55 protein-coding genes and 2 pseudogenes (1 of these 57 only partly in view) are annotated in these 55,587 nt (G+C 67.7%); 34 read left to right on the top strand and 23 right to left on the bottom strand.

Features of this window, described 5'->3' with window-relative positions; translation table 11 throughout:
* Nucleotides 1-164: 164 nt before the first annotated feature.
* Nucleotides 165-1,040, bottom strand: a complete 876-nt coding sequence (locus U5809_RS14410; RefSeq protein ID WP_322087009.1) for an SDR family NAD(P)-dependent oxidoreductase — start codon at nucleotides 1,038-1,040, stop codon at nucleotides 165-167.
* Between the two features lie 162 nt (nucleotides 1,041-1,202).
* Nucleotides 1,203-1,781 (bottom strand): TetR/AcrR family transcriptional regulator, encoded by a 579-nt coding sequence (locus U5809_RS14415; RefSeq protein ID WP_322087010.1) that lies wholly within the window; start codon nucleotides 1,779-1,781, stop codon nucleotides 1,203-1,205.
* 202 nt (nucleotides 1,782-1,983) lie between these two features.
* Here U5809_RS14415 and zwf point away from each other — a divergent pair, with 202 nt between their 5' ends.
* Entirely contained in the window at nucleotides 1,984-3,459 is a 1,476-nt protein-coding gene (gene zwf / locus U5809_RS14420; protein WP_282508383.1) for a glucose-6-phosphate dehydrogenase, read from the top strand.
* Nucleotides 3,460-3,542: 83 nt separating this feature from the next.
* On the opposite strand, the gene U5809_RS14425 is transcribed toward zwf, so the two are convergent.
* Nucleotides 3,543-4,487: a LysR family transcriptional regulator gene (locus U5809_RS14425; protein ID WP_322087011.1), complete on the bottom strand. Its 945-nt coding sequence runs from the start codon at nucleotides 4,485-4,487 to the stop codon at nucleotides 3,543-3,545.
* A gap of 101 nt (nucleotides 4,488-4,588) precedes the next feature.
* Here U5809_RS14425 and U5809_RS14430 point away from each other — a divergent pair, with 101 nt between their 5' ends.
* The 10 genes and pseudogenes from U5809_RS14430 (at nucleotide 4,589) to U5809_RS14475 (ending at nucleotide 13,922) form a co-directional block, all read left to right on the top strand.
* Complete coding sequence (locus U5809_RS14430; RefSeq protein WP_282508380.1) at nucleotides 4,589-5,791, top strand: MFS transporter; 1,203 nt, start codon at nucleotides 4,589-4,591, stop codon at nucleotides 5,789-5,791.
* A gap of 29 nt (nucleotides 5,792-5,820) precedes the next feature.
* Nucleotides 5,821-6,144 carry a MoaF-related domain-containing protein gene (locus U5809_RS14435; protein ID WP_322087012.1) on the top strand — a complete coding sequence of 108 codons (324 nt, stop codon included), beginning with the start codon at nucleotides 5,821-5,823 and terminating at the stop codon, nucleotides 6,142-6,144.
* Nucleotides 6,145-6,156: 12 nt separating this feature from the next.
* The gene (locus tag U5809_RS14440) at nucleotides 6,157-7,107 is read left to right on the top strand and encodes an LLM class oxidoreductase (protein WP_322087013.1); all 951 of its coding nucleotides are present in this window, start codon (nucleotides 6,157-6,159) and stop codon (nucleotides 7,105-7,107) included.
* A 151-nt stretch (nucleotides 7,108-7,258) separates the two neighbouring features.
* Nucleotides 7,259-8,065: a 2,5-didehydrogluconate reductase DkgB gene (dkgB, locus tag U5809_RS14445; RefSeq protein WP_322087014.1), complete on the top strand. Its 807-nt coding sequence runs from the start codon at nucleotides 7,259-7,261 to the stop codon at nucleotides 8,063-8,065.
* Nucleotides 8,066-8,129: 64 nt separating this feature from the next.
* Nucleotides 8,130-9,245: an alkene reductase gene (locus U5809_RS14450; RefSeq protein WP_322087015.1), complete on the top strand. Its 1,116-nt coding sequence runs from the start codon at nucleotides 8,130-8,132 to the stop codon at nucleotides 9,243-9,245.
* Between the two features lie 19 nt (nucleotides 9,246-9,264).
* On the top strand, nucleotides 9,265-10,227 hold the full coding sequence (locus U5809_RS14455; protein WP_322087016.1) for a cyclase family protein: 963 nt from the start codon (nucleotides 9,265-9,267) through the stop codon (nucleotides 10,225-10,227).
* A 138-nt stretch (nucleotides 10,228-10,365) separates the two neighbouring features.
* Complete coding sequence (locus tag U5809_RS14460) at nucleotides 10,366-10,884, top strand: DUF3455 domain-containing protein (protein WP_322087017.1); 519 nt, start codon at nucleotides 10,366-10,368, stop codon at nucleotides 10,882-10,884.
* Between the two features lie 138 nt (nucleotides 10,885-11,022).
* Nucleotides 11,023-11,184, top strand: a pseudogene (locus tag U5809_RS14465) (TetR/AcrR family transcriptional regulator); the annotation flags it as partial.
* Between the two features lie 539 nt (nucleotides 11,185-11,723).
* Nucleotides 11,724-13,112: an NCS2 family permease gene (locus U5809_RS14470; protein ID WP_059238711.1), complete on the top strand. Its 1,389-nt coding sequence runs from the start codon at nucleotides 11,724-11,726 to the stop codon at nucleotides 13,110-13,112.
* Nucleotides 13,113-13,328: 216 nt separating this feature from the next.
* Nucleotides 13,329-13,922, top strand: coding sequence for a hypothetical protein (locus tag U5809_RS14475; RefSeq protein WP_322087018.1), 594 nt, complete (start codon nucleotides 13,329-13,331; stop codon nucleotides 13,920-13,922).
* Between the two features lie 15 nt (nucleotides 13,923-13,937).
* On the opposite strand, the pseudogene U5809_RS14480 reads toward U5809_RS14475, so the two are convergent.
* Nucleotides 13,938-14,239 (bottom strand): annotated as a pseudogene (locus U5809_RS14480) (hypothetical protein); the annotation flags it as partial.
* A 46-nt stretch (nucleotides 14,240-14,285) separates the two neighbouring features.
* Between U5809_RS14480 and U5809_RS14485 the strand changes: the two are divergent.
* From U5809_RS14485 to U5809_RS14495, 3 genes are all read left to right on the top strand, one after another.
* Complete coding sequence (locus U5809_RS14485) at nucleotides 14,286-15,206, top strand: LysR family transcriptional regulator (protein WP_322087019.1); 921 nt, start codon at nucleotides 14,286-14,288, stop codon at nucleotides 15,204-15,206.
* A gap of 226 nt (nucleotides 15,207-15,432) precedes the next feature.
* A complete protein-coding gene (locus tag U5809_RS14490) occupies nucleotides 15,433-16,215 on the top strand; it encodes an ABC transporter substrate-binding protein (RefSeq protein WP_282508364.1) in 783 nt (260 codons plus the stop codon).
* 225 nt (nucleotides 16,216-16,440) lie between these two features.
* A complete protein-coding gene (locus U5809_RS14495) occupies nucleotides 16,441-17,556 on the top strand; it encodes a succinylglutamate desuccinylase/aspartoacylase family protein (protein ID WP_322087020.1) in 1,116 nt (371 codons plus the stop codon).
* 147 nt (nucleotides 17,557-17,703) lie between these two features.
* Here the strand turns inward: U5809_RS14495 and U5809_RS14500 are convergent, their stop codons facing one another.
* Nucleotides 17,704-18,510 carry a MetQ/NlpA family ABC transporter substrate-binding protein gene (locus U5809_RS14500; protein ID WP_176047619.1) on the bottom strand — a complete coding sequence of 269 codons (807 nt, stop codon included), beginning with the start codon at nucleotides 18,508-18,510 and terminating at the stop codon, nucleotides 17,704-17,706.
* A 308-nt stretch (nucleotides 18,511-18,818) separates the two neighbouring features.
* Between U5809_RS14500 and U5809_RS14505 the strand changes: the two genes are divergently transcribed.
* The 10 genes from U5809_RS14505 to U5809_RS14550 all read left to right on the top strand — a co-directional run bounded on the left by U5809_RS14505 (nucleotide 18,819) and on the right by U5809_RS14550 (nucleotide 28,386).
* Nucleotides 18,819-19,976 (top strand): porin, encoded by a 1,158-nt coding sequence (locus U5809_RS14505; protein ID WP_282508363.1) that lies wholly within the window; start codon nucleotides 18,819-18,821, stop codon nucleotides 19,974-19,976.
* 209 nt (nucleotides 19,977-20,185) lie between these two features.
* Nucleotides 20,186-20,446 carry a DUF2866 domain-containing protein gene (locus U5809_RS14510; RefSeq protein WP_322087209.1) on the top strand — a complete coding sequence of 87 codons (261 nt, stop codon included), beginning with the start codon at nucleotides 20,186-20,188 and terminating at the stop codon, nucleotides 20,444-20,446.
* A gap of 124 nt (nucleotides 20,447-20,570) precedes the next feature.
* Entirely contained in the window at nucleotides 20,571-20,963 is a 393-nt protein-coding gene (locus tag U5809_RS14515; RefSeq protein ID WP_322087021.1) for a DUF6232 family protein, read from the top strand.
* Between the two features lie 199 nt (nucleotides 20,964-21,162).
* Entirely contained in the window at nucleotides 21,163-21,390 is a 228-nt protein-coding gene (locus U5809_RS14520; protein ID WP_282508361.1) for a hypothetical protein, read from the top strand.
* 239 nt (nucleotides 21,391-21,629) lie between these two features.
* Nucleotides 21,630-23,897, top strand: coding sequence for a TonB-dependent hemoglobin/transferrin/lactoferrin family receptor (locus U5809_RS14525; protein ID WP_322087022.1), 2,268 nt, complete (start codon nucleotides 21,630-21,632; stop codon nucleotides 23,895-23,897).
* A 49-nt stretch (nucleotides 23,898-23,946) separates the two neighbouring features.
* The gene (locus tag U5809_RS14530) at nucleotides 23,947-25,038 is read left to right on the top strand and encodes a hemin-degrading factor (RefSeq protein WP_322087023.1); all 1,092 of its coding nucleotides are present in this window, start codon (nucleotides 23,947-23,949) and stop codon (nucleotides 25,036-25,038) included.
* Nucleotides 25,035-25,952, top strand: a complete 918-nt coding sequence (locus tag U5809_RS14535) for a helical backbone metal receptor (protein ID WP_322087024.1) — start codon at nucleotides 25,035-25,037, stop codon at nucleotides 25,950-25,952. Before U5809_RS14530 ends, U5809_RS14535 begins: the two co-directional genes overlap by 4 nt.
* 15 nt (nucleotides 25,953-25,967) lie before the next feature.
* Nucleotides 25,968-27,056 carry an iron ABC transporter permease gene (locus U5809_RS14540; RefSeq protein WP_322087025.1) on the top strand — a complete coding sequence of 363 codons (1,089 nt, stop codon included), beginning with the start codon at nucleotides 25,968-25,970 and terminating at the stop codon, nucleotides 27,054-27,056.
* 19 nt (nucleotides 27,057-27,075) lie between these two features.
* Nucleotides 27,076-27,897 (top strand): heme ABC transporter ATP-binding protein, encoded by an 822-nt coding sequence (locus U5809_RS14545; protein ID WP_322087026.1) that lies wholly within the window; start codon nucleotides 27,076-27,078, stop codon nucleotides 27,895-27,897.
* Nucleotides 27,898-28,002: 105 nt separating this feature from the next.
* The gene (locus tag U5809_RS14550) at nucleotides 28,003-28,386 is read left to right on the top strand and encodes a VOC family protein (RefSeq protein WP_322087027.1); all 384 of its coding nucleotides are present in this window, start codon (nucleotides 28,003-28,005) and stop codon (nucleotides 28,384-28,386) included.
* Nucleotides 28,387-28,417: 31 nt separating this feature from the next.
* Here U5809_RS14550 and U5809_RS14555 read toward each other — a convergent pair whose 3' ends face one another.
* Both U5809_RS14555 and U5809_RS14560 read right to left on the bottom strand, forming a co-directional pair.
* Complete coding sequence (locus tag U5809_RS14555) at nucleotides 28,418-29,029, bottom strand: trimeric intracellular cation channel family protein (protein WP_322087028.1); 612 nt, start codon at nucleotides 29,027-29,029, stop codon at nucleotides 28,418-28,420.
* Between the two features lie 8 nt (nucleotides 29,030-29,037).
* Nucleotides 29,038-31,158, bottom strand: coding sequence for a PBP1A family penicillin-binding protein (locus U5809_RS14560; RefSeq protein ID WP_322087029.1), 2,121 nt, complete (start codon nucleotides 31,156-31,158; stop codon nucleotides 29,038-29,040).
* A gap of 242 nt (nucleotides 31,159-31,400) precedes the next feature.
* Here U5809_RS14560 and U5809_RS14565 point away from each other — a divergent pair, with 242 nt between their 5' ends.
* Nucleotides 31,401-32,198: an aminoglycoside phosphotransferase family protein gene (locus U5809_RS14565; protein WP_322087030.1), complete on the top strand. Its 798-nt coding sequence runs from the start codon at nucleotides 31,401-31,403 to the stop codon at nucleotides 32,196-32,198.
* 169 nt (nucleotides 32,199-32,367) lie between these two features.
* On the opposite strand, the gene U5809_RS14570 is transcribed toward U5809_RS14565, so the two are convergent.
* Complete coding sequence (locus U5809_RS14570) at nucleotides 32,368-33,801, bottom strand: aldehyde dehydrogenase family protein (RefSeq protein WP_322087031.1); 1,434 nt, start codon at nucleotides 33,799-33,801, stop codon at nucleotides 32,368-32,370.
* A 118-nt stretch (nucleotides 33,802-33,919) separates the two neighbouring features.
* Here U5809_RS14570 and U5809_RS14575 point away from each other — a divergent pair, with 118 nt between their 5' ends.
* Nucleotides 33,920-34,846: a LysR family transcriptional regulator gene (locus U5809_RS14575; protein WP_322087032.1), complete on the top strand. Its 927-nt coding sequence runs from the start codon at nucleotides 33,920-33,922 to the stop codon at nucleotides 34,844-34,846.
* Between the two features lie 154 nt (nucleotides 34,847-35,000).
* Here U5809_RS14575 and U5809_RS14580 read toward each other — a convergent pair whose 3' ends face one another.
* The 5 genes from U5809_RS14580 to U5809_RS14600 form a co-directional block, all read right to left on the bottom strand.
* A complete protein-coding gene (locus tag U5809_RS14580; RefSeq protein ID WP_176047634.1) occupies nucleotides 35,001-35,837 on the bottom strand; it encodes a bifunctional allantoicase/(S)-ureidoglycine aminohydrolase in 837 nt (278 codons plus the stop codon).
* A 759-nt stretch (nucleotides 35,838-36,596) separates the two neighbouring features.
* Complete coding sequence (locus U5809_RS14585) at nucleotides 36,597-37,034, bottom strand: hypothetical protein (protein ID WP_176047635.1); 438 nt, start codon at nucleotides 37,032-37,034, stop codon at nucleotides 36,597-36,599.
* A 378-nt stretch (nucleotides 37,035-37,412) separates the two neighbouring features.
* Complete coding sequence (locus U5809_RS14590; RefSeq protein WP_322087033.1) at nucleotides 37,413-38,072, bottom strand: isoprenylcysteine carboxylmethyltransferase family protein; 660 nt, start codon at nucleotides 38,070-38,072, stop codon at nucleotides 37,413-37,415.
* 156 nt (nucleotides 38,073-38,228) lie between these two features.
* Nucleotides 38,229-38,393, bottom strand: coding sequence for a hypothetical protein (locus U5809_RS14595; protein ID WP_174917998.1), 165 nt, complete (start codon nucleotides 38,391-38,393; stop codon nucleotides 38,229-38,231).
* 253 nt (nucleotides 38,394-38,646) lie between these two features.
* The gene (locus tag U5809_RS14600; RefSeq protein WP_282508347.1) at nucleotides 38,647-39,066 is read right to left on the bottom strand and encodes an HIT family protein; all 420 of its coding nucleotides are present in this window, start codon (nucleotides 39,064-39,066) and stop codon (nucleotides 38,647-38,649) included.
* A 289-nt stretch (nucleotides 39,067-39,355) separates the two neighbouring features.
* Between U5809_RS14600 and U5809_RS14605 the strand changes: the two genes are divergently transcribed.
* Together U5809_RS14605 and U5809_RS14610 are read left to right on the top strand one after the other, a co-directional pair.
* Nucleotides 39,356-40,528, top strand: coding sequence for a hypothetical protein (locus U5809_RS14605; RefSeq protein WP_322087034.1), 1,173 nt, complete (start codon nucleotides 39,356-39,358; stop codon nucleotides 40,526-40,528).
* 191 nt (nucleotides 40,529-40,719) lie between these two features.
* On the top strand, nucleotides 40,720-42,132 hold the full coding sequence (locus U5809_RS14610; RefSeq protein WP_322087035.1) for a serine hydrolase: 1,413 nt from the start codon (nucleotides 40,720-40,722) through the stop codon (nucleotides 42,130-42,132).
* A gap of 81 nt (nucleotides 42,133-42,213) precedes the next feature.
* On the opposite strand, the gene U5809_RS14615 is transcribed toward U5809_RS14610, so the two are convergent.
* The 6 genes from U5809_RS14615 to U5809_RS14640 all read right to left on the bottom strand — a co-directional run bounded on the left by U5809_RS14615 (nucleotide 42,214) and on the right by U5809_RS14640 (nucleotide 47,782).
* Nucleotides 42,214-42,837: a glutathione S-transferase family protein gene (locus U5809_RS14615; protein ID WP_176047641.1), complete on the bottom strand. Its 624-nt coding sequence runs from the start codon at nucleotides 42,835-42,837 to the stop codon at nucleotides 42,214-42,216.
* A gap of 72 nt (nucleotides 42,838-42,909) precedes the next feature.
* On the bottom strand, nucleotides 42,910-44,409 hold the full coding sequence (locus tag U5809_RS14620) for a TIGR01777 family oxidoreductase (RefSeq protein ID WP_322087036.1): 1,500 nt from the start codon (nucleotides 44,407-44,409) through the stop codon (nucleotides 42,910-42,912).
* Nucleotides 44,406-45,272: a DUF393 domain-containing protein gene (locus tag U5809_RS14625; protein ID WP_322087037.1), complete on the bottom strand. Its 867-nt coding sequence runs from the start codon at nucleotides 45,270-45,272 to the stop codon at nucleotides 44,406-44,408. Before U5809_RS14625 ends, U5809_RS14620 begins: the two co-directional genes overlap by 4 nt.
* Before the next feature lie 102 nt (nucleotides 45,273-45,374).
* Nucleotides 45,375-45,845 (bottom strand): DUF2269 domain-containing protein, encoded by a 471-nt coding sequence (locus tag U5809_RS14630; protein WP_322087038.1) that lies wholly within the window; start codon nucleotides 45,843-45,845, stop codon nucleotides 45,375-45,377.
* On the bottom strand, nucleotides 45,842-47,161 hold the full coding sequence (locus U5809_RS14635) for an SDR family oxidoreductase (RefSeq protein ID WP_322087039.1): 1,320 nt from the start codon (nucleotides 47,159-47,161) through the stop codon (nucleotides 45,842-45,844). Before U5809_RS14635 ends, U5809_RS14630 begins: the two co-directional genes overlap by 4 nt.
* An 87-nt stretch (nucleotides 47,162-47,248) precedes the next feature.
* A complete protein-coding gene (locus tag U5809_RS14640; protein WP_006480371.1) occupies nucleotides 47,249-47,782 on the bottom strand; it encodes a GbsR/MarR family transcriptional regulator in 534 nt (177 codons plus the stop codon).
* Between the two features lie 161 nt (nucleotides 47,783-47,943).
* On the opposite strand from U5809_RS14640, the gene fabV reads away from it, so the two are divergent.
* Nucleotides 47,944-49,146 (top strand): enoyl-ACP reductase FabV, encoded by a 1,203-nt coding sequence (gene fabV / locus U5809_RS14645; RefSeq protein WP_176047646.1) that lies wholly within the window; start codon nucleotides 47,944-47,946, stop codon nucleotides 49,144-49,146.
* A 61-nt stretch (nucleotides 49,147-49,207) separates the two neighbouring features.
* Here the strand turns inward: fabV and U5809_RS14650 are convergent, their stop codons facing one another.
* Nucleotides 49,208-49,912: an SDR family oxidoreductase gene (locus U5809_RS14650; RefSeq protein ID WP_322087040.1), complete on the bottom strand. Its 705-nt coding sequence runs from the start codon at nucleotides 49,910-49,912 to the stop codon at nucleotides 49,208-49,210.
* A 382-nt stretch (nucleotides 49,913-50,294) separates the two neighbouring features.
* Between U5809_RS14650 and U5809_RS14655 the strand changes: the two genes are divergently transcribed.
* Complete coding sequence (locus tag U5809_RS14655) at nucleotides 50,295-50,852, top strand: TetR/AcrR family transcriptional regulator (protein ID WP_322087041.1); 558 nt, start codon at nucleotides 50,295-50,297, stop codon at nucleotides 50,850-50,852.
* Between the two features lie 48 nt (nucleotides 50,853-50,900).
* On the opposite strand, the gene U5809_RS14660 is transcribed toward U5809_RS14655, so the two are convergent.
* Nucleotides 50,901-51,479, bottom strand: coding sequence for a hypothetical protein (locus U5809_RS14660; protein WP_322087042.1), 579 nt, complete (start codon nucleotides 51,477-51,479; stop codon nucleotides 50,901-50,903).
* A gap of 259 nt (nucleotides 51,480-51,738) precedes the next feature.
* On the opposite strand from U5809_RS14660, the gene U5809_RS14665 reads away from it, so the two are divergent.
* Nucleotides 51,739-52,656 carry a DMT family transporter gene (locus U5809_RS14665; RefSeq protein WP_322087043.1) on the top strand — a complete coding sequence of 306 codons (918 nt, stop codon included), beginning with the start codon at nucleotides 51,739-51,741 and terminating at the stop codon, nucleotides 52,654-52,656.
* A 15-nt stretch (nucleotides 52,657-52,671) separates the two neighbouring features.
* Here U5809_RS14665 and U5809_RS14670 read toward each other — a convergent pair whose 3' ends face one another.
* Together U5809_RS14670 and U5809_RS14675 are read right to left on the bottom strand one after the other, a co-directional pair.
* Nucleotides 52,672-53,457, bottom strand: coding sequence for a YhfC family intramembrane metalloprotease (locus tag U5809_RS14670; protein WP_322087044.1), 786 nt, complete (start codon nucleotides 53,455-53,457; stop codon nucleotides 52,672-52,674).
* An 11-nt stretch (nucleotides 53,458-53,468) separates the two neighbouring features.
* Nucleotides 53,469-53,999 (bottom strand): GNAT family N-acetyltransferase, encoded by a 531-nt coding sequence (locus tag U5809_RS14675; protein ID WP_322087045.1) that lies wholly within the window; start codon nucleotides 53,997-53,999, stop codon nucleotides 53,469-53,471.
* A gap of 201 nt (nucleotides 54,000-54,200) precedes the next feature.
* Between U5809_RS14675 and U5809_RS14680 the strand changes: the two genes are divergently transcribed.
* The 3 genes from U5809_RS14680 to U5809_RS14690 all read left to right on the top strand — a co-directional run.
* On the top strand, nucleotides 54,201-54,566 hold the full coding sequence (locus U5809_RS14680; RefSeq protein ID WP_282511445.1) for an ArsR/SmtB family transcription factor: 366 nt from the start codon (nucleotides 54,201-54,203) through the stop codon (nucleotides 54,564-54,566).
* Nucleotides 54,538-55,023, top strand: a complete 486-nt coding sequence (locus U5809_RS14685) for an SRPBCC family protein (RefSeq protein ID WP_176047655.1) — start codon at nucleotides 54,538-54,540, stop codon at nucleotides 55,021-55,023. The genes U5809_RS14680 and U5809_RS14685 overlap by 29 nt, the downstream gene beginning before the upstream one ends.
* Nucleotides 55,024-55,150: 127 nt before the next feature.
* Nucleotides 55,151-55,587 carry the 5' portion of an SRPBCC family protein gene (locus U5809_RS14690; protein ID WP_309287537.1) on the top strand. 40 nt of this gene lie beyond the right edge of the window, so 437 of the gene's 477 nt are visible here — the first part of the coding sequence; the start codon lies at nucleotides 55,151-55,153; its stop codon lies off the right edge, out of view.

Below are 55,587 nucleotides of genomic sequence, written 5' to 3' on the forward strand. Positions count from 1 at the left end.
GAATACTTCTTCCTCAAAATCCGTGCCGCGTTCCCCGGTAATCCGCGATGAACCTTTTTAATCAGGGTTTGTACGGGCATCGACCCGGCTGTCCGTTCGCCCCATTGCCGGCACGACTTCCGTGCAAAGCGATTCGAACAGCCGGGCAGCACCAACAGCGCCGCTCAGTCCGTCGCCTTCAGCGCATCCAGCCCGTCCGGCAGCTTCGCATCCGGGAACATCGTCGACAGCGTCGCATCGCGCCACCGCGCCGCTTCTTCCGCACGCTGCGTTTCCGCCTGTTCGCACACATAGAGCGCGTCGCCGCCGAGCAGCAGACGCAGCGGCACGTCGTCGCGGCGCGACAGGTCGACGATCAGCGCCGCGATCCGCGCCGGATCGCCGGCCTCGTGGCCGCCGTACGCGCCGAGCAGGTCGAGCATCGTCCCGACCGACGGCTGGTAGTCGGGCAGCAGATCGTCGACGCCGCGCTTCGCCTGCGCGGCCCAGTCGGTACGCATCCCGCCCGGCTCGAGCGTGCACACGCGCACGCCGAACGGTGCGACTTCCTTCGCGAGCACGTCGCTGAAGCCGCCGACCGCCCATTTCGCCGCCTGATAGGCGGACAACCCGGCCATCGACGTGCGCCCGCCGACCGACGACACCTGGAAGATGTGCCCCGCACGCTGCGCGCGCAGCGTCGGCAGCACCGCGCGCGTCAGGTTGACCACGCCGAACAGGTTCGTTTCGATCTGGTCGCGGAAGTCGTCGGCGCCCATCTGCTCGAACGGCGCCGTATGGCCGTAACCCGCGTTGTTCACCAGTACGTCGATACGGCCGAACGCCGCGCGTGCCGCCGCGACCGCACGCGCGGCCGCCGCTTCGTCGGTGACGTCGAGTTCGACCGGCAGCAGCCGGTCGCCATAACGCTCGACCAGATCGGCCAGCCGCGCGGGATCGCGTGCGCCTGCCACCAGCCGGTCGCCCGCCGCGAGAACCGCTTCCGAAATCGCTCGCCCCAGGCCGCGCGCGGCCCCCGTTACCAACCAGACTTTCGACATTTTCCACTCCTTGATCGTGGTGAAATCATAAAATGAATGATTACTCACTCATTAATATGGGCGAAGTACCGGTCCCTCATGACCTGCATCGCCCTGCCTAGCACTCACTTCCAGCCGCCGCGGCGCGCAGCCGCACGTACCGCCACGACGGCAATCCCCGACTCACACCGCGTGCAGCACGGCCCACAACGCTCGAAACCCGGATTCCCGGTACGCATCGGCCCGCGCCGGATCGCGCGCGATCGACTCCATCGCCGTTTCCGCGATCGACATGAACAGCGCCGCGCAGAACCCATACGCCTCGTCGCGGTTCAGCGCGCCCGACACAGCAACCTGCTCGCGCAGCAATGCGTTGATTCCGCCGAAGCCTTCGGCGCCGGCCGCGCGATGCACGTCGTCGATGCGCCCGCTCACGCCTAGCTGCTGCAGCGCGCGCCGCCCGTCCGGATTCGCGACGCCCCACGACACATAGCCGTTCCACGCATGCCGCACGGCCTGCTCGACCGGCGCGTGCTCCGGAAACCCGGTCACCATCGCCTCGCGCATCTCGGCCTTCAGGCTGAGGTACAGCGCGTTCAGCAACGCATCCTTGGTCTCGAAATACGTGAACACCGTGCCTTCCGCCACGCCGGCGAGCCGCGCGATGCGTGCGGTCGTCGCGGTCGCGCCGTCCTCGGCGAGCGCGCGGGCGGCGGCGGCGAGGATGGCTTCGTGCTTGTCGGGACTGCGCGGTCGGGCCACGTTCGATTCCTTTAATGAGTGAGCGCTCAATCATAATAGGGCGATCATGTGAAATGCAAGCCCTGTTACATCCGGCGGAACGCATACGCAAACCATCAAAACCGTGCACTATTAGCGTTTTCACGTACTGGTGCGTTCACGTATCGGCGCCCGGTGCCTCGATGTTCGTTTCACGTTCACCGTTTCAAACCGCGAACCTCCCATGACGAATCAGCCTACCCAGACCGCGGCCGACCGGCCTGTCGACATGATCATCTTCGGCGGCGGCGGCGACCTGGCCGCCCGCAAGCTGTTGCCCGCGCTGTACATGGCGCACCTGCACTGCAACCTTCCGCCCGAGACGCGCATCATCGCCGTCGGCCGCCGCGACTGGGGCATCGACGGCTATCGCGCGTTCATGGAGGAGCAGTCGCGCCCCTTCATCGACGAGAAGGCGTTCGACGCCGATGCGTGGAGCCGCTTCCTCGATCTCTTCAAGTACGTGCTGATCGACGTGAACGCGCCGGAAGACTACCTGCGGCTCGCCGAAGCAGCGCGCGGCGATGCGATCCGCGTGTTCTACCTGTCGACGTCGCCGGAGCTGTTCACGACGATCTGCGACAACCTGTCGGCCGCGCACCTCGTCGACGCGCGCTCGCGCGTCGTCCTCGAGAAGCCGCTGGGCCACGATCTCGCGTCGGCGAAGGCGATCAACAATGCGGTCGGCAAGCACTTCGAGGAATCGCAGATCTATCGGATCGACCACTATCTCGGCAAGGAAACCGTGCAGAACCTGATGGTCCTGCGCTTCGGCAACCCGATCTTCGGGCCGCTGTGGCAGGCGCCGAACATTCGCAGCGTGCAGATCACCGTGGCGGAAACGGTGGGCGTCGGCAGCCGCGCGGGCTTCTACGACCATACGGGCGCGCTGCGCGACATGGTGCAGAACCACCTGCTGCAGCTGCTGTGCATCGTCGCGATGGAGCCGCCCGTGTCGCTCGATCCGGACGCGGTGCGCGACGAGAAGCTGAAGGTGCTGCGCTCGCTGCGGCCGATGTCGCTGTCGGACGTCGCGCGCGACACCGTGCGCGGCCAGTACACGGCCGGCGCGGTCGACGGCCAGCCGGTGAAGGGTTATCTCGAGGAAGACAACGTGCCGGCGGAGAGCCGTGCGGAAACCTTCGTCGCGCTGCGCGCGCACATCAACAACTGGCGCTGGGCGAACGTGCCGTTCTTCCTGCGCACCGGCAAGCGGCTGCAGCGCCGCCAGTCGGAAATCGTGGTCGAGTTCGCCGACATGCCGTTCTCGATCATCCCGACCGGCCCGCGCCATTACGGCAACCGCCTCGTGATCCAGCTCCAGCCGGAAGAGTCGATTCAGCTGCAGATGCTCGCGAAGGAGCCGGGCAGCGGGATGAACATGGTGCCGGTCAACCTGAACCTCGACCTGCAGCAGGCGATTCCGGAGCGGCGCGCGGAAGCGTACGAACGGCTGCTGATCGACGTGATCCGCGGCCGCCTCACGCACTTCATGCGTCGCGACGAACTCGAAGCCGCCTGGACGTGGGTCGAGCCGATCCTCGACGGCTGGAAGCAGCTCGGCGACCGGCCGCGCCTGTACACGGCCGGCACGTTCGGGCCCGCCGCTTCGTCGGCGCTGCTCGCGCGCGACGGAATGTCCTGGGCCGAAGAGGCGTAACGGCTGCACGACGGCGTGCCGCCCGCGCGGCACGCCCGATCACCCGGGGTGTCGCCGGCCCCGTCTTCCCCGCGGGCCCGCGGCTACCGCGGCTCCATCCACGCGGCCTTGCGCCGCGCCGGCGCATCGCTGCTGCCACTGCCGCCGCCCAGCACCTCGATCATGTAGTCGACGAACGACGCGATCCGCGACGAGATCGCGGTATTGCGGTAGTACACCGCATGGATCGGCTGCTCGACCTCGAGCGTCTGGCGCGCGAGCACCTGCACGAGCCGCCCCGCCTCGCGATCCTGCGCGGTCATGAAATCCGACAGGCAGGCGACGCCCGCGCCCTCCAGCGCGAGCTGCCGCAGCGTCTCGCCGCTCGACGAACAGATGTCCGGCTCGATGCGGCACGCTTCGCCGTCGGTGCCGAGGATCGGCCACACGTTCAGCGATTCGGGCTGCGTGAAGCCGAGCAGCGAGTGCTTGTCGAGATCCTCGACCTTGCGCGGCTGGCCGTGCGCTTCGAGATACGCGGGGCTCGCGAGGATGCGCAGCCGGCTGTTGCCGATGCGCCGGCTGTGCAGCGTCGAATCCTTCAGCCGGCCGATCCGGATCGCGACATCGGTGCGCCGCTCCAGCAGGTCGATGATGCCCTCGTTGCTGTTCAGCTCCAGCTCGACCTTCGGGAAACGTTCGCGATAGCCGCGCACGAGCGGCACGATCACGTGCAGCATGAACGGCGTCGCGGCGTCGACGCGCAGCCGCCCCGACGGCATCTCGCGCCGCGCGAGCATCTGCTCCTCCGCGCTCTCGACCGATTCGATGATCGCGCGCGTGTCCTGCAGGAACGCACGCCCTTCCTCGGTCAGTTCGAGCCGGCGCGTGGTCCGGCGCAGCAGCGTGGTTTTCAGCTTCTCCTCGAGCCGCGCGAGCGTGCGGCTCGTCGCCGACACGGTGAGGTCGAGTTGCTGGGCCGCGGCGGTGATCGAACCGGTGTCGACCACGGCGGCAAAGGCCTGGAGTTCGTCGAGCGTGATCTTCATTGTTGATCTGAAATCAAAACTATTTGGTTTATAGACCAGTTTTTCCGCAAAAGTAAAGCCGGCACACTGCGATCCATCCTTACTGGAACCTGGATCCCATCATGCCACTCGCCCTGCTTGCGCTGACCATCAGCGCCTTTGCCATCGGCACGACCGAATTCGTGATCGTCGGGCTGATCCCGACGATCGGCGCCGATCTCGGCGTCAGCCTGCCGTCGGCCGGCCTGCTCGTCAGCCTCTATGCGCTTAGCGTCGCCATCGGCGCGCCGCTGCTCACCGCGCTCACCGGCCGCGTGCCGCGCAAGACGCTGCTCGCCGGGCTGATGGCGCTCTTCACCGTCGGCAACCTCGTCGCCTGGCAGGCGCCGAGCTACGAATCGCTGATCGTCGCGCGCGTCCTCACCGGCCTCGCGCACGGCGTGTTCTTCTCGGTCGGCTCGATCATCGCGACCACGCTCGTGCCGAAGGACAAGGCCGCCAGCGCGATCGCGACGATGTTCAGCGGGATGACCGTCGCGTTCGTCGCCGGGATTCCGCTCGGCACCTTCATCGGCCAGCACTTCGGCTGGCGCGCGACGTTCCTGATCGTCGCGCTGTTCGGCCTCGTCGCGTTCCTCGGCGCAGTCGCCTTCGTGCCGCGCGGGCTGCCGCAGACGCCGCCGGCGCCGCTCGCCCGCCAACTGCGCGTGCTGGCCCAGCCGCGCCTGCTGCTCGTCTTCGCGATGACGGCCGTCGGCTACGGCGGCTCGCTGATCGCGTTCACGTACATGGCGCCGCTGCTCGAACAGATCGCCGGCTTCACGCCGTCGCAGGTCAGCCTCGTGCTCGTCGGCTACGGCGTGTCGGTCGCGTTCGGCAACGTGTGGGGCGGCAAGCTCGCGGACGCCGTCGGCCCCGTGAAAGCGCTCAAGCGAATCTTCCTGCTGCTCGCGATCGTGCTGCTCGCGCTGACCTTCACGATCCACGTGAAATGGCTCGCCGTGCTGACGATGCTCGCCTGGGGCGCAGTCGCGTTCGGCAACGTGCCGGGGCTGCAGGTGTACGTCGTCAAGCAGGCGCGCCACTTCGCGCCGGACGCCACCGACGTCGCATCGGGCTTCAACATCGCCGCCTTCAACCTCGGCGTGGCCGGCGGCTCGTCGCTCGGCGGCCTGATCGTCGCGAACGTCGGCCTCGGCCACACGCCGTGGATCGCCGCCGTCGTCACGCTCGGCGCATTCGCGCTCACCGCACTGAGCGGCCGTCTCGACCGCCGCCACGGGCTGCCGGAACGCACGGCCGAACCCGTCGAACTCGCCCATTGAACGTCACTTTTTTGCAGGAGCCATTCAGCATGAACGCATCGACCCAACGTCCGCCGTTCGCCGGCAAGACATTCGAAGTCCGTTACGACGGCCTCACCGCGCTCAACGCGTACGACGAGGACGGCCTCCACATGCGCTACGAGATCACCGAAGGCCCGTACGCGGGCGCGAAGGGTGAAGTCGAATACACGTGGCAGCCCGTCGCCGGCGACACCTACGCGATCTCGTGGCAGGAAGCCGACCGCGCGACGGTCGTGCACATCGACGATTTCGCCGCCGGCACGTCGCGCTCGTTCTTCACCGCGTCGTCGCTCGATTTCTACCGCCTCGAAGGCAGCCTGCGCGCGGTCTGAACGGAGCCCGACATGTCCACTTCACTCGAGAAACTCGCCGACGGCGGCTTCAGCGTCGGCATCGAGCTACCGCTCGACAACGACTGGTCGCCGGCCGGCGACGCGAAGCGCCAGCACCAGGGCCGCCGCCCCGGCGTGCCCGACCTGGAGATCCACGCGGAGCTCGCGCAGCTGGCCGACACGCTCGGCTTCCGCGCACTCTGGGTGCGCGACGTGCCGGTGTACGACCCATCGTTCGGCGACGCCGCGCAGGTGTTCGAAACGTTCTCGTATCTCGGCTACCTGGCCGGCATCACGAACGACATCCTGCTCGGCACGGCGGCCGTCGTGCTGCCGCTGCGCGAGCCGCTGTTGACGCTGAAATCGGCCGCGACGATCCAGGAGCTGAGCGGCGGGCGCCTGATGCTCGGCGTCGCGAGCGGCGACCGGCCGGTCGAATATCCGCTGTTCGGCCGCGACTTCGCGACGCGCGGTGCGAATTTCCGCGACCAGATCGCACTGCTGCGCGACGGCGCGCGCGGACACCTGCCGCCCGGCCTCGACGTGCTGCCGGCCGCCCGTTCACCGGTGCCGCTGCTCGTCGCGGGTCTCGCGCAGCAGACGCCCGCGTGGATCGGCGAGCACATGGACGGCTGCCTCGCGTATCCGGGCACGCCTGCCGACCACGCGCAGCGCGCCGCGAACTGGCGCGCGGTGGCCGGCGACAAGCCATACGTGAGCTTCATCCACCTGGACCTCGCGGAAGATCCGCACGAGCCGCTGCAGCGGCACCGCTTCGGCGCGCGAGCCGGCCGCCTCGCGCTGACGGAGGAACTCGCGGCGATGCGCGACGCGGGCGTGCGGCACATCGGCCTGCATTTCCGCCGCAACCGCCGCCCGCTCGACGAGACGATGGCCGAGATCGCGTCGGACGTGCTGCCCGAATTCCATCCGAAGACGAACGCGCAGACGCGCGCCGCATAAGGCCGGCAACGGCCTTCGGCGAGCCCGCGGCACAATCAATATTTGAATTTAAATCAAATATTTTTGACCTCTAAAGGCGTTTATCTCATCAGTCTCAAGCGCCAGAATGACTCCCATACCGCAACCGTTCCACCCCTCCCAGGAGCACATGATGAGCAAGATTCCCGCATTCGGCCTCGGTACTTTCCGCCTGCAAGGCCAGGTTGTCATCGACTCGGTCCGCAACGGCCTCGACGTCGGCTACCGCGCGATCGACACCGCGCAGATCTACGGCAACGAAGCCGAAGTCGGCGAAGCGATCGCCGCATCGGGCGTGCGCCGCGAAGACCTGTTCCTGACCACGAAGATCTGGGTCGACAACTACGCCCCGGAAAAGCTGGTCGCGAGCCTGGAAGAAAGCCTGCGCAAGCTGCGTACCGACACCGTCGACCTGACGCTGATCCACTGGCCGGCCCCCGGCAACGGCGTGTCGATCCAGGCGTTCATGACCGCGCTCGCCGACGCAAAGGCGAAGGGCCTCACGCGCCAGATCGGCATCTCGAACTTCAACATCGAACTGACGAAGGAAGCGATCGCGGCCGTCGGCAAGGATGCGATCGCGACGAACCAGATCGAACTGAGCCCGTACCTGCAGAACCGCAAGCTCGTCGAATTCCTGAACGCCGAAGGCATCCACGTGACGTCGTACATGACGCTCGCGTACGGCAAGGTGCTCGGCGACCCGGTGATCGGCGCGATCGCACAGCGTCACAACGCGACGCCGGCGCAAGTCGCACTCGCCTGGGCGCTGCAGCTCGGCTACTCGGTGATTCCGTCGTCGACGAAGCGCGAGAACCTCGCAAGCAACCTGCTCGCGCAGACGCTGCGCCTGACCGACGACGACATGGCGCAAATCGCCGCGCTCGAGCGCAACGGCCGCGAAGTCGACCCGGCCGGCCTCGCGCCGAAGTGGGACTAAGCGCGTCGCACCTTCAATCGATCCAGCCGCGGCCCGCCGGCCGCGGCACCGACAGGACACCATCATGACCCAGGACCCGCTTTTCCAACCGCTGCAATTCGGCGCGCTGACGCTGCCGAACCGCATCGTGATGCCGCCGATGACGCGTTCGCGCGCCAGCCAGCCCGGCGACGAAGCCAACGAACTGATGGCCGCGTATTACGCGCAGCGCGCGAGTGCGGGCCTGATCGTCAGCGAAGGCACCTACATCGCGCCGCTCGGCAAGGGCTACGCATGGACGCCCGGCATTCACACGCCGTCGCAAGTCGCCGGCTGGCGCAAGGTGACGGACGCCGTGCATGCCGCGCACGGCCGCATCTTCGCGCAGCTGTGGCACGTCGGCCGGTTGAGCCACACGAGCCTGCTCGGCGGCGCGCAACCCGTCTCGTCGTCGCCGATCCAGGCGAAGGGCGTGAACGTGTTCGTCGCCGGTGAAGACGGCAGCACGCCGGGCTTCGTGCAGGCATCCGAGCCGCGCGCACTGTCGGTCGACGAAATCCGCGGGATCGTCGACCAGTACCGCGCCGCCGCGCGCAACGCGATCGAGGCCGGCTTCGACGGCGTCGAGCTGCACGGCGCGAATGGCTACCTCGTGAACCAGTTCATCGATTCGAACGCGAACACGCGTACCGATCAATACGGCGGCTCACTGGAGAACCGGCTGCGCTTCCTGCGTGAAGTCACGCAGGCGCTGATCGACGGCACCGGCGACGCATCGCGTGTCGGCATCCGCCTCGCGCCGCTGACCACTCTGAACGGCTGCGTCGACGACGATCCGGAAACGACCTACCTCGCGGCCGCGACGCTGCTCGGCGAACTCGGCGTCGGCTACCTGCACATCGCGGAAGCCGACTGGGACGACGCGCCGCTGATGCCGGTCGCATTCAAGCAGCAACTGCGCGCCGCCTACCCGGGCGTGCTGATCTACGCCGGCGCGTACACCGCCGAGCGCGCACGCGAAGCGATCGCCGCCGGCTGGGCCGATCTCGTCGCCTTCGGCCGCCCGTTCGTCGCGAACCCCGACCTGCCCGAGCGCCTGCGCACCGGCGCCACGCTCACGCCGCACGATCGCAACACGCTGTTCGGCGGTGGTGCACAGGGCCTGACCGACTATCCGACGCTCGCGCAAGCCGCGGCGTAACGATTCACAGGAGTTCCTCATGAAAGCAACGCTCGCCCGGCTCGCGCTCGCCGCGATCCTGCCGTTCGCGGCCGCGCAGGCGGCCCACGCCGCGCCGTCCGCACCGGGTGCAGACTGGTATCCGTCCGTCTATGGCGCGAACGACGAAATCGGCGCGGCCAACCTGCTGACGCCCGACGTCATCAAGCAGGCCGTCGGCCTCGTGAAGGCCGGCAAGACCTATCCGCTGGCCGTGCCGGTGGACAAGAACCTGCCGGCATTCCGCCACCGCAGCTTCCGGCTGTACAACGTGCAGGTCGGCCAGCAGGCCGGCAAGAGCCTCGGCCCGAACAAGTTCACGTTCAACGACGAGCTCGTCAACGCGTGGACCGGCGTCGGCACGCAGCTCAACGGCATCGGCCACATCGGCATCGACAACGTGTACTACAACGGCAACCGGGCGGCCGATTTCGTGACCGTCGACGGCGTGAAGAAGCTCGGCGTCGAGAAGGTGCCGCCGATCGTCACGCGCGGCGTCGTGCTCGACATGACCGCCTACTACGGCAAGCCGATCGTGCCGGGCGGCACCGAGTTCACGGTCGCCGACATCCAGGCCGTGCTGAAGAAGCAGGGGCTGACGCTGCGCAAGGGCGACGTCGTGCTGTTCAACACCGGCTGGCTGGAGCTGATCGGCAAGGACAACAAGCAGTTCCTCGAAGTCGAGCCCGGTATCGGCATGGAAGCCGCGAAGTGGCTGGCTGACCAGGGAATCGTCGCGTTCGGCGGCGATACGTGGGCGTCGGAGGTCTATCCGAATCCGCACACGCAGGACGAATTCCCGATCAACCAGTACATGCTCGCGAAGCGCGGCATCTACAACCTGGAGCTGATCGACAGCCGTGCGCTGGTGCGCGACAAGGCGTGGGAATTCCTGTTCGTGCTCGGCCAGCCGCTGTACGTCGGCTCCACGCAGGTCAACATCAACCCGGTCGCGATCCGCTGATCGCGCATCCGCCCCCCGACAATCGCGGCCGCTATCGCCGCGATTGTCATTTCCGCATTGCAGCCCGCGGATTCGGCGTCTAACGTTGACGGGATCGACTCCGCACGACCGTCACCCGACCTGAAAGGACGCCCCGCCATGCCAAGCCGCTCCCCGACACGCGACATGCTGCTGGCCGTTGCGGCCGGTCTTTCCCTGGCGGCGTTCACCGCGCCAGCCCAGGCTGACGAGGCCGCCGGCCTCACGCCGCCGGCGCCGGCCACGCCGGTGCTGGCGACCACCGCGACCGGCGCGCAGATCTACTCGTGCGAATACGATGCCGACCACCGGCTCGCGTGGGCCTTCCAGCGCCCGGAAGCGATGCTGTTCGACGGCAGCGGCACGCTCGTCGTGCGGCATGGCGCGGGGCCGTCGTGGGAAGCGCTGGACGGCAGCCGCATTACCGGCAAGAAACTCGCGGAAGCGCCGAGCGCGAGCCCGGCCAGCATTCCGCAACTGCTGCTCGCGGCGACGCCGGCCGCCACGGGCACGCTCGCCGGCGTGCACTTCGTGCAACGGCTCGACACGGCGGGCGGCACGCCGCCGGCCGCGACGTGCGCGACCGAGCATGCGGTCGGCCGCTTTCCGTACTTCGCGCGCTATGTGTTCCTGAAGTGACGTGCACGGTTTCACAGGCACCGGGCATCACCCCGGTGCGTTCCGTCACGCCTCCATTTATTCAGCTTCCCCGTCTTTCATGCGTGGACGCGTGAAATCGCCGACACTTTCGTTCCGGCTGCTCGGCGTACCCACATCGACACGACGCATGCGCTCGCCTGCGAGCTGATCAAGACGGCGCTCACGTCGGGCGGCAAGGCGTTTTCCGAAACCGTGCGCACGCCGACGAAAATCGACGCCTGTTCGACCGCGATCGCCGACATGTTCTGCGCGTACCTTGCGCATCTCACGGGTGATTGACGCGACGAGGGCCGGAACGAGCGCGAGCGCAGCCGGCGCGCGGCACCGGTATCATCCGGGTGCCGCCGGCGCACGGCCGCGCATCGCGTCGTACGCCGCCGTTTTCACGCGCGTGCGCAGCTTCAATGAAAGATATTCGTAAGACTCAATGCCTCACCCGCTTCCGCCCTGCCCGCCGACCCCGCATTCAAATAGTCGCCTTAACGGATTCGAACTAGGCGTATACACGCGTGTCGTCGCAACGAAGCCCCGTTGCACGCCGATATAAGCGCTGCGACATGCGCTGCATGCTCTTCCCCCGATGGGACGTGATGAGCGGCTCGCCTAACCTTCGCTACGGCAAAGCACACGTGACGGGGTCGACCACACCACGCGTCGTCCGACGCGACACCCTCGCGATCGTTTCGATTCGCACGTAACGACACGCATCACGCGTCATTCGTCCCCACGACGTTGCCGACAAATCCCAACTAGATACGAGACACCCTGACGACGGTTCGCTACGGGCCGTTTCAGCATGCTGATAAAGGAGCAAGCTCATGAGTGATACCCCGGTGCAGCCGACGGTCGACGTCGGCTCGGCAGAAACGGACTTTGGCACCAAGGGAGTCATCGACCGGTACTTCGGCATTTCGTCGCGCGGCAGCACGCAACGCACCGAGATCGTTGCCGGCGTCACCACCTTCCTCGCGATGGTCTATTCCGTGTTCGTCGTGCCCGGCATGTTCGGCAAGGCGGGCTTCGATACGAGCGCCGTGTTCGTCGCAGTCTGCCTCACCACCGCGTTCGGCTCGCTGCTGATGGGCCTGTGGGCGAAGCTGCCGATCGCGATCGGCTGCGCGATCTCGCTGACCGCGTTCACCGCGTTCGGCCTCGTCCTCGGCAAGGGTCTGCATCCGACGGTCGCGCTCGGCGCCGTGTTCCTGATGGGCCTCGTGTTCACGGGCATCTCGGTCACCGGCGTGCGTTCGTGGATCCTGCGCAACCTGCCCGCGGGCGTCGCGCACGGCACGGGCATCGGCATCGGCCTGTTCCTGCTGCTGATCGCATCGAACGACGTCGGCCTCGTGATCAAGAACCCGGGCGCCGGCCTGCCGGTCTCGCTCGGCCAGATCACCGCACTCCCGGTCATCATGTCGGTCGTCGGCCTTGCCGCGATCTTCGGCCTCGAGAAGCGTCGCGTGCCGGGCGGCATCCTGCTCGTCGTGATCGCGATCTCGATCTTCGGCCTGATCTTCGATCCGGCCGTGAAGTACCACGGCATCTTCGCGCTGCCGTCGCTGAGCGCACCGGGCCACGCCTCGCTGATCGGCGCGATGGACATCAAGGGCGCCCTGTCGATGGCCGTGCTGCCGAGCGTGCTGGCGCTGGTGATGACTGCCGTGTTCGACGCGACCGGCACGATCCGCGCGGTCGCCGGGCAAGCCGGCCAGCTCGACGAGAACGGCCGCATCATCAACGGCGGCCGCGCACTGACCGCCGATTCGATCAGCTCGATCTTCTCCGGTTTCCTCGGCGGCGCACCGGCAGCGGCCTACATCGAGTCGAGCGTCGGCGTGGCCGCCGGCGCGAAGACGGGCCTCGCGGCCGCCGTCGTCGGCCTGCTGTTCCTTGTCGTGATGTTCTTCTCGCCGCTCGCGGGCCTCGTGCCGTCGTACGCCACCGCACCGGCGCTGATGTACGTCGGCCTGCTGATGCTCGGCAGCGTGAGCAAGCTGCACATGGACGACATGGTCGATGCGATGTCGGGCCTCGTGTGCGCGGTGTTCATCGTGCTGACCGCGAACATCGTGACGGGCATCATGCTCGGCTTCTCGACGCTCGTGATCGGCCGCATCGCCAGCGGCGAATTCCGCAAGCTCAACGTCGGCACCGTGCTCATCGCGGCCGTGCTCGTTACCTTCTATCTCGGCGGCTGGGCCATCTGAGCGCGAAACATGCGCGACGTCGCCTGCAGAAGGGCGGCGCGCATCGGGACGACAACGTCTCCTCCACCATCATCGTTGATGGTCTCCAAGCCTGGGAACGCGAGTTTCCAGGCTTTTTTTGTGCGTGCGGCGCAGCATGATGCGCGTCGCCGAAACAGCGCGACGCAAATCCGCGCCCGGTGCTACGATCGCGCTTTTGCCCCTCCAGGAGCCGCGATGAACGCGCTCGGCATCGTCTCCGAATCGAGCACCCGGACCTCGGCGCGCAAGCCGCCGTTCATTCCGTCGTTCGGGTTTCACGAAGTGCATGAATCGCAGCCGATCGGCGCGCCGCCCGCGCGCATCATCGACGCCGTCGCGTCGCTCGACATGCGCGCCGATCCCGTCATCGACGCGCTGATGACGGTGCGCGAATTCCCGGCCGCCGTCGCCGGCGCGCTTCGCAACGGGCCGGTCCGCCCCGAACGCGGACGCTTCGGCTTCAACTCGTTCACGCTGCTCCATCGCGACGACACGTCGCTGTCGCTCGGCCTCGTCGGCCGCTTCTGGCGTCCGACACCCGACGTGCGCACGATCGCCGATGCAACGGCCTTCGTGCGCCACGACGACCCGCTCGATGCGAAGCTGGTGCTTCGCTTCGAGGTCGTCGGGCTCGCATCGGGTGCGCACATGCTGCGCACCGAAACCTTCGTTCATTGCCCGAGCGCACGGGCGCGCTGGCTGTTCACGCCGTACTGGCTCACGATCCGGCTGGGAAGCGGCTGGATCCGGCGCCGGACGCTGGCGGCGGTCGAGACGGCGCTGGCTTAGGCGCACAATCCATCGGAACGACTTGATCACGACCCGCGCGACGACGAGCGTGGTCGCAGCCACAATCGCGACCGCTGCCGGCCCGAGCCACGATGTCGGCACGACGCGAGATCGTCGCGCTCCATGTGCCGCAGCGTGCCATGCAGCGCCGACAGCGCGACGACGACCGCAAGCTTCACCGACAGTCACGCCGCACCGAACCGGTAACCGCTCAACGCGATCGCGATCCCCGTGATCCAGACGATCGCGAGGGCAGGCGCCGTCACCGTGCGATCCCGGCGCCGCACCGCGCGATGCACGGCGAGGTTCGCGATCCTGAAGCATCAAACTGCCGCCCCCTTTCGCGCCAACCGAACCCGACCGATGACCCGCATCCGCAACCCCCTGAACATCGCGCAGCTCCAGGCGTTCGTCTCCGCCGCGCACCTCAAGAGCCTGCGCGCCGCCGCGCGCGAACTCGGCGTCACGCAGCCCGCGATCACGCACACGATCCGCGAACTCGAAACGGCGCTCAACGCGGAGCTGCTCGCGCGCAGCGTGCGCGGCGTCGAGCTGACCGCGTGCGGTCAGGCGCTGCTGCCGCGCGCCGAGCAACTGCTCGGCGACATCCGCCGCACGGTCGAGGCCGTCGAGCAGGTGAAAGGCGAGATGTCGGGGCGCGTCGCGGTCGGCACGATGCCGTCGATCGCGCTGACCGCGCTGCCGCATGCGGTCACGGCCTTTCGCCAATCGATGCCGAACGTGAGCCTGCACCTGGAGGAAGTGACGGTGCCCGACGCGCTCGCGCAGTTGCGCAACGGCACGCTCGACATCGCTGCAATGCACCACGTGCCCGCGCTCGACCGCGATTTCACGCAATCGCCGCTGCTGTCGACCGAATTCACGATCGTGATGCGCGACGGTCACCCGCTCGCGCATGCGCGCCGTCTAGAGGAACTGCTCGATGCCGAGTGGATCGTCACCGTCGGCGCCGAGCAGTTTCCGCACAGCGTGATGGTCGGGATGTTCGAGGCGCACGGGCTGCCGCTGCCGAAACGTCTGCTGCGCTCGCCGATGTCGTTCGCGGTGACGCTCGGGCTCGTCGCGCGCTCGGACGTGATCGGCTGCTTCACGCGCCCGCTGGCCGAGATGGTCGCGCCGCTCGGCATCCGCACGGCCGAACTCGACGAAAGCATGCCGCGCTTCGACCTGTCGATCATCGCGCGGCGCGACCTGCTGCCCACGCCGGCCGTCACGCAATTCGTCACGTGCCTGCAGCGCGCGGTCAACGAAACGCTCGGCTGAATCGTTCCTGTGTCTGAAACGGCGGCGCCCGCAACGCGCCGCCGCCGGGCCCGGTATCGGGGCTTGTCCTAGGCGCCCTGCCGGTATTTTGTCTTGATAATCTTGCGCACGTCGCGCGCCCGCATCGGGTGGGCGAAACGGACTGTCCGACGCGAAGCCGCGGCGGACCGAAGGCTTACGGCGCGGCACAACCGCGCACCCATCGAACAAAACGAGGAGTCACCTGGTGAAAAAGATTCTTGCGGCTGTGACCGTTGCCCTGCTCGCCGTATCGGCTGGCGGCGCGTATGCGAAGGACTGGTCGACCGTGCGGTTCGGCGTCGACGCAAGCTACCCGCCTTTCGAATCGAAAGGCGCTGACGGCAAGGTTGTGGGTTTCGACGTCGATCTCGGCAACGAAATCTGCCGCCGCATGAACGCAAAGTGCGTGTGGATCGAAAACGACTTCGACGGGATGATCCCGGCGCTGAAGGCCCGCAAGTTCGACGGCGTGCTGTCGTCGATGTCGATGACGCCGGCGCGTCAGGAACAGATCGCCTTCTCGGCGAAGCTGTTCAACACGCCGACGCGCCTCGTCACGAAGAAGGGTGCCGGCCTGATGCCGACGGCTGAATCGCTGAAGGGCAAGTCGGTCGGCGTCGAGCAGGGCACGATCCAGGAAACCTACGCGAAGACGTACTGGGCCTCGAAGGGCGTGAACGTCGTGCCTTACCAGAACCAGGACCAGGTCTACGCCGACCTGATCTCGGGCCGTCTGGACGGCGCGCTGCAGGACGCGGTGCAAGCCGAGATCGGCTTCCTGAAGACGCCGCGCGGCGCGAGCTTCGATTTCGCCGGCAAGGATATCGACGATCCGAAGACGCTCGGCAACGGCGCCGGCATCGGCCTGCGCAAGGAAGACGCCGACCTGAAGTCGAAGATCGACGGTGCGATCGCCGGTATGCGCAAGGACGGCACGTACGACAAGATCGCGAAGAAGTACTTCGATTTCGACGTCTACGGCAAGTAATACGGCCAGCCGGCGCACCACGCGCCGCAACGAAACGGGCTCCGCAAGGAGCCCGTTTTTTTGCGCACGCGGCGGGCGCAATGTTATTTTTTCCGCGCCAACCTGATGATTCTCAACGGAAAACGGCATGCTCTGGCGCCGGTTTGATGGCGGTGAGGAAGGCAACGTACAATCGATCTTCCACGCACACCGGATCATTCGCGGCTGCGCCGCACTCCCCTCATCATGCAAACGCAGACCCATCCGCTGATTTCCCCCGCCGTCGGCACCGAACGCCAGATCACGAGCTTCCACTACGGCCCGCGCGGCGGCAAGAAGGTCTACATCCAGTCGTCGCTGCACGCGGACGAACTGCCCGGCATGCTGGTCGCCACGCTGCTGCGCCGCAAGATCGCGGCGCTCGAGACGGCCGGCAAGCTGCGCGGCGAAGTCGTGATCGTGCCCGTGCCGAACCCGATCGGCCTGTCGCAGCACGTGTTCGGCGATCACCTCGGCCGCTTCGAGCTCGGCTCGATGCAGAACTTCAACCGCAATTTCTACGATCTCGCGGCGCTGGTGCTGCCGCGCGTCGAACACCACCTCACGAACGATGCGCAGCGCAACCTCGTCGCCGTGCGCGCCGCGATGCGCGAAGCGCTCGACGAGCAGAAGCCGCGCACCGAGCTCGATTCGCAGCGCCTCGCGCTGCAGAAGCTGTCGTTCGACGCCGATATCGTGCTCGACCTGCATTGCGACAGCGATGCGGTGATGCACCTCTACACGAATCCCGACCTCTGGCCGGACGTCGAGCCGCTGTCGCGCTATCTCGACGCACAGGCGTCGCTGCTCGCGCTGAATTCGGTCGGCAATCCGTTCGACGAAATCCACAGCTTCTGCTGGTCGGATCTGCGCAGCCGCTTCGGCGACCGCTTCCCGATCCCGAACGGCGCGATTTCCGTCACGGTGGAACTGCGCAGCGAACGCGACGTGTCGTACGAGCTCGCCGAAAAGGATGCGCAGGCGATCGTCGAATACCTGACCGAGCGCGGCGTCGTCGACGGTACGCCGGCGCCGCTGCCGCCGCTCGCGCATCCGGCCACACCGCTCGCGGGCACCGATCCGCTCGTCGCCCCCGTATCGGGCGTGATCGTGTTCCGTACGCCGGTCGGCGCGATGATCGAGGTTGGCCAGGCCGTGGCCGACATCGTCGACCCGCTGACCGATCGCGTCGTCACGCTGAAGAGCAGCGTATCGGGCGTGCTGTACGCGCGCCAGATCGTGCGCTTCGCGACGGCCGGCATGGAAGTCGCGCGAATCGCCGGCGCGACCGCGATCCGCACGGGCTCGCTGCTGTCGGCCTGAGCGGCCGGCCCGCACGCCGGGTCACGGCGCGTACTGCGCGCCGCCCGCACGCACCAACGAAATCGCCCGCTTGCGCGGGCGATTTGCTTTCCGGAGAGCGCATCGGCGGCCGGCGATCGGCCGCCGGCCGTTCAGCGTGAAGACCGATCAGAACGCCGGCACGATCGCGCCGCCGAACTTCTGGTCGATGAACTTGCGCACGTCGTCCGATTCATAGGCCGCGACGAGCTTCTTCACCCACGGCTTGTCCTTGTCCTGCGCGCGCACGGCGATCAGGTTCGCATACGGCCCGCGCAGGTCCTCGATCGCGATCGCATCCTTCACCGGCGTGAGCCCCGCTTTCACCGCGTAGTCGGTGTTGATCGACGCGGCGTCGACATCGGGCAGCGCGCGCGGCAACTGCGCGGAGTCGAGTTCGACGATCTTGATCTTCTTCGGGTTCTCGGCGACGTCGAGCGGCGTCGCGTTCACGCCGTTCGTGCCGACGCCCGGCTTCAGCTTGATCACGCCGTATTTCTGCAGCAGCAGCAGCGCGCGGTTGCCGTTCGACGGATCGTTCTGGATCCCGACCTTCGCGCCCACCGGCAAATCCTTCAGCGACTTGATCTTCTTCGAATAGAAGCCCATCGGCGCCGTGTAGGTGAGCCCGACGTTCACGATCTTGTAGCCGCGCTGCTTGATCTGGCTGTCGAGGAACGGCTGGTGCTGGAAGCCGTTCGCGTCGAGGTCGCCGGAATCGAGCGCCGCGTTCGGCTGCACGTAGTCGTTGAATTCGATGACCTTGATCGCGAGCCCTTCGCGCGCGGCGACCTTCGTCACTTCGGTCCAGATCTGCGCGTCGGGGCCACTCATCGTGCCGATCTTCAGCGTTTGCGAATCGGCGTGCGCGCCGGGCGCCGCGAATGCCAGTGCGGCAGCAAGCGCGCCGAGGCCAGTCAGGAATGAACGTCGCATGGTGTCCTCTTGTCCCGTGTCGTTTGTTGGAACACGGATCGTGGCATGGGGCCGGAACGCCACCAACCAAGCTTATTTCATGTGCATATTCCTGATTCGGATCGAATCTCAGTCTGAATCGGTATAACCACCGACTATACAAGCGGGCAGAATTCAGTGTCGCATCGACGCCACACATTCTTCATATGACAGTCGCTGTCATATTCATTACGTGGCCCCTCGATAAAGTTGCGTCCGGTACGTGAAAGCGCCCATAGAGAGCGCCGGAACCGCAACTGGACACGCCATTTATTCGCTCGGAGAATCCTTTGAACAAGAAACTGTTGACCATCGCCGCCCTGGCAGCAACGGCCGGCACGGCGCACGCACAAAGCAGCGTGACGCTGTACGGCGTCATCGATGCCGGTATCAGCTACGTGAACCACAGCAAGACCGCCAACGGCGGCTCGGGCAAGCTGTTCAAGTATGACGACGGCGTTGCCCAGGGCAGCCGTTGGGGCCTGCGCGGCACCGAAGACCTCGGTGGCGGCCTGAAGGCGATCTTCGTGCTCGAAAACGGCTTCAACAGCGGCAACGGCACGCTCGGCCAGGGTGGCGCGATCTTCGGCCGCCAGGCTTACGTCGGCCTGAGCCAGTCGCAATACGGCACGGTCACGTTCGGCCGCCAGTACTCGTTCTCGACCGACATCCTCGGTTCGAACTACTCGACGGGCGGCAACACCGTCGCGGGTAACTACGCGTACCACGTGAACGACATCGACCAGCTCACGTCGAGCCGCATCAACAACGCCGTGAAGTTCCAGAGCGCGAACTACTCGGGCTTCACGTTCGGCGCGTTGTACGGCTTCTCGAACTCGACGGACTTCGCCGGCGCAGCCGCGACGACGTCGGGCACGACGACGACCGCAGGCTCGTCGCGCGCATACAGCTTCGGCCTGAACTACGCGAACGGCCCGCTGTCGGTCGGCGCGGCATACACGGACATCCGCTTCCCGAGCCAGTCGTCGCCGGCATTCTCGACGACGATCGCGAACCTGAGCACGGGTAACGTCCGCGACCTGCGCACGTACGGCGTCGGTGGCCGCTACGTCTGGGGTCCGGCAACGGCATGGCTGCTGTGGACGCGTACGCAGTTCTCGACCGTTTCGGGCGCGGGCGGCACGTTCTACAACGCCTACGAAGCAGGCGCGAAGTACGCCTTCACGCCGGCTCTGTCGGGCGGCCTCGGCTACACGTACACGAACGCGACGCAGAGCGGCAACTCGTGGCACTGGAACCAGGTCAACGGTATCGCCGACTACGCACTCAGCAAGCGTACGGACGTGTACGGCCTGGTCGTGTACCAGCAGGCATCGGGCAAGGGCGTGCAAGCGCAGATCGGCTCGAGCACGAGCTACTTCAACACGTCGGGCACGGGTTCGAAGAACCAGATCGCCGCACGTATCGGTATCCGTCACAAGTTCTAAAGCATCCGCTTAACTCGCGGATCACGACGGCAAGAAGCGCCCCGCTCCACGCGGGGCGCTTTTTTTATGTGCTTTTAAGTTTCGCTTAATTCTGGGCTGAGAGGATGCTCTCACCCCCCCTGTTGGCCGCCTGAGCATCGGCGGCTTTTTTTTTAGACACGCCGACGGCGCCACCATCGATTGCCCACAAGACAGGATCGGAGGCCATGATGATCGAAGATACCGTTTTCAGCCATCTGCACGCGATTCTGACGTGCCAACACTCGCTGCCGGTCCAGAGCTGCCGCGTCTCGGTTGAAATGCAGCGCCCATGGGGCCGCCCGTATCGCCTCGTCGAATGGACGATGCATCTCGACGCGCCGGCGCGGCGCCAGATCGTGCCGGCCGAATCGACCGACGAAGAGATCGCCGAGGTCGTCGCCTCGCACATGCCGGGCCGGCTTTACGGCGACGGCCGGCTGCAGTTCTGAACGCGTTCCCGCTCCACCCGCTTCCCGTCTTTCGGCCATGCCGCACGCATCGTGCGGCAGTCGGTCTCGTTTGACGCGGCAACGAAACCTGCTACGCTGCGCGTTTTCGTCCACGCAACACACGATGGAAAACGCATTCAACGAACGTGGCGTCATGGTCACGCGCAACGGCCTGTCGGCCGCCGGGCAGGTATTCGCACTGCGTGACATCCGCCACGTCGATGTCGTCAAGATTCCGAAGAACCGCCTCGTTCCGTCGCTGATCTCGCTGATCGGCGCGGCCATCGCCGTCGCAGGCGGCATCGGCGCATCGAGCGCCGCGCTCGTCGTCGGCGTGATGCTCGCCGTCGTCGGCTACCTCGCCTGGGCCACGCAAAACATCACGTACCGACTGATGGTCGAGATGCCCGACGGCAAGCGTGAAGCGCTGTCGAGCACCGACGCCGAGTTCGTCGAACGCGTCGCGCAGGTCGTGCGCGATGCGCAGGCCGCCAAGAGCGCCAGTACCGCCAGCTGATTCCGTTCGCCCGGCTGCACGCTTCGATTCGCGGCTGCGGCAGTACGCACGCGGCGCGTTTCGGCGCGTGCGTGCGGGCGCCTCGTCGAATCGTATTCCCGCGCGTCATCTCCGTCCCGCACCTGCACTGCGACCGCCGACCGCCGACCGCCTAGTATGGAATGAGCGGCTCGCCGCCGCATCGTCCGAGGAGGCCAGCATGAACGCTCAATCGCTGTCCGGCATGCTTCGCGCGCAGGAGCTGCTGATCGTGTCGATGATCCGCGCGCTTCCCCCTGATGCACGCCGTGCGCTCGTCGACCTCTACACCGAGCAGATCGTCTTCGCCGAACAGGCGGGCCTCGATGTCCACAGCGATCGCGCGACGCACGACGCGTTCATCTCGCATGCGCGCAACCTGCTGATCCGCATCGAAGCGCTGGCCTGACCGGCCCGCACCTTTCTCCCGCAATTCCCGCCGCGGCTGGCACGAGCCGCGCAGGCGAGCGCTCACTCACGCAGGCCGCGTTTCGTTCTTGTATCGATAATAATTCTCATTTACACTGGTAAAGTTGTCAGTTGCCTTTCAATTCGCCGTTTGCCGCCTGTCGCGCGCAAACGGGCCAGCCAGGTGAACGCGTCACCCAGCCAGCCTTCGGGCTTGTTATCGTCAATGGGAGACCACCTGTGCATTGCTATACGCTGGCGCGGCGGCCGATCTGTGCCGCGCTGTTCGGCGCGTTCGGCCTGTCCGCCGCCACGGCTCACGCCGATTCGTCGCCGCAAGGCGCCACCCCGCCTTCCACCGTCCTCGTCGCCGCGTCCACGCGCGGCGATGCGGCGCTGCTCGACCCCGTCACCGTCACGGCCACCCGTACCGCCACCGCTGCGAGCCGCACGGCGGCGTCGGTGTCGGTGATCACCGACGAGGATCTCGAGGAACAGCAGGCCACCAACATCAAGGACGCATTGCGCTACGAGCCGGGCGTCACGGTGCGCCGCACCGCGTACCGGCCCGGCAGCGCCGCGCTCGGCGGCGGCCGCGACGGCGATTCGAGCATCAACATCCGCGGCCTCGAAGGCAATCGCGTGCTGCTGATGGAAGACGGCATCCGCCTGCCGAACGCGTTCTCGTTCGGCCCGCTCGAAGCGGGGCGCGGCGACTACGCCGATCTCGACACGCTCAAGCGCATCGAGATCCTGCGCGGCCCGGCGTCGGCGCTGTACGGCAGCGACGGCCTGACCGGCGCGGTGAACTTCATCACGAAGGATCCGCGCGACCTGCTGTCGGTCTACAACAAGCCTTACTACTTCTCGTTCCGGCCGAGCTACGACTCGGCCGATCGCAGCATCGGCGCGACCGTGTCGGCCGCGGGCGGCAACGATCGCATCCAGGGGATGATCATCGCCGACGGCCGGCGCGGCCACGAGGTCGACACGCGCGGCAGCAACAATTCGGCGAGCACGCTACGCACGACGTCGAACCCGCAGGACGTCTACTCGGAATCGCTGCTCGGCAAGCTCGTGCTGACGCCGACCACGCGCGACACGATCAAGTTCACTGCCGAAACAGTGCAGCGGCGCGTGAGCACCGACGTGCTGTCCGCGATCAATGCACCGACCACGCTCGGCCTCACGACCTACGACCGGCTCGAGCGCAACCGCTTCAGCGTCGACTACGACTTCCGCGACGACGCGTTCCGCTGGTTCCAGACCGCGCACGTGCAGTTCTACTACCAGGACGCGAAGCAGGACCAGTATGCGTTCGAGACGCGCGGCAAGCAGCCTTCTCGCTCGCGCGACAACCAGTACAAGGAGCGCACGTTCGGCGGTTCCGCGTTCGCCGAAAGCGGCTTCGCGACCGGCCCGTTCGCGCACAAGCTGCTCTATGGCGTCGACGGCAGCCTGTCGCGCGTGACGAACATGCGCGACGGCACGGTGCCGGGCGTCGGCGAAGCATTCCCGAACAAGGCGTTCCCCGACACCGACTACACGCTGTTCGGCGCGTTCGTGCAGGACCAGATCGGCTACGGTCGCCTGCTTGTCACGCCGGGCCTGCGCTTCGACACGTACCGGCTGAGCCCGACCGAAAACGATCCGCTGTTCACCGGCAAGGCCGTGTCGACGAGCGCGAACGAACTGTCGCCGCGCGTCGCGGTGCTCTACGAGATCACGCCCGCGGTCATTCCGTACGTGCAGTACGCGCACGGCTTCCGCGCGCCGACGCCCGACCAGGTGAACAGCAGCTTCTCGAACCCGGTGTACGGCTACACGTCGATCGGCAATCCGAACCTGAAGCCCGAGACGAGCGACACGTTCGAAGCCGGCCTGCGCGGCAAGGCCGGCACCGGCTACGGCGTCGTGCGCTACAGCGCGGCCGCGTTCACGGGCCGCTACCGCAACTTCATCTCGCGCACGACGATCGCGGGCAGCGGCCGGCCGGCCGACCCGTTCGTGTTCCAGTACGTGAACTTCGCCGACGCGCGCATCCACGGCCTCGAAGGCCGCGCCGAATGGGTGATGCCGAACGGCATCACGCTGAAGACGGCGATGGCGTTCACGAAGGGCTCGACGCAGAACGACGGCGCGGCCAGCCAGCCGCTCAACACGGTCAACCCGTTCTCCGCCGTGTTCGGCGTGCGCTATGAACCGGGCGAACGCTGGTTCGTGCAAACCGACCTGCTGTTCCAGGCCGCGAAACGCGACAAGGACATCGACAAGTCCGACTGTTCGAACAAGACGTGCTTCACGCCGCCGTCGTCGTTCGTCGTCGACCTGCGCGGCGGCTACCGCTTCAACAAGCACGTGAGCGCGACGATCGGCATCCGCAACCTGTTCGACCGCAAGTACTGGAACTGGTCGGACGTGCGCGGCATCGCGGCCGATTCGCAGGTGCTCGATGCGTATTCGTCGCCCGGCCGCACGGTCGCCGTCAGCATGAAAGTGGATTTCTGATGCGCGCCACCCGCGCAACCACCCCAACCGTTACTTGAAGGAGTCCGACATGATGCAATCCGCCCTTGCCGGTCAATCGGCCAGCCCGGCCCGTGCAGCCGCCGCGCTGCGCGACGCGTTCATCAAGCTCAAGACCGAGCGTCAGCTGCGCAACCGCGACGTCGCGCAGGCGCTCGGCGTCAGCGAAGGCGAGGCGCTCGCCGCGTTCGTCGGCGAGCATGTCGTGCGGCTCGACGCACGCTTTCCGGCGATGTTCGAGGAAATGCCGCGCCTCGGCCGTGTGATGGCGCTCACGCGCAACGACACGGCCGTCCACGAGAAGGACGGCGAATATGCGCAGATGAGCCATGACGGCCCCGTCGGCCTCGCGCTCGGCGACATCGACCTGCGCATCTTCTATCGTCACTGGGTGTCGGCATTCGCGGTGCGCGACGAGACCGCGCACGGCCCGCTGAAGAGCCTGCAGTTCTTCGATGCGCAGGGCCATGCGATCCACAAGGTCTACCTGCGCGCGCACAGCGACCACGCCGCGTACGACGCGTTCGTCGAACGCTGGCGCGCGCCGTCGCAGGAGCCGGGCCTCGACGTCGCGGCCGCCGCCCCGAAGACACCCGAGCGCGCCGACACCGAGATCGACGTCGCGGGCTTTCGCGCCGCGTGGGACGCGATGACCGACACGCACCAGTTCTTCGGCATCACGCAGCGCTTCGGCGTGAGCCGCATGCAGGCGCTGCGCCTCGCCGATCCGCAATACGCGTATCCGGTCGAGACCGCGCACGCACTGCGCCACGTGCTCCAGCAGGCAGCGCAAAGCGGCCAGCCGATCATGGTGTTCGTCGGCAACGCGGGAATGATCCAGATCCACACCGGCCCCATCGCGAACGTGCGTGAAGTCGGCGCGTGGATCAACGTGCTCGACCCGAACTTCAACCTGCACGTGCGCGAAGACCTGATCGCCGCCGCCTGGGTCGTGAAGAAACCGACGAGCGACGGCATCGTCACGTCGCTCGAACTGTTCGACCGGCAGGGCGACCACGTCGCGCTGCTGTTCGGCGAACGCAAGCCCGGCAAGGTCGAACGTGACGACTGGCGTGCGCTCGTCGCAACGCTGCCGGCAGCCGCACACGGGGACGCGCGGTGAGCGCGCGGTCGTTCGATCCGCGCCGCCGCGCGGTCCTCGCAGGCGCGGCGGCCGGTGCGCTGGCTGGCGCGCTGCCCGCCAGCGTGCTCGCCCAGGTTGCGCAGGCTGCGCCGAAGCGCGTGGTCGTGATCGGCGGCGCGCTCGCGGAAACCGCGTTCGCGCTCGGCGGCGCCGAGACGCCGCGCTACCGGCTCGTCGGCGCCGACACGACCTGCACGTATCCCGACGCCGCGAAGCGTTTGCCCAAAGTCGGCTACCAGCGCGCGCTGTCGGCCGAAGGGCTGCTGTCGCTGCGGCCCGATCTCGTGCTCGCGTCGGCGGAAGCCGGCCCGCCCACCGCGATCGCGCAGGTGAAAAGCGCAGGCGTCACGGTCACGACGTTCGACGAACGCCACGACGTCGAATCGGTGCGCGCGAAGATCACCGGCATCGCGCAGGCGCTCGACGTACGCGATGCCGGTACCGCGTTGCTGCAACGCTTCGATCGCGACTGGCAGGGCGCGCGCGACGCGGTCGCCGCGCGCGTGCCCGGCGGCGCGCGGCCGCCGCGCGTGCTGTTCGTGCTGAACCATACCGGCAACCAGGCGCTCGTCGCCGGCCAGCGCACGGCTGCCGACGCGATGATCCGCTACGCGGGTGCGCGCAACGCGATGCAGGGCTTCGATCACTACAAGCCGCTGACGACCGAGGCGCTTGCGGCCGCCGCGCCCGACATCGTGCTGATCTCGGATGAAGGGCTTGCCACCGTCGGCGGTCGCGCCGCGCTGCTCGCGACGCCCGGCTTCAGCGCGACGCCGGCCGGTCGCGCACAGCGCGTCGTGTCGCTCGATGCGCTGTTCCTGCTCGGCTTCGGCCCGCGCCTGCCGCTCGCCGTCACGACCCTGCACCGACGCCTGTCGGATGCGCTCGCCTGATTCCGGATCACCCCGATGACCGCTCACGCTTCGCCCTTCTCCGCGCCGTCGCCCGCCTCGCGCTCCGGCGCCGCGCGCATCGGCACGTCGCGCCGCCTTGCGCCATTCGCACTGGTCGCGCTCGCCGTGCTCGTGTGCGCGATGTCCGTCGTCGCGCTGTGTGTCGGCGCGTATCGCATCCCGCTTGCGCAAGCCTGGGCCGCGCTGACCGGCGATGCCGACGCGCAGCAGGCGCGCGCGGTGCTGTTCGACATTCGCGCGCCGCGCGTCGCGCTCGCGCTGCTGGTCGGCGGCGGCTTCGGCGCGACCGGCGCCGCGATGCAGGCGCTGTTCCGCAATCCGCTCGCCGATCCGGGCCTCGTCGGCGTGTCGAGCGGCGCCGCACTCGGCGCGACCACGATGATCGTGCTCGGCCCCGCGCTCTTTGCCACGCACGTGAGCGCGGCCGCGCTGCCCGTCGCCGCGTTCGCGGGCGCGCTCGCAGTCGCCGCGCTCGTCTACCGGCTTGCCGCGTCGCGCGGCCGGCTCGCGCTGCCGCTGCTGCTGCTCGCCGGCATCGCGATCAATGCGCTGGTCGGCGCGGCGATCGGGCTGCTCACGTTCGTCGCCGACGACGCCCAGCTGCGCTCGCTGACCTTCTGGAGCCTCGGCAGCCTCGGCGGCGCGCAATGGTCCGCGCTGGCGGCCGTCATGCCGTGCGTCGCGATCGGCTGCGTGCTGCTCGCGCGCGAGCGCGACGCGCTGAACGCCCTGCAGCTCGGCGAAACCGAAGCGCTGCATCTCGGCGTGCCTGTACAACGGCTCAAGCGGCGCGTGCTCGTCGCGGTCGCGCTTGCGGTCGGCGCACTGGTGTCATGCGCGGGCATCATCGGCTTCATCGGGCTCGTCGCGCCGCATTGCGTACGGCTCGCATGCGGCCCCGACCAGCGCATCGTGCTGCCCGGCGCCGCACTGCTCGGCGCGTTGCTGACGCTCGCCGCCGATCTCGCCGCACGCACGGTCGCCGCTCCGGCCGAAATTCCGCTCGGCGTGCTGACCGCGCTGCTCGGCGCGCCGTTCTTCCTCGCGCTGCTGTGGAAGAGGCGCGGCGCGCTCGGCGGGTAATCCTTTCTTCACGACGACCATGCTGACTGCCCACCACCTCGACGTCGCCCGCCGGCACAACGCGATCCTGCGCGACCTGTCGCTGTCGATCGAACCCGGCCGCGTGACCGCATTGCTCGGCCGCAACGGCGCGGGCAAGAGCACGCTGCTGAAGACCTTCGCCGGCGAACTGACCGGCAGCGTCGCGCCGACCGGTGTGCACGTGACGGGCGACATCACGCTGAACGGCGAACCGCTCGCGCGCATCGACGCGCCGCGGCTCGCGTGCCTGCGCGCGGTGCTGCCGCAGGCCGCGCAGCCGGCCTTCCCGTTCAGCGTCGACGAAATCGTGCTGCTCGGCCGCTATCCGCATGCGCGACGCAGCGGCGCGACGTCACACCACGATCGCGACATCGCGTGGCGCGCACTCGAACGCGCGGGCGCCGATGCGCTCGTCGGCCGCGACGTCACCACGCTGTCGGGTGGCGAACTCGCACGCGTGCAGTTCGCCCGCGTGCTCGCGCAGCTGTGGCCGGACGACGAGGCGACGGAAAGCGGCCCGCGCTACCTGCTGCTCGACGAACCGACCGCCGCGCTGGATCTCGCGCACCAGCATCGTTTGCTCGACACCGTGCGCGCGGTCGCGCGCGAATGGCAGCTCGGCGTGCTGGCGATCGTCCACGATCCGAACCTCGCCGCACGGCACGCCGATACGATCGCGATGCTCGCCGACGGGACGATCGTCGCGCACGGCGCACCGCGCGACGTGATGACGCCCGCGCATATCGCGCAGTGCTACGGATTCGCGGTGAAGATGGTGGAAACCGGCGACGGTACGCCGCCGGTGATGGTCCCGGCATGACGCTGCGGGCGTACGCCGAGCGGCCGTTGCCAGGCCGTTGATCAGCACGCTCGACCTTCAAGCAGCCTCATTCGCGCTTCGCGCATCCCCTTCGAGGAGACCCCCATGCCGCTTCCGATGACCCGCATCATCCTGTACGTCCAGGACGTCGCGCTTTTGAAGGCGTTCTATCGGCGCCATTTCGATCTGCCCGTCATCGAGGAAATCGACGGTGAATGGGCGGTGCTCGACGCGGGCGCGATCGAACTCGCGCTGCATCTGGCCGGCCCGGCGTTCCGCCACGCGGCCACGCCGTCGAATGCAAACCCGGCGACGAACAACGTGAAGCTCGTCTTCCGGATCGACGCCGACATCGACGCGCATCGCGACCGTCTCGCGCGCGACGGCGTGACCGTGCGCGACATCAAGCGCTTCGACGGCTTCCCGTACCGGCTGCTCGACGGCATCGATCCGGAAGAGAACGTCTTTCAGGTGATGCAGCCCGACTGAATGCCGGCACGGCAGGCGCGGCCGCGAGCACTCAGTGCTCCAGGTCCGCCGCGCCGAACGTCCGCATCTTCCATCCGAACCGCACGGCGAGCATCCGCATCGAGAACCCGGCTGCCAGCGCGACGATCGTCGCGAACCCTGCGTCGATGCCGAGATGCTGCATGCCGACATACAGCGCGCCCGTGACGAACGCGACGCTCGCGTAAAGCTCCTCGCGCAGGATCAGCGGCATTTCGTTGCACAGCAGGTCGCGCAGCATCCCGCCGCAGACGCCCGTGATCGCGCCGGCCAGCACGACGATGATCGGCGCGGTGCCGGTCGACGCGCCGACGTCGCAGCCGATGATCGTGAACGCCGCAAGGCCGATCGCATCGACGGTGACGAACAGCGTCTTCATTCGTGTGACATGCCGTGCCGCCCACGACGCGACAGTCGCCGCGACCAGCGTGATCATCAGATATTCCGGATGCGCGATCCAGCCGAGCGGATAGTGGCCGAGCAGCACGTCGCGCACGGTGCCGCCGCCGAGCGCCGTCACCGCGCCGACGAGCGCGAGCCCGAAGCGGTCCATCCCGCGGCGCATGCCCATCAGCGCCCCCGACATCGCTTCCGCGACGATTGCAATCAGATAAAGCGTATGCATGGTGCGCGTCAGTCGTCGGTCCGGAACAGGTCGAGCACGCGTTCGCGCTCGGCCGCATCGACGGCGGCCGGCATCGGCTCGTCATGCTTGCCGCTGTCGCCCGGCGCGTCGGGTGCATCGGCCGCTGCCGTGCCGCCGCACGCGAAGCGGCTGCGGATATAGGCGGGCACGTCGGCCGTGCAGGTACCGCGCGTGTATTCCGCGTAGACGAAATCGCCGTCGACGAGCGCGACGTCCTGCGGTGGCGTCGTATCGACCGGCGTCCGTCCGTCGACGGCCGTCTTCATGTAGTCGAGCCAGACCGGCAGCGCCAGCGTCGCGCCGGTCGCGCGCCCCATCGGGCGTGGCGTGTCGTAGCCGAGCCATGCAACCGCGACGATGCCCGACGAGTAGCCGGCGAACCACACGTCCTTCGATCCGTTCGACGTGCCTGTCTTGCCGGCCGCATCGTCGCGGCGCAGCGCGAGCGCACCGCGCGCGGTGCCGGCCCGCACGACGTCGCGCAGCATGCTGTCCATCACGAACGCATTGCGCGCCGATACGACGCGCTCGCCCGACGGCGCGGTCGCTTCGTACATCGCGCCGCCGTGACGCTGCTTCACCGACAGGATCAGGCGCGGCTCCATCCGCGTGCCGCCGTTCGCGAACACGCCGTAGGCGCTCGCGAGTTCGAGCGGCGTCACGGCGCCCGCGCCGAGCGCGAGCGGCAGCGACGCCGGATTGCGCTGCGCGTCGAAGCCGAAATGCACCGCGTGCTGCTGCACGTAGCGCGCGTCGGTGGCCTGCATCAGGCTGACCGCGACCAGGTTCTTCGAGCGCACGAGCCCGCGCCGCACCGGAATGAAGCCTTCGTAGCGGTTACCGAAATTGCGCGGACGCCACGGCTGCGCGCCGGTTTCCGCGCGCGTGAGCGTGCGCTGCGTGTCGTCGACCAGCACGCCGGGGAAGTAGCCCTTCTCCAGCGCCGCCGAATAGACGAACGGCTTGAAGCTCGAGCCCGGCTGGCGATACGCCTGCAGCGCATGGTCGAACACGTTGCGATTGAAATCCGCGCCGCCGACCAGCGCAAGCATGTCGCCGGTGGCCGCATCGAGCGACACGAGCGCGCCTTCGAGCCCGTTGCGCGCATCGCGCTTCGCGCGCGGCTGCCGGTTCAACGTGCGCTCGAGCGCCGCTTCGGCCGCGCGCTGGTCGCGCATCGAGATCGTCGTCGTCACGTCGAGGCCGAGCGTGTACGCATCGTCATGAAACCGCTCGACCATCATCCGGCGCGCACGCTCGGCCACGTACGGCGCCGCGATGATCCCCGGCGGCGGCGTGGTCGCCAGCGCGATCGGTGCGTCGACGGCCGCGCGATATGCCGCGTCGTCAAGCTGGCCGAGCGCATGCATGCGCCCGAGCACGTAGTTGCGCCGCGCGGTCGCGCGCGCCGGATTGACGACCGGGTTGAACGCGGACGGCGCTTTCGGCAGCCCCGCGAGCACGGCCGCTTCGCCCGCGCTCAGCGCGTCGAGCGGCTTGCCGAAATACACGTTCGCGGCGGCCGCGAAACCGTACGCGCGCTCACCCAGGTAGATCTCGTTCATGTACAGCTCGAGCAGCTTGTCCTTGCTGTATTCGCGTTCGAGCTTCGCCGCCATCAGGATCTCGGCGAGCTTGCGGCTCAGCACCTTGTCGCGCGTCAGGTAGAAGTTGCGCGCGACCTGCATCGTGATCGTGCTGCCGCCCTGCCCCGGCTGCCCCGTCACGACGTTCGCGAACGTCGCGCGCGCGAGGCCGCCGACATCGACCGCGCCGTGCTCGTAGAACTTCGCGTCCTCGGCCGCGAGCAGCGCGTGACGCATCAGCGGCGGGATGCGTTCGAGCGGCACGAACTCGCGCCGCTCGACGCCGTATTCGGCGAGCAAGTCGCCGTCGCGCGAGAAAATCCGCAGCGGCAGCGCGGGACGATAGACGGCCAGATGCTCGACGGACGGCAGTTGCGTCCAGATGCGATTGATCGTCCATGCGCCGATGCCCGCGCACGCGAGCGTCAGGCCCAGCAGCGCGCCCGCAAGCGTGCGCCACACGCGTCGGCGGCGCGGTGGCGGCGCGGGTTGCGGGGGAGGGTTGGCGGTGTGGTCGGTCATGTCGGGCTCCTTCTTCAGTGCTCGCGACGGCCGGCGCAAGATGAGCGCCGACCGGTCACGGAAGGCGCGCATTGTCGAAGGGATGGCCCGAAACCGGAACATTCTTTAGCCAAAGTTTGGCTGGCTAAATTTTATTTAGGAAAGCGTGCCCGGGGGCCGTTCGCGCGGCATGTGCTGGCCTGCGGCATGTCGTCGCGGCAAAGCACGCGGCAAGCGATCCGGTTCGCTTGTACCATCGTGTGATGTTCGATCGATACCTCGGCCTGTGGGGCCTCGTTCCCGACGGCGGCCCGATCCTGACCGCGAACGGCGGCCTGCTGCCCGTCGTCTGGCAAGGCCGGCCGGCGATGCTGAAGGTCGCCACTTGCGACGAAGAGCGGCGCGGCAACACACTGATGGCCTGGTGGAACGGGCACGGCGCCGCCCGCGTGTGGCAGCACGACGGCAACGCGATCCTGCTCGAACGCGCGCAGCCGGCGCCGTCGCTGGCCGCCTTGTCGGCATCGGGCCACGACGACGACACGATGCACATCGCATGCAATGTCGTCGCGCGGCTGCACGCGTATCGTGCGCCGCAGCCGCCTGCGCAGGTCGTGCCGCTGCACGACTGGTTTCGCGCACTGCTGGCCTACGGCGGCCTCGACGACGTGCTGCGCCGGTCGGCCGCAACGGCGCGCACGCTGCTGGCAGCGCCGACGCTCGACGAAACCGTCCTCCACGGCGACATTCATCACGACAACATCCTGCATTTCGGCGATCGCGGCTGGCTCGCGATCGACCCGAAAGCGCTGCGCGGTGAGCGCGCGTTCGACTACGCGAACCTGTTCTGCAATCCCGCACACGACATTGCGGTCGATCCCGTGCGTTTCGAGCGGCGCGTCGCGCTCGTGGCCGACGCCGCGCGGTTCGACCGGCTACGGCTGCTGCAATGGATTCTCGCGTGGGCGGGCCTGTCGGCCGTGTGGTCGATGGAAGACGGGCTGCCGCCCGATACGTCGCTGGCGGTCGCGCAACTCGCCGCGCACGCACTCGGCTTGTAGGCGCACAACGCACGCGCATCGTCAGGACGCGCCACATGCGCCCGTTCCGCCTCCGAGGCTTGCAATCACAGGCATCGCCCTTTCGCCTGCGATACGTGTGGGATTCAGCCGCATGAGATGCGCAAACGCCCCTGCACGGCGTACAGGGGCATCGAATGCGAGTGCCTGCTCACGCACCCCGGCTTGCGCTCCCGATCAGGGTCTTGGGTTCCAGATAAGCGCTGATGCCCCATCGGCCCATTTCCCGCCCGAGCCCCGAATGCTTGAAGCCGCCGAACGGCGCAAGCGGCTCGTGGGCCAGCGTATTGACGAGCACGCGGCCGGAATCGATCTGCAGCGCCACGCGCTCGCAGCGTTCGGGGTCCTTGCCCAGCACCATGGCGCTCAGGCCGTAGCGCGTATCGTTGGCGATCGCGATCGCATCGGCATCGTCCTCGTAGGGGATGATGGTCAGCACGGGGCCGAAGATTTCTTCCTGCGCGATCCGCATCCGGTTGTTCGCGCGAGAAAACACCGTGGGCTTCACGAACCAACCGGCGTGCAGGCCTTCGGGCCGCCCTTCACCGCCCGCCAGCAGCACCGCGCCCTCTTCCTGCCCGATGCGGATGTAGCTTTGCACGCGTTCCCATTGCTTCGCGCTGACCATCGGCCCGATGTCGGTACCGGCATCGCGCGGATTGCCGGAGCGCACGCGCGCCACCGCCTGCCTGATCGCGTCTTCGAATTCCGCGAGCCGATGGTGCGGCACCAGCACGCGCGTACCCGCGATGCATGCCTGGCCGCTGTTCATGAATCCCGCCTGCAGCACGAGCGGCATGATGCTCGCGAAATCCGCATCGTCGAGCACCACCGTCGGCGACTTGCCGCCGAGTTCCAGCGTCACGCGCTTCATCGTGGCCGCGCCGGCGCTCACCAGATGTTGGCCCACCGCCGACGAGCCGGTGAACGAAATTTTCGCGACGTCGGGGCTGCGCGAGATCGCATCGCCCACCACGTCGCCGCGCCCGTTGACGATATTGAACACCCCCTTGGGCAAGCCCGCCGCATGCAGCGCCTCGGTGATGACCTGGGTCTGCATCGCACTCATCTCGCTGGGCTTGATGACCGCGGTGCAGCCGGCCGCCAGCGCGGTAGCCAGCTTGTTGCAGATGAACCCCGCATCGCTGTTCCACGGCGTGATCAGGCCGGCCACGCCGACGGGCGTCATGATCACGCGGGCCGAGCCGGCCTGCTCCTCGAATGCGAACGTCTCCAGCGCGGCGATGGCCTGCTGGATGGTGTCGGCCGGATAGGTCGCCATCCAGCGGCCGCGCTCGACCGGCGCGCCGTATTCGGTCACGACCGCCTCCATCAGGTCGTCTTCCCGCGCGACGACGGCGTCGCGCATGCGCTCGAGCGCGGCGATCCGTTCTGCCCGCGTGGTGCGCGACCAGCCGGGAAACGCAGCCTTGGCCGCGGCGATCGCCCGTTCGGCATCCTGCTCGTCGCCGAGGCGGACCCGCCCGACGACCTGCTCGGTGCTCGGGTCGTGCAGGTCGAACCATTCCTGGCCGTGCGGCGTCGCGAATTCGCCGTTGATGTAGATCTGTTCGATGCGTTGCATGGTGCGTACTCCTGTGTGCGTATCCGACAAGCCGTCATGACACGCAGTCTAGGAATACATTACTGTTCTGATAAGCCGCCTTATCGCTGATGACTCATCCCGAAAATCAGGACAATCGATGCACCGCACCGGAATGACCGAGCTGGAAGTGGTCCTGGCCGTCGCGCGCCGTGCAAGCTTTCGCGGCGCGGCGCTGGAGCTGGGCATGTCGACGACGGCGGTGAGCAGCGCCGTGGCCGGACTGGAAGCGCGCCTGAAGGTGCGCCTCTTCAACCGCTCGACACGCAGCGTGTCACTGACCGACGCGGGCCAGCGCTACGTGGAGCGCATCACGCCCGCGCTCGCCGAGATCAGGAGCGCCGGCGAGGAAGCCGCCACCGGGCCCGACACGCCGAGCGGCACGCTGCGCATCAACGCGCCACAGGGGGCCGCGCATCTGTTGCTGGGGCCGCTGTTCCAGCCGTACGCGCAGCGCTACCCCGACGTCCGCATCGACATCGTGAGCGAGTCACGCCTGATCGACATCGTCGCCGAGGGGTTCGACGCCGGCATCCGCCTGGCCGAAGCCGTGCCGCAGGACATGATCGCCGTGGCGCTGTCGCGCGATATCCGCATGCTGGTGGTGGCAACGCCCGAGTACCTGAAGCGCCACGGCACGCCGCGCCATCCGCGCGACCTGCTCGAGCACCAGAGCATCGGCATGCGCATGTCCCACGGCGGCATCTATCACTGGGAGCTTGAACGCAACGGACAGAAACTGCAGATGGACCTGCCCGTGCGCTTCGCACTCAACGAAATGGCGGCGATCAAGCAGGCGATCCTGTTCGGGCTCGGTATCGGCTTCATTTCCGAGTGGTTCATCGACGAAGAACTGAAGACCGGCGCGCTGGTGCCGGTGCTCGAGCCGTGGTGCCCGTCGTTCGGCGGGCTGCGGCTCTACTATTCGGGCCATCGCTTCGTGCCCGCGCGGTTGCGCGCGCTGATCGACCTTGCGCATGAGCTGCGCCTGACCGATGCACCGTTGCGCGACGGGCGCAAGGGATGACGCACGGGATGGCTCGCGCCACAGATCGGGCGACGGCAAGGTTACGGCCTTGCAATCGACATGCGCGCCCCGGCGCCCCGTACAACCGCCGCCCATGAAAAAAACCCGCCGGCATGCACCGGCGGGTTTTTTCGTTCGACTGCGGACGCAGCGCTTAGCGCGCCGGGTTCAGCGTCAGGTTCATGTGACGGTTCACGTCTTTGTACAGCAGGTAGCGGAAGCGGCCAGGGCCACCCGAATAGCATGCCTGCGGGCAGAACGCGCGCAGCCACATGAAATCGCCCGCTTCGACCTCGACCCAGTCCTGGTTCAGGCGATAGACGGCCTTGCCTTCCAGCACGTACAGGCCGTGCTCCATCACGTGCGTTTCCGCGAACGGAATCACGCCGCCCGGTTCGAACGTCACGATGTTCACGTGCATGTCGTGACGCATGTCGCTCATGTCGACGAAGCGCGTCGTCACCCATGCGCCGTTGGTGCCCGGCATCGGGATCGGCTCGACGTCCTGCTCGTTGGTCACGAACGCTTCCGGCAGCGGAATGCCGTCGACGACCTGGTAATGCTTGCGTACCCAGTGGAAGCGCACGGCAGCATCGCTGACGTTGTGCAGCGTCCAGTCCGCGCCCGGCGGAATGAACGCGTAGCCGCCCGGCTTCAGCGTGTGCTTCGTGCCTTGCAGCGTCAGCTCGGCTTCGCCTTCGACGACGAACAGCACGGCTTCGGCGTTCTTGTCCTGTTCGGGCTTGTCGCTGCCGCCGCCCGGATTCACTTCGACGATGTACTGCGAGAAGGTTTCCGCGAAACCCGACAGCGGGCGAGCGATCACCCACAGGCGCGTGTTCGTCCAGAACGGCAGCCAGCTCGTGACGATGTCGCGCATCACACCCTTCGGGATCACCGCGTACGCCTCGGTGAACATCGCGCGATCGGTCAGCAGATCCGTCTGCGGCGGGTGGCCGCCATGCGGCGCGTAATACGTTGTCTTAGACATATTGCATCCAGGCAATGGGTTGGTCCGGCCCCTGGTGCAAACGGCATCGGGCGGTTCGCACGCGCGTGGGGCACGCATGCGGCGGCGGGACATCGTTGCCGGGGTGGCTTGAAAGCGCATGCGCCTTCGTTCGGTCGGCCAGGCTTCGCGTCGGGTCCGTCCGGTTCATCGGACGCGGCGGCCCAGGTTGTTGGGTCCGGTGGCCGGGCCGCGGCGCTCGCGATCATGCGGCGAGGCGCGGCCGGCGGCACGGTCGACTCCGTACGCGGGCATCGTTGACGATAGCGAAGTCGATCGAGATCGACCAATTAAATGTTGCGATGACATCCATTCGATTTCCCACTACCCGCCGACGCCCGCGATGCGCGGCGAGGGGGCGTTCCGAGGTGCGCTGGCTATCAGGGAAATCCTGACGGCTGCATAGCGGCCGCGCCCCATCCGGTCGTGCGAATCGAGCGGGAAGCGACGTGCTCGTCAGGCCGGAACGGACGGATGAACGAATCGTGATGACGCACGCGGATTCTGCCCGGGCGCGTTCATACGCGGCAGGTCAGGTCGTCGAGCAATGGGGAAACGCTGCGGGAGGGTGATGGCCGGCCCGTCGATCGGGCGGATGGCAGCGGCTGATGAAGCCGGAAGGGGTCGCCAGTGAGGCCGGCGATGATGGCCCGGCAGGCTGCCGGGCCGAATCTCGCGTCGGGTGCCGACGCCGTCGGCGCGCCGGTGCGCAGGTCGCGCACCGTGCCGCGCCCGCGGCGATCAGTCCCAGTCGCGGTGATGACGATGCTTGCGGTGACGATAGCCGCGGTCGCCATGATCGCGCTCGTACGAGCTGCGCGACATGTTACCGCCGAGTGCCGCGCCGGCGCCGCCGCCGACGGCCGCGCCCAGCAGGCCGCCCGTGCGGCCGCCCATCGCGTTGCCTGCCGCCGTACCCGCGCCGCCGCCGAGGGCGCCGCCGATGATCGCACCGGTGCGCTCGCGACGATTCGACGTCACCGCGCCGCCGGCGCCGCCGCCGATCGCGCCGCCGATCACCGAGCCGGTGCTGCCGCCGACTGCACCACCGACTGCTGCACCGGCTACCCCGCCGAGTGCGCCGCCAAGTGCGTTGTTCAGGTCACCGGCCAGTGCCGGCAACGACGTCGCGCCGGTCAGCACGGCGACGACGAGAGTGGGGGCGATTTTCTTCCACATTCCCGTATTCTTCCTTGTTCACAATCTGGTTATTGAAGGTCCGCTCGGTACGACGATCTGAATCGATCGACATCCGGTCAGGCATTGTGCCGAACCGCGGACCAATTCATTTCAATGAGCTTGCGGCGAAGAATAGCACCGGTCCCGCCCCCTTGCCGTGGACATTCTGGTAACAAGTTGTTTACGAATAAAGGATGTCGGACGGGCTCGCTGAATTCGCCTGAAACCCGCGCCGGCATTGACTCCGGCAACGGTCCAGCCCGGTGCGGCGACAGTCCCGCCATGTGCGGCGTCGCGCGTTTGAGACACACGTGGCAACACATCGGGCACGCGTCGTGAGCGCGCGCCCCGGGCGACGATCAGGGAGAGATGACGGGGTCAGTACACGCCGGGCAGCAATCGCCAGGTCCGCGCGCAATAGGCATCGTATTCGGCGCCGAATTGCGAACGCAGCAGCGCCTCCTCCGAGCGGATGCGCGCGACGAGCGGCACCAGCGTCAGCACGACCAGCAGCACGCCGACGCCCGAGCGGAACGCCAGCGCCCAGCCGACCGAATTCACGAGCAGGCCGACGTAGCTCGGATTGCGGATGCAGCGGTAGATGCCGTCGGTCACGAGCGTATGGCCCGGCTGGATCGCGACGAGCCCGCTGAAGCGCTTACCGAGCACGAACACGGGCCAGATCCGCAGCGCACCGCCCGCGATGTACAGCACGACGCCGATCCAGCGCACCGTGTCGCCGCCGAAGGTCCAGACCTCCAGCCGGTCGGTCAGCGCCGGCAGGTACGCGAGCAGGAACCCGCTCACCGCGAATGCGGCGAGCACCCAGCGGTTGTCGCGATTCTCGCGCTCGCCGCTGCTCAGGTTGCCTTCGGTGAACAGCGCGGCGACGGCCATCACGAGCGTCGCGATCACGACGAGGGTCAGTTGGGGATGCGAGAAGAACGCGGTGAACCCGCCGCTGCCGAGCACGGCGAGCCCGAGATAGACGAGCGTGGAGACGCCCGACAGGACGGCGACCTTGCGGGTGACGGTCATGACGGCCTCGCGGGGATGCGCTTTCCTGTGAAGTATAGGAAGTGCGCGCACGAAGCGCCGTGTGCGGCCGTCATGCGGCGCGCGAATCCGCGCGAATCCTCCGGCGCAAGGCGGCGAACCGGGCCGGTGCGGCCGAGGCTCGCGCGCGATACCGGATCAGCGGATGCGGAAGTTGCCGCCGATCCCGACGCTGACGGGCGGCGCGTAATACGCAGGCGCATAGCCGTAGTAAGCCGGCGCGGGCGCGTAGCCATACGGCGGCGCGATATAGCAGCCGGACAGGCCGCCGATCAGGGCAAGCGTGATGAGAAGTCTGGTCATGGCTCGATTCCCGGCGCGAAAGACGAATGGCACCTCGCGAAAGCCGCACCGCCGCAACTAGCGGCGCTCGGCACGAAGAGGCAATCCGCCCTTCCTGTCGCTCGATGATGCAATGCGCGGAGTCTAGCGCCGGGCCCGGCCGGCCGAGTTTCGCCAGCGGTTACACGTGTTACCTCGCGTGACCGCTGAAACAACCGGTGGCGGCGCGGCGTCCGGCCGGCGGGCCATTGCCGTGCCGCGTGCAATCGACCCGTTACACGAAACGCGCACGAATGCGCTGCGCAAGCGTTTCGAGCGTCGCCGCGTCGGCGATCTCGCGCGCGTGCATCCGCAACTCGGCGCCTTCCCAGCGCGGGATCACGTGGAAATGCACGTGCGGGACCGTCTGGCCGGCCGCCGCGCCGTTGAACTGGCCGATGAACACGCCGTCCGGCTCGAGCGCCGCGCGCACCGCCGTCGCGACGCGCTGCGTCATGCGGATGCCGGCCGCGGCCGCGTCGCCGGACAGCTCGAAGATCTGCGCGGCCGGCTCCTTCGGGATCACGAGCACGTGACCGTCGGCCTGCGGCATCAGATCCATGATCGCGAGCGTCGCGTCGTCTTCCGCGACCTTCACGCAAGGCAGTTCGCCGCGCAGGATCCTGGCGAACGGGTTGTTGTTGTCGTAGGACATGGCGTTTTCCGATATCGGTTGGACAGTTGGACCGGGAGTGCAATGCCGGACGATTATCGACCGATGGCGGGCGGGATTTCAACTTGTCAGGCCCTGGCACCGTCGCGACGAACAATCGACGACGATTCGCGCGCAACGTGTGTCGTCGAATGGAATATCCGGCCGTCGCCATCCGTTTATTTCGAGTGCGGTTTCGCTCGGCAAGCGCGCGCAACCGCACCGGACACCCGTCGGCTGCGCAGGCCGGCAGCCGGGATGACTGCTCGCGATCATCAACCGGAGACATGCCATGGACCCTCTCCCTTCCTGTCGTTCGCCCGCCCCGACCGACTTCGCCGCCCATCCGCCACGCGTCGCGCATGCCAGTCGCGCGATGGCCCGCACGCTACGCCGCGCGGCTTGCGGCGCCGGGCTCGTCGCGTTGTCGTCGGCGTTCGCGTGGGCCGGCGGCAGCGACGTCATCCTGCCGATTTCGTCGGTCACCGCGTCGACCGTGCCCGCCAACGGCGACGTCAATCCGTACGGCATCGCGTTCGTGCCGCGCGGCGTGCCGTCGTGGAGCACGCTGAAACCGGGCGACGTCGTCGTGTCCAACTTCAACGCGGCGTCGAACGCGCAAGGCACCGGCACGACGATCGTGAAGCTGTCGCCCGGCCATACGCCGGCGACGTTCTTCCAGGGCACCAATCTCGGCCTGACGACCGCGCTCGCGGTGCTGCGCAGCGGCTTCGTGCTGGTCGGCAACGTCCCGGCGCCGGACGGCAAGACCGTGGCCCCCCCGGGCTCGCTGCTCGTCATCAATCCGCAAGGCGGCCTCGTCACGCAACTGGTCAGCGCCACGCTGCTCGACGGGCCGTGGGACATGACCGTGATCGATCGCGGCCAGCGCGTCACCGCATTCGTATCGAACGTGCTGAACGGGACGGTCGCGCGGATCGAGCTGGCGATCGGCAGCGACGGCGTCACGATGCTGCCGGGCTCGCGCATCATCGCGTCGGGCTACGTGAACCGGACCGATCCCAGTGCGCTCGTCGTCGGCCCGACCGGTCTCGCGTACGACCCGAACAGCGACGTGCTGTATGTCGCCTCCACCGGCGACAACGCGGTGTTCGCGATCCAGAACGCCGCGTCGACGAACCGTAACGGCGGCGTCGGACGGATGATCTACTTCGACGCGGCCCACCTGCACGGGCCGCTCGCGCTGGCGCTCGCGCCGAACGGCCATCTCGTGACCGCCAACGGCGACGCGGTCAACCCCGACCCGCTGCAGCCGAGCGAGATCGTCGAATTCACGGTTGGTGGCCGCTTCGTCGCGCAAATGCAGGTCGATACCGCGCCGGGGTCGGCATTCGGCCTGGCGTTCGGGCAAGGCAGCAAAGGCCAGCTGCAGTTCGCGGCCGTCGACGACAACACGAACACCGCGACGGTCTGGACCCTGCGACCGGACAGCAACATGCAATGACACGTCGCCCGAACGGGCCGCACGCGGCCCGTTCACCCTCCGCGACCGACACAACCGGGTCGCACACGCCGGGCAACATGCGCACGATTGACACGACCCGGCGTCGCCCGCTCCCGCGATTGCCACCGCTTGCCGGAACCTGCGACACTGCCGGTTCCTGGCCTGCCGCAGACAACCGAGGACGCTCGCGCATGACGATCCCCCTCAAGAAGCTGATTCTGTGCGGCGTCGCGCTCGCGCTCGTTGCCGCGGTCGGCTACGCCGGCTACATGCTGTCCCGGCTCGCGCCGATCGCGACCGGCTATGCGGCAAAGGCGCTGTGCTCCGGCGTGTTCGTGTCGGGCCGGCCGGCCGCGTCGGTGATCGACGTCGACATCATGGCCGGCGTCCATCCGCTGCTGAAGCTGGTACGCCCGTCGCTCGATCGCGACCATCATCGCGCGACGGCGACCTTCGCCGGTTTCGCCGAGCGCGCAGCCGATTTCCGGCCGGGGCTCGGCTGCACGCTCGCGCCCGGCGCCTCGCCCGGCGCGACGTCGACCACCTTGCCGGCCGCGTTGCCGCCGCTGGCCGATCCACCGTCCGACCCGCCCGCGCCGGCTACGCCGCCCGTCGGCATCGATGCGCACAAGCTGCAGGCCGCGCTCGACCGCGCGTTCGACGAACCCGATCCGGCGCGGCCGCGGCGCACGCGCGCAGTCGTCGTGATGTGGCGCGGCCAGGTGATCGCCGAACGCTATGCGCCCGGCTTCACGGCCGACACGCCGCTGCCCGGCTGGTCGATGACGAAGACCGTGACGGCCGCGCTGATCGGCACGCTGGTCGCGCAGCACAAGCTGTCGCCCGATGCGTCGGCGCTGCTGCCCGAATGGCGCGGCAGCGGCGATCCGCGCACGGCCATCACGCTCGACGAGCTGCTGCGGATGACGAGCGGCCTGCAATTCAACGAGGATTACGACGACCCGTTGTCCGACGTCGCCGTGATGCTGTTCACGCAGCCCGACATGGCACGGTTCGCTTCGGCGAAACCGCTCGTCGCGACGCCCGGCACGCATTGGTACTACTCGAGCGGCACGAGCGCGATCGTCGCGCGCGTGATGCGCGAAGCGCTGGGCGGCAGCGAGGACGACTACCTTGCGTATCCGCACCGCGCGCTGTTCGCGCCGCTCGGGATGCGCAGCGCGGTGTTCGAGCCCGATGCATCCGGCACGCTCGTCGCCCCGTCATACATGTATGCGAGCGCGCGCGACTGGGCGCGCTTCGGGCAGCTTCTGCTGCAGGACGGCGCGTGGAACGGGCAGCGGCTGCTGCCGGAAGGCTGGGTGCGCTACCTGACGCGCGCGACGCCGCAGTCGGAGCGGCAGGAGTTCGGCGCGCAGCTGTGGGTCAAGGTGCCGGAGCCGTTCAACGATCGCGATCCGCACGCGGTCGCGATGCCGGCCGACGCGTTTCATGCGGTCGGCCATGAAGGCCAGTTCGTGAGCGTGGTGCCGAGCCGTCAGCTGGTGGTCGTGCGGTTCGGGCTGTCGCGGCCGGAATCCGCGTGGAATCACGAGGCGTTTCTCGCGCGCGTGCTCGATGCGGTGCCGACGCCTGGCGCGTGATGGCGGGTAGGTGGATCGATGAATCACGCGTGAAGCGGCGGCGATTGCAACACAGCCGCTTCACGTGCGACCTGCCTCGCGTTACGGATTCGCGCTGCCCGCGTATTGCTTGAAGCCCTCGCGCGTCGCGAGACGCTCGATATAGCGCGACACCGCCGGCAGATCCGGATGCTCGAACGGCGTGCCGAACCAGCGGTTCACCGACAGGCCGATCGGAATGTCCGCGAGCGTGAACGTGTTGCCGGCCACGTATGCGCCCGTCTTTTCGAGCTGCGCGTTCAGCACGTGCATGTGCTTCGTCCAGCCTGCGATCGACTGCGCGATGCCGGCCGGATCCTGATGATCGGGCGATTTGCGCACGAGGCCGAGAAACGCGCCGACCCATGACCGGTTCAGGTCCGCGCCCTGCCAGTCGATCCACTGGTCGACCCGTGCGCGCGCCTGCGGCTCGGCCGGATACAGCGCATCGCCGCCGTAGCGGTTCGCGAGGTAGCGGATGATCGTGTTCGATTCCCAGAGCACGAAGTCGTCGTCCTTGATGACGGGCACGAGCGCGTTCGGATTCAGCGCGAGATAGGCCGGATCGTTGGTCGTGCGGAAGCCGGCGCCCCAGTCTTCCTGTTCGAACGGCAGGTTCAACTCGGTGCACAGCCACAGCACCTTGCGGACGTTGATGGACGGAATCTTGCCGAGGATGTGCAGCATGCAGTCTCCTTGTGAGGTCGGATGCGGAGCGTTCGGGGCGCACGATGCGCCACGAACGCGTTCACGCCGAATTTATACACGACGCCGCGGCAAACGACAGGCCGCGTGCGCAAAATCGCCGTGCGGCCGATTCGTCAGGTCACGCAGCGCGTGCTCGACCGTCGGGAAGCGGAACATGAAGCCGTCCTGATGCAGCCGCGCCGGCATTACGCGCTGCCCGTCCAGCAGCAGCTCGGCCATCTCGCCCATCGCGACGCGCAGCGGCGCGGCCGGCACGTGCAGCCACGCTGGGCGGCGCAGCACCTTCGTCACGACCTGCACGAACTCGCGCTGGGTCACCGGCACCGGTGCGACCGCGTTGTAGACGCCACGCATGCCTGCATTCGACATCGCGCGTGCGACGATCCGCAGCACGTCGTCCCGGTGAATCCAGCTCATCACCTGCGCGCCGTTGCCGAATCGTCCGCCCATCCCGAAGTAATGCGGCAGCAGCATCGGGCGCAACGCGCCGCCGGGGCCGAACACGATGCCCAGCCGCAGCACGACCGTGCGCACGCCGTAACGCTCGAGCGGGTGCGCGGACTGCTCCCATTGCCCACACAGATCGGACATGAAGCCGGTGCCGGCACTGCTGCCCTCGTCGAGCCGCTCGTCGGCCGGACGCACGCCGTAGTAGCCGATCGCCGAAGCCTGGATCCACGTGCGCGGCTTGACGTCGGCGGTGTCGACCCAGCGCATCAGCGCCTGCGTGACGCCGACGCGGCTCGCGAGCAGCACCGCCTGCCGGCGCTTGCTCCAGCGCGCGCCCAGCACCGGCGCGCCCGCGAGATTGACGACCGTGTCGAAACGCTCGTGCGGCTGCAGCTGTTCGACGGACGTCACGCTGCGCACGCGGCCGTGAAACAGGTAGGCCGCGCGCAGCGGATCGCGCGCCAGCAACGTGACCGTATGGCCCGCGTCGAGCAACTGGTTCACGAGGGTTTCGCCGATGAAGCCGGTCCCGCCGGTCACGAGCACGTTGCCGGCCGGCTGCCCGGCGAACGGATTGGCGGCAGGCGCACGCTGCGCGATGCGGCACGCGGCGATCCCGTCGCGAATGCCCGACACCGTCACGCCGACGGCAAACAGGCTGAGCAGCCAGCCGCGCCAGCCGAGATCGATCGGTTGCAACGCGGTCGGTTCGTGCGCCCACACGGCCAGCTGCATCGCGATCATCCCGAACAGCGCGCCGCCGTTGACGGCCAGCAGCGTGTGCAGCACGCGCTCGGTCGCCGGCAGCTTGCGGCTTTGATCCTCGACAACGAAATCCCACAATGTCAGTACCACTTCGACGAGTACGACCGCCGCGAGCGCCGCAACCCATGCGCCGTGAAACGCGACGTTCGCGATCGATGCAAACACGAGGCCGTACAGCACGGAACGCACCGCATGAATCGCCAGTTCGAGCCGTGCGCGCGGGCTGTGCGGCAGGTCCTGCGTGAGTTCATGGTGATAAAGCGTGTCGAATGCGCCCATCGCGCCTTGCACGATCAGCAGGCTGAGCGCCCAGTCGAAAGCAGGCAACGTGTTCATACGGAATCCCTCCTCCACAGCCAGACAAGCGGCGGCACCATCGCGACGAGCGCAGCAACATCGATCGCCACGTGGCTCCACACCTGCGCCTGCCACGACAACAGCATGTCCTGCGGCGCCCAGATCAACAGGCCGGCCAGCAGCCAGCCCCACACTTCCCGTTTCCGCAACCGGTTGCCGAGATGGACGAGCGCCAGCATCCAGACCGACGCGCACTGCACCGTCGCGCCGATCAGCGACATCCACCAGATCTGCTGGGCACGCGCGGCGTCGGACGCCATTCCCGCCCGGAAATGCAGCTCGATGCCGCGGTGATACGCATCGAGCCACGGCGCGCCGGCCACCCACGGCACGGCAATGCCGACGAGCAGATGTGCGAGCGCCGCGCCGTACATCCAGACCACGACGATGCGTCGCACGTCGTCACGTGCGGGACGATCGGTCGTGAGTTCGGCGACACCGCCGCTGCCGCACGCCGCCCCGTCGCACGGTGCTTCGGCGCGATACCCGAGCCAGCGCGAAACGGCATGGCGGTTGCGTGCGAAGCGGCGATACAGCAGCGCGAGCGCGGCGCGCATGACCGGCACGCGCAGCAGCCAGACGAGCCAGCGGCGCCCGACCAGCGCATGGGCGGCCACGATGCTGTCGACGCCGGCGAGCATTCGCCCGTCGGGCAGGCGTGCGTGCAGCTCGCGATTCAGCGCGGGCAGGCCGACGCCCAGCGGCGCCGGGTCGAAGCCCGGCTCGGCGATATCGACGAATGCGAGCCGATGTCGCGCGTCGCGAGCCCCGAGACGCCGGATTTCCGCGACGCATAACGGACAGCGTCCGTCGAAGTAAAGAACCAATTCACTTGTGCTCATGCTTTGCACTCCTTCCTGTTTTCGCAAGCATCATGAATCGATCGATTGACTGCTTTCACGCATGTATCGCCACCCCGCCTCTTCCGCGCGGCGACGACACGCTTACATCGGCTTGACCACCATCAGGAAGTAGACAGTGAGCATCGCGAAGAACGCCGGATAGCCGAGCAGCTCCCAGCGCTTCGCGTAGCGCCAATAGCGCTCGGGCAACGCGGCGTCGCCGCTTGCGTGCGCGAGCTTTGCTATCGATGCCAGTTCCAGCTGCAGCCACACGACCGGCAGCCAGCACGCACCGGCGATCGCGTACAGCACGATCGACGCGAGCAGCCACGGTGTATCCCACGACCAGCCGGCCGTATGCGCGAGCCACAAACCGGACGCCGGCTGAAAGATCACGGCCGGTGTCGTGAACCACCAGTCCGCGCGCACCACGAGCCGCGACACGGCCGCGATCGCGGGCACCGACCGCGTACGGTTCGCGAAGAACAGGTAGAACGCGGTGCCGAACCCCGTGCCGACCATCAGCACCGAGGACAGGATGTGAAGCGCCTTGATGACGAGATAGGTATTCATGCTTGTTCTTCTTCTGAAAAGAGGATCAACAGGATGGCGAGAATCGGCACGTTCTTCAGCACGGGGCCGAACGGTTCGGCCAGCAGCCCCGGCATCGTGACCGCGATGACGGCCGAATACGCGACGATCAGCGCCGCTTGCGCGGCCCACAGGCGCCGCGACGGCGCGGCGACGGTCGCGATGCCGAACGAGAAGTCCAGCGCGCTGGCCGCGTAGAGCGCGATCAGTGCCGGCAGCCCCGTCAGGTGCGCAGGCGCGAGCAGCGCGAGGCTCGCATGCAGCGGATGAATGAACGCACTCGCAATCGCCGTCCAGATCCACACGATCGCGAGCGCGCCCCGCAGCAACGGGCGCCGCCACATCGCGAGCGCATCGCGGCGCAGCGCGGCGGCTTGCGCGCCGATGAAGCTGTCGATGCCGCGCGGCGGCCGGCCGAGCACGGCCGCGGTCGCCGCCGGATCGCCGGTGTTCTCGCCACGCAGCATCGTCCACGTGTCGCGCGTGAACATCGCGCCCGGCAGCATGCCGGACAGCACGGCCGCCGCGCCGGCCAGCGGGCCCGGCAGCGACACGCGGACAGCCGGCGGAAACCCCAGCGCGGCACGATAGCCGGCCAGCATCTCGCGGTATTCGACTTCGTCGCGGCCGACCACGTCGATCACAGGGCCGCCGGCCGGCCGCGCATCGCCCGGTTGCACAACGAGCCGCGCGACGACTTCGGCGAGATCGTCGACATGCACGGGGCGCAACCGCTGACGGCCGCCCGCCGGCAGCACCTGCACGGGCAGGCTCGCGAGCATCCGGAAAAAACGCGCCGACGTGCCGTCCGTACCGTAGACAAGCGCGGGACGCACGATCCGGAAATCGATCGGCAGCGTCTGCAGGAAGCGGTCGGCCGCGTGCTTGCTCGCGAAGTACCGCGTATCGCCGCGCTCGACGCCGAGCGCCGAGATCTGGATCACGCGCCGCACGCCGGCGCGGCAGCAGGCGGTGAAGAGCGCGCACGGCGCGGCGCGATGCACGGCGTCGAGCGTCGCGCCGCGTCGATCGGCGAGGAGGCCGACCGCATTGATCACCACGTCGACGCCGTTCAGCCGCGCCAGCCACGCTTGCGGATCGACGTCCCTGGCGAAGTCGATCGCGATGTCGCGCGGGCCGTGCGCATGACGCACGCCGCGCAGCACGCGATGGCCGCCGGCTCCGAGCTGCACGCACAGCGCCCGCCCGATGAAGCCGTTCGCGCCACAGACGAGGACGGTCATGCTGCGCGCGCCGGTGCGATCGTGCTGGCAGGTCGACGGCAGGACTGCGTTCATTTCATCCTCTATTTACAGTTATTTCTGTACAGACAGAAATATCAACCCCGAAAAAAGCGGGCTGTCCGCCCGCACTTCCATTACCGCTTACTTCGACGGCTTGCGCCTGACCGTCTGGCTGATCTTCGCGCCGATGCCGAGCGCCTTCATCAGCGTATCGGGCTTGAGCCGCAGCATCTCGTCCGACCAGGTCGTGAGCGTCTCGACGAACTGCAGCGTGTCGCGGATGCGCTGTTCGGTCTCGCGGCTCTCGTTCGCGATCTCCGGATTCGTCAGGCAATCGCGCAGCACCGTGAGCGTCGGCTCGATCTCGCGCTGCCGCCGCCCTTCGACGATCAGCTTGAACAACTCCCAGATGTCGGTCGACGTCTCGAAGTGGTCGCGGCGGTCGCCCAGCACATGCACGACCTTCGCAAGCCGCCACGCCTGCAGTTCCTTCAGGCTCGTGCTGACGTTGGAGCGCGCGACGTTGAGCGTCTCGGCGATCTCGTCGGCCGCAACCGGCCGGCCGGCCAGGTAGAGCAGCGCGTGAATCTGCGAGACGGTGCGGTTGACGCCCCACCGCGAGCCCATTTCGCCCCAGTGGAGAATGAATCGTTCGGCGATCGGTGTGAGTTCCATGCTGAGAAATTTAGGCATTTCAGTTATTTCTGTCAAGAGAGAAATAACCGGGCGATCGGCCAGGTTCCGGCCGCGCCCGCCCGCGATCGGCCGCTTCCATTACAATGCGCGGGATTTTTCCGATTTCAGGCCGTTTCTGCCTTTCTGACTAGAGGGTTTCCATGATCATCAAACCGCGCGTGCGTGGCTTCATCTGCGTGACGACTCATCCGGTCGGCTGCGAAGCCAACGTCAAGGAACAGATCGACTACGTGACTTCGCACGGCCCGATCGCCAACGGCCCGAAAAAGGTGCTCGTGATCGGCGCGTCGACCGGCTACGGCCTGGCCGCCCGGATCTCGGCCGCATTCGGCTCGGGCGCGGACACGCTCGGCGTGTTCTTCGAGCGCGCCGGCAGCGAAACGAAGCCCGGCACGGCCGGCTGGTACAACAGCGCCGCGTTCGAGAAATTTGCCGCTGAAAAGGGGCTCTATGCGCGCAGCATCAACGGCGACGCATTCTCCGACAAGGTCAAGCAGGTCACGATCGACACCATCAAGCAGGATCTCGGCAAGGTCGACCTGGTCGTCTACAGCCTCGCGGCACCGCGTCGCACGCATCCGAAGACGGGCGAAACCATCAGCTCGACGCTCAAGCCGATCGGCAAGGCCGTCACGTTCCGTGGCCTCGACACCGACAAGGAAGTGATCCGCGACGTCGCGCTCGAACCGGCGACGCAGGAAGAGATCGACGGCACCGTGGCCGTGATGGGCGGCGAGGACTGGCAGATGTGGATCGACGCGCTGGCTGAAGCCGGCGTGCTGGCCGACGGCGCGAAGACCACCGCGTTCACGTATCTCGGCGAGCAGATCACGCACGACATCTACTGGAACGGCTCGATCGGCGAAGCGAAGAAGGATCTCGACAAGAAGGTGCTGTCGATCCGCGACAAGCTGGCCGCGCACGGCGGCGATGCACGCGTGTCGGTGCTGAAGGCCGTCGTCACGCAGGCCAGCTCGGCGATCCCGATGATGCCGCTGTACCTGTCGCTGCTGTTCAAGGTGATGAAGGAAACCGGTACGCATGAAGGCTGCATCGAGCAGGTGTACGGGCTCCTGAAGGACAGCCTGTACGGCGCGACGCCGCACATCGACGAAGAAGGCCGCCTGCGCGCCGACTACAAGGAACTCGATCCGCAGGTGCAGGCGAAGGTCGTCGCGATGTGGGACCACGTGACGAACGAGAACCTGTACGAGATGACCGACTTCGCCGGCTACAAGACCGACTTCCTGCGGTTGTTCGGCTTCGAGATCGCGGGCGTCGACTACGACGCGGACGTGAACCCGGACGTGAAGATCCCGGGCATCATCGACACGACGGTCTGACGACACGCCCCGCCGCCGCCGCGCTCACCGGGCGGCCGGCGGGTTCGCGTTGCCGCCGGCGTCAACGTGGCGCCGGTGCTTCCAGATAGACGCCCGACGACAGCGTGGCCTTCACCTGCCGCGTGAACTCGTCGGTCGACACTTCCTCCTCGCCCGCCTCGATTGCCTCGTAGGCCTGGCGCACGACGTCGGCCGGCGTGGCCTTCGGCACGTCGAGACCGGCCGTCAGGTCGGTATCGATGAACCCTGCATGCAGCCCGACGACTTGCGTGTGCTGCTCACGCAGCGAATGGCGCAGCCCGTTGGTCAGCGCCCATGCGGCCGATTTCGACACGCCGTAGCCCGACAGGATCGGCCGGTTCACCCAGCTCGCAACGGAAAGGATGTTCAGGATCGCGCCGCCGCCATGGCCGGCGAGGATGCCCGCAAACGCCCGCGACGTCGCCAGCATCCCGAACACGTTCGTTTCGAAGTGGGCGCGCAACGCGTCGGGCGCACCGTCGTCCGTCAGGCTGCCGAACCGCGCGATGCCGGCGTTGTTGATCAGCAGCGTGACGTCGCGCGCCGCGTCGGCGGCCGCCGCGACGGCCGCCGGATCGGTCACGTCGAGCTTGACGGGTACGACGCCGGGCAGCGTCACGCTGGCCGGATCGCGCGCCGCCGCATAGACCTTGCGCGCCCCTCGGGCGAGCGCCTGCTTCGCAAATTCGAGCCCGAGCCCGCGGTTTGCGCCCGTCACGAAAACGACTGCTCCTTCGATCTTCATGATCGTTCCTTTCGCATGATGAATCGCCTGCGCGCCGGCTCGCCTCGCGCATGAGATCCGGTGGAAAACGAGGTTGCCATTGCGTACCGAACCGGTGCGCCGCCGGTGGCAGACGGCGAGCCGTCCGCTGCCCGTGGTCCAGCAGCGCCAAAGACGCCGACCGATTGCCATCCGTGTCCGGGCCGTGGCTTTGCATCGCCTGCCAAGTCGGCTACACTCGATGTCAATGTCGATCACCATTGTCTTTGCGGTGCATTCTGTTCGCGCCATATCGACATGTCAATGGTGATTGCCATTGTGTTTTTCAATCGATGCGATCGGCCAGACGCGGTCGGCCAGACGCGGTCGGCCAGACGCGGTCGGCAAAATCAGGGAGGAATCGATGGGCGTTTCAAGACAGCAGGCTGCCGAGAACCGGAGCGCGATCGTCGCGGCCGCCGAGCGGCTGTTCCGCGTGCGCGGCGTCGATGCCGTCGGGCTGACGGAACTGATGAAGGAAGCCGGCTTCACGCAAGGCGGCTTCTACAACCACTTCAAGTCGAAAGACGCACTCGTCACCGAAGTGATGGAAAAGGCGATGCACGACCGCGCCGATTCGCCGAACGCCGGCAGTCTCGACGAACAGGTCGCGTCGTATCTGTCCGCCGCGCATCGCGACAACGTCGAAGCCGGGTGCCCGCTGTCCGGCTTCGCCGGCGATGCGCCGCGGCTGACCGACGCGGCGCGCGCATGCTACGCGCACGGCCTCGCCGCCTATCTCGACCGGCTGGAACCGATGGTGGCAACCGAAGGCGCGACACCGGAGCAGACGCGTCGCAACGCGCTCGCGGTCTTCAGCCAGATGGTCGGCGCGCTCGTGCTGTCGCGCGCGATCGCGGGCACCGATCCCGCGCTGGCCGACGAGATCCTCGACGCGGGACGCCAGGCGCTGGCCGGCTGACACACCGCCCCGGGCACGCCTGCGTAACGCCGCATCGCCCCTCCCGCGCTACTCGACCGCCCGTGCGGCATCCCACAGCGGCTGCCCGCCGAGCGTCGCATGCCACGCGTCGAAACGCTTGCGCCACGCTTCGAATGGCTGCGCGAGCGGATGGCGCGGATCGTCGCTGAGCGAATACGCCATCCCTTCGATCAGCCAGCGCGGCTTGGTCGCGACGGCCAGGTTGCCGAGCACTTCGGCCTGGCGATGATGGATCAGTTCGTGCGCGATGAAGTAGGTCGTCCAGCCGCGCGGCGCCACGGCCACCCCGAAATTGCCGAGCGTCAGCGCCGCGCGCGCGCCGAGGCCGAACGCGTCGGCGCACGCACGCGTCGAGCAGAACACGACACGCGGCGCCTCGTGAAACGGGCCGACGGCCGCCGCCGCACGCGCATAGCCGTCGCGATAGAGCTGCTGTGCATCGCCGAGCTTCGCGGCATCGTCCGTGCAGATGTCGGCGCTCGGGCACGACACGCCGGGGATCAGCGCGGGCGCGACGATGCGCAGCGGCTTGACGAGCGCGTACGCGGCAATCGGCAGCGCGACGAGCAGGCCCGTGAGGGCAAAAGCGACGTGGGAGCGTTTCATCGAGGCGGCGGTTCCGTGGCGTTTCGTTGAAGTCTTCTGGCGTGAATATATCGGACCGGCGACGCTTCCGGCCCGGATTTCAATTCTGCTGAGATCCCGGTCGCCGAGGTTCACGATCGCACCTCAATAAAGACTTTTTTCGACCTAATAGCGCCTGAATAATATATTGGACGCATGAATCGAAGCGCCGCATCCTTGCCCCCTATCGGCTCGCTCCACCGCTCACGCCGCGGCCACACGGACACGGCAAGGACTGCACATGAACAGCAACGACCGGCTCGCCGGCATCGGCTACGGATTGCTCGCGGCGCTCATTTGGGGCGGCTTCCCGGTCGTCACGCGCCTCGGCGTCACGCACGCTGCCTTTGATGCTTACGACATCGCGTTCATCCGCTTCGCCGTATCGGGCACGCTGCTGCTGCCCGTCCTGCTGCGTCATGGCCTCGGCACGCTCCGCCCGGCAGCGGTCGCACTGATGGTGATCGGCGCCGGTGCGCCGTACATCCTGACCGTCGCGGCGGCACTGAGCCGCGCGCCGGTCGGCTATTTCGCGCTGACGCCGGGCAGCATGATCGCGTTCACGGCCATCCTCGGCCGGCACGTCGCACACGAACGGCTGAACGCCGTGCAGGTCGCCGGCATCGTCGCAATCCTCGCCGGCATCGCGCTGACCGCGTCCGATGCACTGCACGGTGCGATCGGGCTGCCGGCCCTCTTGCTGTTCGTGCTCGGCGGCCTGCTGTGGGCCATCTATAACGTCACGACAAAACGCGCCGCCACCGGCGCACTGCACGCGACGGCCGTCGTGGCGGTCGGCTCCGCGGTGCTCTACTGCCCGTTTTATCTGGCGATGCGCGGCGGCGCCGTGCTGCATGCGCCGGTCGCGGCCATCGCCACACAGGCGATTTACCAGGGTGTGCTGATGTCGGTGCTGGCGCTCTACTGCTTCAGCCAGGCCGTCGTCGCGCTCGGCCCGGCGATCGGCGCGACCTTCGCCGCGCTGATGCCGCTTCTTGCCACGCTCGAAGCGATGCTGCTGCTTGGCGAACGCCCCCATGCAGCGGCGCTCGCGGGCATCGCAATCGTCACGGTCGGGATGGGCTTGAGTCTCGTGAGCCGGTGGCGCTCGGGAAGACGCACGCTTATCCGCCGGCCGAACCCCGCCGCGCACGGCTGACGCGGGCCACACGCGTCACGCGGCATGCCCCGTGCGCGTCGCGCCGGCACCCGCTCCCTTGCGACTCAAGCGCACGCCCAGCCACAGCAATGCGACGCCGCACACGAACAGGAGCACCTCGACCAGCACGGTCTCGACATGCCAGTAGCGCGTCAGCAGCACCGCGGCAAGGTCGAACATGAAATGGCACGCGATCGCACACGCAAGCCAGCGTTTCGTGCCTCGAACGAACGCCTGCAGCACGATCAACGACAGCCCGACATGCGCGGCCATCGCGCTCACGCGCTCGAACAGTGCGAGAAACGGCGACACGAGCGTCATGCCCGCGAACTGCGACCCGATCAACGACTGCATGCCGACAGGCACGACGACACCCGCATGCGCGAGCAGGTAGCCCGTGCCGAGCGCGACGAACCCGACGCCGACCAGCAACATCGCTTCCAGCCCGCCGTGCCCGAGCCCGAGCATGACGGCAGTCTGCGCATCGCGCCGCTTCGGCAGCAGATACCGGAACGCGACCCAGCGCCCGCATTCCTCGAAGAGCCCGGCCGTCAACGCCGCGAACACGAGCATCGGCAGGTGCCAGCGCGGATCTGTCCCGAGCCAGTGGAACAGCGGCGCCTGCCACGACAGGCGCAGCACCGGCTGGAACACGAAGAACGTCAGCATGCCGTAGCAGAACACGCGCCACGGCGCCTGCGTGCGGCGCCGCCACGCGGCCGCGAGCCACACCGGCGCGATCAGCGCCACGACACCGGCCGCGAGCGTGAAGAACAAGAGCGCCGGGGCGACCGGATGCATGACGGCTGCCGCTACGCGAGCTGCTTGTGGAAGTACGTCGTCGCGCACGGCGCGCCATCGGGCATCAGCGCAAAGTTCGGCACGACGCCGACGCGTTGCCAGCCGGCCCGCTCGTACAGCCGCTCGGCGTCGCCGCCCGTCACGGTGTCGAGCACGAGCACGGTCTTGCCGGCGTCGCGCGCAGCCGCGTCGGCCGCCTTCATCAGCCGCGCGGCGATGCCCTGCCGGCGCGCGTGCCGCGACACGAGCATCTTCGCGATGTCAGCGCGATGCGGCTGGTTCTCCGGCTGCGCGGTCACGACCTGTACGGTGCCGAGGATCCGGCCGGCCGCATCCTCGGCGACGAGCAGGATGCGCTCGTCGTTCGCGACGCCCTCGGCCACGCGCGTCCAGAACGCGACAGCGGTCGAACGCTCGATCGGCAACATGAAGCTGACGGACGCGCCGCCTTCCACGCAATCGATCAGCACGTCGGCCAGCGCGCCGACACAGGCCATCGCTTCGCGCGCATCGACGCGGCGGACGGTAACGGATTCGGTCATGCCATCTCCAGTAGTCAGGCGGGCCGCATGCACGGGTGCGGCATGGGCCGGGATAGAAAGCGCCAGCCGATCGTCGAAGCATGCACAACGGCAGCAGGCGTCCGGCAACGTCACGCCCGGTCGGCGCGCGTTACCGCCCCTTCATCCTACGCGACGAAAATTTCCGCTGCATCAGCGCCGGCATCGCCTACACTTAGCCAAATGGATAACTTTCAACCCGGCATCAGCGACGTCTTCCATGCCCTCGCCGATCCGACGCGCTGCGCGATCGTCAGCGCGCTCGGCCAGGGCGAGCGAACCGTTTCCGCGCTGGCCGCGCCGTTCGACATGGCGCTGCCGTCGTTCATGAAGCACGTCGCCGTGCTCGAGCGCAGCGGCCTCGTGCAGACCCGTAAAACCGGCCGCTCGCGCACCTGCGCGCTGGTCGGCAGCCGGCTCACCGAGGCCGAGGCCTGGCTCGCCGCACAGCGCGCGCTGTGGGAAGCGCGATCCGACCGTCTCGTCGAATTCGTCGAACGCCACCACCAGGAGGAGCACGATGTCAGCAAGCCACGTCGAACCCGTTGAGGCCCACGACCTCGTCATCACGCGCACGCTGCGCGCGCCGCGCCATGCATTGTGGCGCGCGTGGACCGACCCCGAATTGCTGAAGGAATGGTGGTGCCCGAAGCCGTGGACCACCGAGGTGCGCGCATTCGACCTGCGGCCGGGCGGCGCTTTCCACACGTTCATGCGCGGCCCCGACGGCGGCACGAGCGACAATCCCGGCTGCTTTCTCGATATCGTGCCGGAATCGCGCATCGCGTTCACGTCGATGCTCACCGGCGGCTGGCGGCCACAGGCGCCATGGATGGGCTTCACGGCGATCATCACGATGGCCGACGACGATGCGGGCAGCCGCTACGAGGCGCGCGTGATGCACCCCGATGCCGCGACGCGCGAGCGTCACGAAGCGCTCGGATTTTTCGAGGGCTGGAACACCTGCATCACGCAGCTCGACGCCTTCGCCGCCGATCTGCGCTGAACGGCTGTACGCGTCCGCGCGGGCGGCCATTGCATGCCGCCGCGCCCGCGCCTAGGATTCCTGAAGGAAGCATGACGACACGCCGATCGCCGGCGTGCACCGTCGCGCACATTCCGCGGGAGGCCACATGTTGCACACGCACACACATTCGACCCGGGTCAGCCGGCACCTGAACGCCCCGCGCGGGCGCGTCTACCGCGCACTGCTCGATCCGCACGCGGTCGAGCAGTGGAAGGTGCCCGACGGCATGACGTGCCGCGTGCATGCATACGATGCGCGCGAAGGCGGCGCGCTGCGCGTGTCGCTGAGCTACGACGCGCCGTCGGCCGGCACCGGCAAGTCCGGCGCGCGCACCGACACGTATCACGGCCGCTTCGTCACGCTCGTGCCGGACGAGCAGATCGTCGAGATAGACGTGTTCGAAACCGACGATCCGATGCTGCGCGGCGCGATGACGATCACGATCACGCTGTCCGACGAAGCCGGTGGCACGCGCGTGGACGCCGTGCACGATGGCGTACCGCCCGGTGTGCCGGCGGCCGACAATGAGACGGGCTGGCAGAT

This window comes from Burkholderia sp. BCC1999, from assembly GCF_905339975.1.
Taxonomy (GTDB): Bacteria; Pseudomonadota; Gammaproteobacteria; order Burkholderiales; family Burkholderiaceae; genus Burkholderia.

Excerpts from the sequence above, each read along its gene's own strand:
- U5809_RS14680 (WP_282511445.1), top strand. The coding sequence starts at position 54,201 with ATGGATAACTTTCAACCCGGCATCAGCGACGTCTTCCATGCCCTCGCC.
- U5809_RS14510 (WP_322087209.1), top strand. The coding sequence starts at position 20,186 with ATGATCGAAGATACCGTTTTCAGCCATCTGCACGCGATTCTGACGTGC.
- U5809_RS14660 (WP_322087042.1), bottom strand. The coding sequence starts at position 51,479 with ATGAAACGCTCCCACGTCGCTTTTGCCCTCACGGGCCTGCTCGTCGCG.
- U5809_RS14555 (WP_322087028.1), bottom strand. The coding sequence starts at position 29,029 with ATGCATACGCTTTATCTGATTGCAATCGTCGCGGAAGCGATGTCGGGG.
- U5809_RS14635 (WP_322087039.1), bottom strand. The coding sequence starts at position 47,161 with ATGAACGCAGTCCTGCCGTCGACCTGCCAGCACGATCGCACCGGCGCG.
- U5809_RS14640 (WP_006480371.1), bottom strand. The coding sequence starts at position 47,782 with ATGGAACTCACACCGATCGCCGAACGATTCATTCTCCACTGGGGCGAA.
- U5809_RS14425 (WP_322087011.1), bottom strand. The coding sequence starts at position 4,487 with ATGAAGATCACGCTCGACGAACTCCAGGCCTTTGCCGCCGTGGTCGAC.
- U5809_RS14650 (WP_322087040.1), bottom strand. The coding sequence starts at position 49,912 with ATGAAGATCGAAGGAGCAGTCGTTTTCGTGACGGGCGCAAACCGCGGG.
- U5809_RS14550 (WP_322087027.1), top strand. The coding sequence starts at position 28,003 with ATGCCGCTTCCGATGACCCGCATCATCCTGTACGTCCAGGACGTCGCG.
- U5809_RS14545 (WP_322087026.1), top strand. The coding sequence starts at position 27,076 with ATGCTGACTGCCCACCACCTCGACGTCGCCCGCCGGCACAACGCGATC.
- U5809_RS14565 (WP_322087030.1), top strand. The coding sequence starts at position 31,401 with ATGTTCGATCGATACCTCGGCCTGTGGGGCCTCGTTCCCGACGGCGGC.
- U5809_RS14600 (WP_282508347.1), bottom strand. The coding sequence starts at position 39,066 with ATGTCCTACGACAACAACAACCCGTTCGCCAGGATCCTGCGCGGCGAA.
- U5809_RS14475 (WP_322087018.1), top strand. The coding sequence starts at position 13,329 with ATGAACGCGCTCGGCATCGTCTCCGAATCGAGCACCCGGACCTCGGCG.
- U5809_RS14440 (WP_322087013.1), top strand. The coding sequence starts at position 6,157 with ATGTCCACTTCACTCGAGAAACTCGCCGACGGCGGCTTCAGCGTCGGC.
- U5809_RS14585 (WP_176047635.1), bottom strand. The coding sequence starts at position 37,034 with ATGTGGAAGAAAATCGCCCCCACTCTCGTCGTCGCCGTGCTGACCGGC.
- U5809_RS14530 (WP_322087023.1), top strand. The coding sequence starts at position 23,947 with ATGATGCAATCCGCCCTTGCCGGTCAATCGGCCAGCCCGGCCCGTGCA.
- zwf (WP_282508383.1), top strand. The coding sequence starts at position 1,984 with ATGACGAATCAGCCTACCCAGACCGCGGCCGACCGGCCTGTCGACATG.
- U5809_RS14515 (WP_322087021.1), top strand. The coding sequence starts at position 20,571 with ATGGAAAACGCATTCAACGAACGTGGCGTCATGGTCACGCGCAACGGC.
- U5809_RS14570 (WP_322087031.1), bottom strand. The coding sequence starts at position 33,801 with ATGCAACGCATCGAACAGATCTACATCAACGGCGAATTCGCGACGCCG.
- U5809_RS14575 (WP_322087032.1), top strand. The coding sequence starts at position 33,920 with ATGCACCGCACCGGAATGACCGAGCTGGAAGTGGTCCTGGCCGTCGCG.
- U5809_RS14520 (WP_282508361.1), top strand. The coding sequence starts at position 21,163 with ATGAACGCTCAATCGCTGTCCGGCATGCTTCGCGCGCAGGAGCTGCTG.
- U5809_RS14630 (WP_322087038.1), bottom strand. The coding sequence starts at position 45,845 with ATGAATACCTATCTCGTCATCAAGGCGCTTCACATCCTGTCCTCGGTG.
- U5809_RS14460 (WP_322087017.1), top strand. The coding sequence starts at position 10,366 with ATGCCAAGCCGCTCCCCGACACGCGACATGCTGCTGGCCGTTGCGGCC.
- U5809_RS14620 (WP_322087036.1), bottom strand. The coding sequence starts at position 44,409 with ATGAACACGTTGCCTGCTTTCGACTGGGCGCTCAGCCTGCTGATCGTG.
- U5809_RS14470 (WP_059238711.1), top strand. The coding sequence starts at position 11,724 with ATGAGTGATACCCCGGTGCAGCCGACGGTCGACGTCGGCTCGGCAGAA.
- U5809_RS14595 (WP_174917998.1), bottom strand. The coding sequence starts at position 38,393 with ATGACCAGACTTCTCATCACGCTTGCCCTGATCGGCGGCCTGTCCGGC.
- fabV (WP_176047646.1), top strand. The coding sequence starts at position 47,944 with ATGATCATCAAACCGCGCGTGCGTGGCTTCATCTGCGTGACGACTCAT.
- U5809_RS14540 (WP_322087025.1), top strand. The coding sequence starts at position 25,968 with ATGACCGCTCACGCTTCGCCCTTCTCCGCGCCGTCGCCCGCCTCGCGC.
- U5809_RS14685 (WP_176047655.1), top strand. The coding sequence starts at position 54,538 with ATGTCAGCAAGCCACGTCGAACCCGTTGAGGCCCACGACCTCGTCATC.
- U5809_RS14665 (WP_322087043.1), top strand. The coding sequence starts at position 51,739 with ATGAACAGCAACGACCGGCTCGCCGGCATCGGCTACGGATTGCTCGCG.
- U5809_RS14500 (WP_176047619.1), bottom strand. The coding sequence starts at position 18,510 with ATGCGACGTTCATTCCTGACTGGCCTCGGCGCGCTTGCTGCCGCACTG.
- U5809_RS14675 (WP_322087045.1), bottom strand. The coding sequence starts at position 53,999 with ATGACCGAATCCGTTACCGTCCGCCGCGTCGATGCGCGCGAAGCGATG.
- U5809_RS14485 (WP_322087019.1), top strand. The coding sequence starts at position 14,286 with ATGACCCGCATCCGCAACCCCCTGAACATCGCGCAGCTCCAGGCGTTC.
- U5809_RS14670 (WP_322087044.1), bottom strand. The coding sequence starts at position 53,457 with ATGCATCCGGTCGCCCCGGCGCTCTTGTTCTTCACGCTCGCGGCCGGT.
- U5809_RS14625 (WP_322087037.1), bottom strand. The coding sequence starts at position 45,272 with ATGAGCACAAGTGAATTGGTTCTTTACTTCGACGGACGCTGTCCGTTA.
- U5809_RS14430 (WP_282508380.1), top strand. The coding sequence starts at position 4,589 with ATGCCACTCGCCCTGCTTGCGCTGACCATCAGCGCCTTTGCCATCGGC.
- U5809_RS14605 (WP_322087034.1), top strand. The coding sequence starts at position 39,356 with ATGGACCCTCTCCCTTCCTGTCGTTCGCCCGCCCCGACCGACTTCGCC.
- U5809_RS14560 (WP_322087029.1), bottom strand. The coding sequence starts at position 31,158 with ATGACCGACCACACCGCCAACCCTCCCCCGCAACCCGCGCCGCCACCG.
- U5809_RS14615 (WP_176047641.1), bottom strand. The coding sequence starts at position 42,837 with ATGCTGCACATCCTCGGCAAGATTCCGTCCATCAACGTCCGCAAGGTG.
- U5809_RS14435 (WP_322087012.1), top strand. The coding sequence starts at position 5,821 with ATGAACGCATCGACCCAACGTCCGCCGTTCGCCGGCAAGACATTCGAA.
- U5809_RS14655 (WP_322087041.1), top strand. The coding sequence starts at position 50,295 with ATGGGCGTTTCAAGACAGCAGGCTGCCGAGAACCGGAGCGCGATCGTC.
- U5809_RS14410 (WP_322087009.1), bottom strand. The coding sequence starts at position 1,040 with ATGTCGAAAGTCTGGTTGGTAACGGGGGCCGCGCGCGGCCTGGGGCGA.
- U5809_RS14450 (WP_322087015.1), top strand. The coding sequence starts at position 8,130 with ATGACCCAGGACCCGCTTTTCCAACCGCTGCAATTCGGCGCGCTGACG.
- U5809_RS14495 (WP_322087020.1), top strand. The coding sequence starts at position 16,441 with ATGCAAACGCAGACCCATCCGCTGATTTCCCCCGCCGTCGGCACCGAA.
- dkgB (WP_322087014.1), top strand. The coding sequence starts at position 7,259 with ATGAGCAAGATTCCCGCATTCGGCCTCGGTACTTTCCGCCTGCAAGGC.
- U5809_RS14610 (WP_322087035.1), top strand. The coding sequence starts at position 40,720 with ATGACGATCCCCCTCAAGAAGCTGATTCTGTGCGGCGTCGCGCTCGCG.
- U5809_RS14590 (WP_322087033.1), bottom strand. The coding sequence starts at position 38,072 with ATGACCGTCACCCGCAAGGTCGCCGTCCTGTCGGGCGTCTCCACGCTC.
- U5809_RS14580 (WP_176047634.1), bottom strand. The coding sequence starts at position 35,837 with ATGTCTAAGACAACGTATTACGCGCCGCATGGCGGCCACCCGCCGCAG.
- U5809_RS14455 (WP_322087016.1), top strand. The coding sequence starts at position 9,265 with ATGAAAGCAACGCTCGCCCGGCTCGCGCTCGCCGCGATCCTGCCGTTC.